Source organism: Amorphus suaedae, assembly GCF_053629675.1.
Genome location: NZ_JBRJIT010000003.1, coordinates 170,246 through 226,115, shown reverse-complemented (window position 1 = coordinate 226,115; position 55,870 = coordinate 170,246). Strand labels below are relative to the sequence as shown.

General features: G+C 70.0%; 53 protein-coding genes (2 of these 53 cut by a window edge). 28 read left to right on the top strand and 25 right to left on the bottom strand.

Going from position 1 to position 55,870, the window contains the following annotated elements; translation table 11 throughout:
- Together AB7M35_RS22475 and AB7M35_RS22470 are read left to right on the top strand one after the other, a co-directional pair.
- A protein-coding gene (locus AB7M35_RS22475) for a PLDc N-terminal domain-containing protein (RefSeq protein ID WP_453962813.1) crosses the window boundary here: on the top strand, positions 1–64 show its end. Its footprint begins 128 nt before the window's first position; only the last 64 of its 192 coding nucleotides appear in the window; the start codon falls outside the window, past its left edge; it ends in the stop codon at positions 62–64.
- 255 nt (positions 65–319) lie between these two features.
- The gene (locus AB7M35_RS22470) at positions 320–1,345 is read left to right on the top strand and encodes a sodium:calcium antiporter (RefSeq protein ID WP_453962812.1); all 1,026 of its coding nucleotides are present in this window, start codon (positions 320–322) and stop codon (positions 1,343–1,345) included.
- Positions 1,346–1,348: 3 nt separating this feature from the next.
- Here the strand turns inward: AB7M35_RS22470 and AB7M35_RS22465 are convergent, their stop codons facing one another.
- Positions 1,349–2,440, bottom strand: a complete 1,092-nt coding sequence (locus AB7M35_RS22465; protein ID WP_453962811.1) for an AI-2E family transporter — start codon at positions 2,438–2,440, stop codon at positions 1,349–1,351.
- A gap of 341 nt (positions 2,441–2,781) precedes the next feature.
- Here AB7M35_RS22465 and AB7M35_RS22460 point away from each other — a divergent pair, with 341 nt between their 5' ends.
- The 3 genes from AB7M35_RS22460 (at position 2,782) to AB7M35_RS22450 (ending at position 4,358) form a co-directional block, all read left to right on the top strand.
- The gene (locus tag AB7M35_RS22460; RefSeq protein ID WP_453962810.1) at positions 2,782–3,153 is read left to right on the top strand and encodes a YrhK family protein; all 372 of its coding nucleotides are present in this window, start codon (positions 2,782–2,784) and stop codon (positions 3,151–3,153) included.
- Positions 3,154–3,181: 28 nt separating this feature from the next.
- Positions 3,182–3,775, top strand: a complete 594-nt coding sequence (locus AB7M35_RS22455) for a DedA family protein (RefSeq protein ID WP_453962809.1) — start codon at positions 3,182–3,184, stop codon at positions 3,773–3,775.
- Between the two features lie 97 nt (positions 3,776–3,872).
- A complete protein-coding gene (locus AB7M35_RS22450; RefSeq protein WP_453962808.1) occupies positions 3,873–4,358 on the top strand; it encodes a GFA family protein in 486 nt (161 codons plus the stop codon).
- 160 nt (positions 4,359–4,518) lie between these two features.
- Here AB7M35_RS22450 and AB7M35_RS22445 read toward each other — a convergent pair whose 3' ends face one another.
- Positions 4,519–5,319 (bottom strand): response regulator, encoded by an 801-nt coding sequence (locus AB7M35_RS22445; RefSeq protein WP_453962807.1) that lies wholly within the window; start codon positions 5,317–5,319, stop codon positions 4,519–4,521.
- 260 nt (positions 5,320–5,579) lie between these two features.
- On the opposite strand from AB7M35_RS22445, the gene AB7M35_RS22440 reads away from it, so the two are divergent.
- Positions 5,580–5,804, top strand: coding sequence for a NepR family anti-sigma factor (locus tag AB7M35_RS22440; RefSeq protein WP_453962806.1), 225 nt, complete (start codon positions 5,580–5,582; stop codon positions 5,802–5,804).
- On the top strand, positions 5,801–6,388 hold the full coding sequence (locus tag AB7M35_RS22435; protein ID WP_453962805.1) for a sigma-70 family RNA polymerase sigma factor: 588 nt from the start codon (positions 5,801–5,803) through the stop codon (positions 6,386–6,388). Before AB7M35_RS22440 ends, AB7M35_RS22435 begins: the two co-directional genes overlap by 4 nt.
- Positions 6,389–6,598: 210 nt before the next feature.
- On the opposite strand, the gene AB7M35_RS22430 is transcribed toward AB7M35_RS22435, so the two are convergent.
- Positions 6,599–7,081 (bottom strand): hypothetical protein, encoded by a 483-nt coding sequence (locus AB7M35_RS22430; protein WP_453962804.1) that lies wholly within the window; start codon positions 7,079–7,081, stop codon positions 6,599–6,601.
- A gap of 169 nt (positions 7,082–7,250) precedes the next feature.
- Between AB7M35_RS22430 and AB7M35_RS22425 the strand changes: the two genes are divergently transcribed.
- Positions 7,251–8,330 (top strand): glycosyl hydrolase family 8, encoded by a 1,080-nt coding sequence (locus AB7M35_RS22425; RefSeq protein WP_453962803.1) that lies wholly within the window; start codon positions 7,251–7,253, stop codon positions 8,328–8,330.
- Between the two features lie 72 nt (positions 8,331–8,402).
- On the opposite strand, the gene AB7M35_RS22420 is transcribed toward AB7M35_RS22425, so the two are convergent.
- From AB7M35_RS22420 to AB7M35_RS22410, 3 genes are all read right to left on the bottom strand, one after another.
- Positions 8,403–10,676, bottom strand: a complete 2,274-nt coding sequence (locus AB7M35_RS22420; protein ID WP_453962802.1) for a diguanylate cyclase — start codon at positions 10,674–10,676, stop codon at positions 8,403–8,405.
- A gap of 312 nt (positions 10,677–10,988) precedes the next feature.
- Positions 10,989–11,858, bottom strand: a complete 870-nt coding sequence (eutC, locus tag AB7M35_RS22415; RefSeq protein ID WP_453962801.1) for an ethanolamine ammonia-lyase subunit EutC — start codon at positions 11,856–11,858, stop codon at positions 10,989–10,991.
- On the bottom strand, positions 11,855–13,243 hold the full coding sequence (locus tag AB7M35_RS22410; protein WP_453962800.1) for an ethanolamine ammonia-lyase subunit EutB: 1,389 nt from the start codon (positions 13,241–13,243) through the stop codon (positions 11,855–11,857). Before AB7M35_RS22410 ends, eutC begins: the two co-directional genes overlap by 4 nt.
- Positions 13,244–13,533: 290 nt before the next feature.
- Here AB7M35_RS22410 and AB7M35_RS22405 point away from each other — a divergent pair, with 290 nt between their 5' ends.
- Positions 13,534–16,077 carry a mechanosensitive ion channel family protein gene (locus AB7M35_RS22405; RefSeq protein ID WP_453962799.1) on the top strand — a complete coding sequence of 848 codons (2,544 nt, stop codon included), beginning with the start codon at positions 13,534–13,536 and terminating at the stop codon, positions 16,075–16,077.
- A gap of 28 nt (positions 16,078–16,105) precedes the next feature.
- On the opposite strand, the gene AB7M35_RS22400 is transcribed toward AB7M35_RS22405, so the two are convergent.
- Together AB7M35_RS22400 and msrP are read right to left on the bottom strand one after the other, a co-directional pair.
- Positions 16,106–16,687 (bottom strand): hypothetical protein, encoded by a 582-nt coding sequence (locus tag AB7M35_RS22400; protein WP_453962798.1) that lies wholly within the window; start codon positions 16,685–16,687, stop codon positions 16,106–16,108.
- A 137-nt stretch (positions 16,688–16,824) separates the two neighbouring features.
- A complete protein-coding gene (gene msrP / locus AB7M35_RS22395) occupies positions 16,825–17,835 on the bottom strand; it encodes a protein-methionine-sulfoxide reductase catalytic subunit MsrP (RefSeq protein WP_453962797.1) in 1,011 nt (336 codons plus the stop codon).
- Positions 17,836–18,380: 545 nt separating this feature from the next.
- Between msrP and AB7M35_RS22390 the strand changes: the two genes are divergently transcribed.
- From AB7M35_RS22390 to phoB, 7 genes are all read left to right on the top strand, one after another.
- Positions 18,381–19,751, top strand: coding sequence for an ATP-binding protein (locus tag AB7M35_RS22390; RefSeq protein ID WP_453962796.1), 1,371 nt, complete (start codon positions 18,381–18,383; stop codon positions 19,749–19,751).
- Positions 19,752–19,886: 135 nt separating this feature from the next.
- Positions 19,887–20,918, top strand: a complete 1,032-nt coding sequence (locus AB7M35_RS22385) for a substrate-binding domain-containing protein (protein WP_453962795.1) — start codon at positions 19,887–19,889, stop codon at positions 20,916–20,918.
- 369 nt (positions 20,919–21,287) lie between these two features.
- Complete coding sequence (pstC, locus tag AB7M35_RS22380; RefSeq protein WP_453962794.1) at positions 21,288–22,661, top strand: phosphate ABC transporter permease subunit PstC; 1,374 nt, start codon at positions 21,288–21,290, stop codon at positions 22,659–22,661.
- Between the two features lie 3 nt (positions 22,662–22,664).
- Positions 22,665–24,029: a phosphate ABC transporter permease PstA gene (gene pstA, locus AB7M35_RS22375; protein ID WP_453962793.1), complete on the top strand. Its 1,365-nt coding sequence runs from the start codon at positions 22,665–22,667 to the stop codon at positions 24,027–24,029.
- 59 nt (positions 24,030–24,088) lie between these two features.
- Entirely contained in the window at positions 24,089–24,913 is an 825-nt protein-coding gene (gene pstB, locus AB7M35_RS22370; RefSeq protein WP_453962792.1) for a phosphate ABC transporter ATP-binding protein PstB, read from the top strand.
- 35 nt (positions 24,914–24,948) lie between these two features.
- Positions 24,949–25,671, top strand: a complete 723-nt coding sequence (phoU, locus tag AB7M35_RS22365) for a phosphate signaling complex protein PhoU (protein ID WP_453962791.1) — start codon at positions 24,949–24,951, stop codon at positions 25,669–25,671.
- 22 nt (positions 25,672–25,693) lie between these two features.
- Positions 25,694–26,395 carry a phosphate regulon transcriptional regulator PhoB gene (gene phoB / locus AB7M35_RS22360; protein ID WP_453962790.1) on the top strand — a complete coding sequence of 234 codons (702 nt, stop codon included), beginning with the start codon at positions 25,694–25,696 and terminating at the stop codon, positions 26,393–26,395.
- Between the two features lie 122 nt (positions 26,396–26,517).
- On the opposite strand, the gene AB7M35_RS22355 is transcribed toward phoB, so the two are convergent.
- Positions 26,518–27,117, bottom strand: a complete 600-nt coding sequence (locus AB7M35_RS22355; protein ID WP_453962789.1) for a GcrA family cell cycle regulator — start codon at positions 27,115–27,117, stop codon at positions 26,518–26,520.
- A 366-nt stretch (positions 27,118–27,483) separates the two neighbouring features.
- Here AB7M35_RS22355 and AB7M35_RS22350 point away from each other — a divergent pair, with 366 nt between their 5' ends.
- From AB7M35_RS22350 to AB7M35_RS22330, 5 genes are all read left to right on the top strand, one after another.
- Entirely contained in the window at positions 27,484–28,689 is a 1,206-nt protein-coding gene (locus tag AB7M35_RS22350; RefSeq protein ID WP_453962788.1) for an acetylornithine transaminase, read from the top strand.
- A complete protein-coding gene (gene argF / locus AB7M35_RS22345; protein WP_453962786.1) occupies positions 28,686–29,627 on the top strand; it encodes an ornithine carbamoyltransferase in 942 nt (313 codons plus the stop codon). Before AB7M35_RS22350 ends, argF begins: the two co-directional genes overlap by 4 nt.
- Entirely contained in the window at positions 29,594–30,616 is a 1,023-nt protein-coding gene (locus AB7M35_RS22340; protein ID WP_453962784.1) for an Hsp33 family molecular chaperone, read from the top strand. Before argF ends, AB7M35_RS22340 begins: the two co-directional genes overlap by 34 nt.
- Before the next feature lie 113 nt (positions 30,617–30,729).
- A complete protein-coding gene (locus AB7M35_RS22335) occupies positions 30,730–32,049 on the top strand; it encodes an efflux RND transporter periplasmic adaptor subunit (protein WP_453962782.1) in 1,320 nt (439 codons plus the stop codon).
- On the top strand, positions 32,046–35,483 hold the full coding sequence (locus tag AB7M35_RS22330) for an efflux RND transporter permease subunit (RefSeq protein WP_453962780.1): 3,438 nt from the start codon (positions 32,046–32,048) through the stop codon (positions 35,481–35,483). The genes AB7M35_RS22335 and AB7M35_RS22330 overlap by 4 nt, the downstream gene beginning before the upstream one ends.
- A 114-nt stretch (positions 35,484–35,597) precedes the next feature.
- Here the strand turns inward: AB7M35_RS22330 and AB7M35_RS22325 are convergent, their stop codons facing one another.
- The 12 genes from AB7M35_RS22325 to AB7M35_RS22270 form a co-directional block, all read right to left on the bottom strand.
- Positions 35,598–36,239, bottom strand: a complete 642-nt coding sequence (locus AB7M35_RS22325) for a tetratricopeptide repeat protein (RefSeq protein ID WP_453962778.1) — start codon at positions 36,237–36,239, stop codon at positions 35,598–35,600.
- 252 nt (positions 36,240–36,491) lie between these two features.
- The gene (gene ykgO / locus AB7M35_RS22320) at positions 36,492–36,617 is read right to left on the bottom strand and encodes a type B 50S ribosomal protein L36 (RefSeq protein WP_453962777.1); all 126 of its coding nucleotides are present in this window, start codon (positions 36,615–36,617) and stop codon (positions 36,492–36,494) included.
- A 164-nt stretch (positions 36,618–36,781) separates the two neighbouring features.
- Positions 36,782–36,991 carry a hypothetical protein gene (locus AB7M35_RS22315; RefSeq protein WP_453962775.1) on the bottom strand — a complete coding sequence of 70 codons (210 nt, stop codon included), beginning with the start codon at positions 36,989–36,991 and terminating at the stop codon, positions 36,782–36,784.
- Between the two features lie 172 nt (positions 36,992–37,163).
- Entirely contained in the window at positions 37,164–37,403 is a 240-nt protein-coding gene (locus AB7M35_RS22310; protein ID WP_453962773.1) for a DNA gyrase inhibitor YacG, read from the bottom strand.
- A gap of 109 nt (positions 37,404–37,512) precedes the next feature.
- Positions 37,513–38,184, bottom strand: a complete 672-nt coding sequence (locus AB7M35_RS22305; protein ID WP_453962771.1) for a Maf-like protein — start codon at positions 38,182–38,184, stop codon at positions 37,513–37,515.
- 52 nt (positions 38,185–38,236) lie between these two features.
- Positions 38,237–38,455 (bottom strand): translation initiation factor IF-1, encoded by a 219-nt coding sequence (infA, locus tag AB7M35_RS22300; protein WP_453962769.1) that lies wholly within the window; start codon positions 38,453–38,455, stop codon positions 38,237–38,239.
- 122 nt (positions 38,456–38,577) lie between these two features.
- Positions 38,578–39,012, bottom strand: coding sequence for an arsenate-mycothiol transferase ArsC (locus AB7M35_RS22295; protein WP_453962767.1), 435 nt, complete (start codon positions 39,010–39,012; stop codon positions 38,578–38,580).
- A 4-nt stretch (positions 39,013–39,016) separates the two neighbouring features.
- Positions 39,017–39,508 (bottom strand): UPF0262 family protein, encoded by a 492-nt coding sequence (locus AB7M35_RS22290; protein WP_453962766.1) that lies wholly within the window; start codon positions 39,506–39,508, stop codon positions 39,017–39,019.
- Between the two features lie 16 nt (positions 39,509–39,524).
- Complete coding sequence (gene hisD, locus AB7M35_RS22285; RefSeq protein WP_453962764.1) at positions 39,525–40,817, bottom strand: histidinol dehydrogenase; 1,293 nt, start codon at positions 40,815–40,817, stop codon at positions 39,525–39,527.
- A 26-nt stretch (positions 40,818–40,843) separates the two neighbouring features.
- A complete protein-coding gene (locus AB7M35_RS22280; protein WP_453962762.1) occupies positions 40,844–41,284 on the bottom strand; it encodes a DUF2948 family protein in 441 nt (146 codons plus the stop codon).
- Between the two features lie 169 nt (positions 41,285–41,453).
- Positions 41,454–42,743: a UDP-N-acetylglucosamine 1-carboxyvinyltransferase gene (gene murA, locus AB7M35_RS22275; RefSeq protein ID WP_453962759.1), complete on the bottom strand. Its 1,290-nt coding sequence runs from the start codon at positions 42,741–42,743 to the stop codon at positions 41,454–41,456.
- 222 nt (positions 42,744–42,965) lie between these two features.
- Complete coding sequence (locus AB7M35_RS22270) at positions 42,966–45,341, bottom strand: ATP-dependent helicase (RefSeq protein WP_453962758.1); 2,376 nt, start codon at positions 45,339–45,341, stop codon at positions 42,966–42,968.
- Positions 45,342–45,553: 212 nt separating this feature from the next.
- Here AB7M35_RS22270 and AB7M35_RS22265 point away from each other — a divergent pair, with 212 nt between their 5' ends.
- Positions 45,554–46,306: a 5'-methylthioadenosine/adenosylhomocysteine nucleosidase gene (locus AB7M35_RS22265; RefSeq protein WP_453962757.1), complete on the top strand. Its 753-nt coding sequence runs from the start codon at positions 45,554–45,556 to the stop codon at positions 46,304–46,306.
- A 3-nt stretch (positions 46,307–46,309) separates the two neighbouring features.
- On the opposite strand, the gene AB7M35_RS22260 is transcribed toward AB7M35_RS22265, so the two are convergent.
- Positions 46,310–47,212, bottom strand: a complete 903-nt coding sequence (locus tag AB7M35_RS22260) for a histone deacetylase family protein (RefSeq protein WP_453962755.1) — start codon at positions 47,210–47,212, stop codon at positions 46,310–46,312.
- 371 nt (positions 47,213–47,583) lie between these two features.
- Between AB7M35_RS22260 and AB7M35_RS22255 the strand changes: the two genes are divergently transcribed.
- Positions 47,584–48,027 (top strand): hypothetical protein, encoded by a 444-nt coding sequence (locus AB7M35_RS22255; protein WP_453962753.1) that lies wholly within the window; start codon positions 47,584–47,586, stop codon positions 48,025–48,027.
- Between the two features lie 184 nt (positions 48,028–48,211).
- On the opposite strand, the gene AB7M35_RS22250 is transcribed toward AB7M35_RS22255, so the two are convergent.
- Entirely contained in the window at positions 48,212–49,240 is a 1,029-nt protein-coding gene (locus tag AB7M35_RS22250) for a zinc-dependent alcohol dehydrogenase family protein (RefSeq protein WP_453962751.1), read from the bottom strand.
- Between the two features lie 148 nt (positions 49,241–49,388).
- On the opposite strand from AB7M35_RS22250, the gene AB7M35_RS22245 reads away from it, so the two are divergent.
- Positions 49,389–50,297, top strand: coding sequence for a LysR family transcriptional regulator (locus AB7M35_RS22245; RefSeq protein ID WP_453962749.1), 909 nt, complete (start codon positions 49,389–49,391; stop codon positions 50,295–50,297).
- 85 nt (positions 50,298–50,382) lie between these two features.
- Positions 50,383–51,735, top strand: a complete 1,353-nt coding sequence (locus AB7M35_RS22240) for an MATE family efflux transporter (protein WP_453962748.1) — start codon at positions 50,383–50,385, stop codon at positions 51,733–51,735.
- A 3-nt stretch (positions 51,736–51,738) separates the two neighbouring features.
- On the opposite strand, the gene AB7M35_RS22235 is transcribed toward AB7M35_RS22240, so the two are convergent.
- Together AB7M35_RS22235 and AB7M35_RS22230 are read right to left on the bottom strand one after the other, a co-directional pair.
- Complete coding sequence (locus tag AB7M35_RS22235) at positions 51,739–52,644, bottom strand: glycosyltransferase family 2 protein (RefSeq protein ID WP_453962746.1); 906 nt, start codon at positions 52,642–52,644, stop codon at positions 51,739–51,741.
- A 4-nt stretch (positions 52,645–52,648) separates the two neighbouring features.
- Entirely contained in the window at positions 52,649–53,377 is a 729-nt protein-coding gene (locus tag AB7M35_RS22230; protein ID WP_453962744.1) for a hypothetical protein, read from the bottom strand.
- A gap of 139 nt (positions 53,378–53,516) precedes the next feature.
- Between AB7M35_RS22230 and AB7M35_RS22225 the strand changes: the two genes are divergently transcribed.
- The 3 genes from AB7M35_RS22225 to uvrC form a co-directional block, all read left to right on the top strand.
- Positions 53,517–53,900, top strand: a complete 384-nt coding sequence (locus AB7M35_RS22225) for a hypothetical protein (RefSeq protein WP_453962743.1) — start codon at positions 53,517–53,519, stop codon at positions 53,898–53,900.
- A gap of 73 nt (positions 53,901–53,973) precedes the next feature.
- Complete coding sequence (locus AB7M35_RS22220) at positions 53,974–54,741, top strand: SDR family oxidoreductase (protein ID WP_453962742.1); 768 nt, start codon at positions 53,974–53,976, stop codon at positions 54,739–54,741.
- Positions 54,738–55,870, top strand: partial view of an excinuclease ABC subunit UvrC gene (gene uvrC / locus AB7M35_RS22215; protein WP_453962740.1) — the 5' portion only. It continues 865 nt past the right edge of the window; only the first 1,133 of its 1,998 coding nucleotides appear in the window; the start codon lies at positions 54,738–54,740; its stop codon lies off the right edge, out of view. The genes AB7M35_RS22220 and uvrC overlap by 4 nt, the downstream gene beginning before the upstream one ends.

Genomic DNA, 55,870 nt, shown 5'->3' with positions numbered 1-55,870 from the left:
CCTGCCGGTGATCGGTCTGATCCTCTGGCTCCTGTTCGGCCCGTCCAAGCCGAACCTCAGGTAGCGCACGCGGAACGGCGCAGACCGGCGTCACCGCCGCCTGTCGTTCCGAAGTGTCCGGTGGCGTGTGTTTCGAGATCGGGGCGTTTGCCCCGATCTCTTCGTTTTTGCGCCAGGCCGCGCACGCCGCCGATCTGCCTCTCAATCGGCGGGCAAGGTGATCTGTTGCCGTTGAGGTTTCAGTTGCCTGCCCGACCACGCGTCCCGCCGATCGCTGGCCGGGGCGCCGCACTCCTCTTCACGAAAGCCGCCATCGCTTATGTTCGACCAGCCGCTCGTCGCCCTGATCGCCTTCGTCGCCGCCGGGTCGGTGATCGCCCTCGCCGGCATCTGGATGTCGTCGACGGCCGACAAGATCGCCGACCGGACCGGCTTCGGCGAGGCGCTCGTCGGCGGGGTCCTGCTCGGCGCCAGCACGTCGCTGTCGGGCACCGTGACTTCGGTCACCGCGGCGCTCGACGGCCACGCCGAGCTCGCGGTCGCCAACGCGGTGGGCGGGATCGCGGCACAGACGGTGTTCCTTGCGATCGCCGACGTCGTCTACCGCAAGAGCAACCTGGAACACGCCGCCGCCTCGGAGACCAACCTCATCCAGGGCGCCCTGCTGATCGTGATGCTCGCCCTGCCGGCGATGGCGATGGCCTCCCCCGCCTTCGCGATCTTCGCCGTCCATCCGGTCACGCCGCTGCTGCTCGCGGTCTATCTGTTCGGCCTCCAGCTTTCGCGCAGCGCGCAGGAAGCGCCCATGTGGCGACCGATGCAGACCGACGACACGCACAACGACGTGCCCGACGAACCGGCGGCGGACGACGGGTCGACCCGCGGCCTCTTCCTGCGCTTCGCGCTTCTGATGGTGGTGATGGGCGTCTGCGGCTGGGCGCTGGCGCGGAGCGCGGTGACGATCGCGATGTGGGCCAACATGTCGGAGACGGTGGTCGGAACCTTCTTCACGGCGATCACCACATCGCTGCCGGAACTGGTCACGACGATCGCCGCCGTCCGTCGCGGCGCGCTGCAGCTCGCCGTCGGCGGCATCATCGGCGGCAACACCTTCGACGTGCTGTTCCTGGTGGCGTCGGACGTGGCGTACCGCGACGGCTCGATCTTCCACGCCGTCGGCGAGCGCGCGCTCTTCCTCGTGGTCTGGGCGATCCTGATGACCGGCATCCTGCTCCTCGGCCTCATCCGGCGGGAGCGTCACGGCGTCGGCGGGATCGGCTTCGAGAGCGCGGCGCTGATCACCGTCTTCGCCGGTGGCGTGGTTATGCAGGCCGTCCAGGGTTGAGCCTCACCCTTCGGCGCTTGCCGGCCCGGTGCGGAAGTAGGTTTCGTTCAGGACCGTCATCAGGATCGCGGTGATCGGCGTCGCCAGCGCAACGCCCATGATGCCGAACAGCGTTCCCATCACCAGCTGGGCGGTCAGCACGACCGCCGGCAGCAGATACACCGTCTTCTGCTGGACGATGGGGGTCAGCAGATAGCTCTCCACCGTCTGGATGATCACGTAGAGGCCCAGAACCCAGACCGCCAGCTGCCAGCTTTCCGACAGGGCGACCAGCCCCATCGCCAGTCCCCCGGCAAGCGGCCCGAGGAACGGCACGAAGGCGGCCAGGCCGGCGAAGACGGCCAGCAGAAGCGCCATGGGCACGCCCAGGATCAGCAGCCCCGCATAGCTCAGCAGGCCGACGATCAGCATCGAGATTCCCTTGCCGATCAGCCAGCGCTGCAGGACCGTTCCGGTTTCCGACAGGATGCGTCGCAGCGTCCTCCGCTTGCCCTTCGGTGCGAAGCCCACCAGTCCGGAGACGTAGGCGTCGGGAGAGGCGGCCAAGTAGATCCCCACCACCGCAACCACGATGGCGCTCCCGAACACGCCGAGAACGCTGGAGAGCGCCTTGGTCGCGCTGCTCAGGAGGCCGCTCGGTGCCGGCAGGACCTCCTTCAGCTTGATGTCGGCGTCCTCTCCCTCGGTGGACAGGCCGACCGCGGTCAGGTTGTCGCGCAGTCGCTCAAGCCCCGACTGAGCCTCGGTGCCCAGCCCGCTCACCTGTTCGGTGAGTGTCGGGCCGGCGAACACCGAGGCCGTCACGATCGCCCCGGAGATGGCCAAGACCGCGACGGCCAGCCCGATCCAGCGCGGAATGCCGAGCGGCCGGGTGATCCCGTTGGCGGCGGCGTCCAGAACGATGCCCACCATCACCGCGCACAGGATCAGGATGAGGACCGAGGCCAGCTTCCACACAGCCAGTCCGGCCAGCAGAACGCCGGCGATGATCAGGGTGGCATGGATCAGGCCGCGCCAGTCGTAGAGCACGTCGGTCTGATCGTCCCCGGCGGGGTCGTGGGGATGCGGGTCCTGTGTGCCTGGGCGATCGATCATGGTGGCCGAAGGTGTCCTTCTCGGATCTCGTGGGGTGTCGCGTTCGGGCCCATCTGCCCGAACGGAACGGCTGTGAGGTGGTGAAACCAACGTCGCCGGCTTCCGGCAGAAGTCGAGTACTGGTGTGGCCGAAGGTCGGTGCCCGCTCGGGCGCGCGGCCCGTCACCGACGCGGACTGCGAAGCGCACATGCGCTGCCGTGTTGCCCTGAGCTCTCCGTTGGCCAACGTTCTCGCGCGTGGGTTGTTCCGCGTGCCGGGGCGCCCCCGTTGGGGAATGCTGGAACCGATCCGTGTACGCGGCATTTCCGAAGCGGGAGTCCCGCATCAAGGAGCCCGACCAATGACCAATCTGTCGACCAGCACATCGAACATGTTCAACGCATCCCGGTTCGACGCCAGCAGGGCCCACCGGGCGGTCTATCGCCGCTACGAGATCGCCTACACGTCCATCGACCTTGTCGCGGGCGTGGCCTTTCTCGTGGGCTCGGTGCTGTTCTTCTGGAAAGCAACCGAGACCGCTGCGATCTGGCTCTTCGTGGCCGGCAGCCTGTTCTTCGTGCTGCGGCCCGTTGCCCGCATCAGCCGCGAGCTGGAACTGGCGCGCCTGCCGCTGCCGGAGGACGACCCGGCGAAGCAGCCCGGGGCGGAAGACAAGACGCACGGCGCGTCTCCAACCAGCCGAACCGGCTCCGGCCAGCCGGTTGCGTCGTGAGGCGGGACCGGACCAGGGCGCATTCATCGTGAGCGACTTCATCCGCACCCTCGTCGTGGAGTGGGGACCGGCCGGGGTCGCGTTCCTGATGTTCCTGGAGAACGTGTTTCCGCCGATCCCGTCCGAACTCATCCTTCCCCTCGCCGGCTATGCCGCCGGGCGCGGTGCCGGGTCGCTTCCGCTGCTGATACTCGGCGGGGTTTTCGGCTCGGTCGTCGGCACCTGTCTCTGGTTCGTGGCGGGTCTGTGGCTCGGCAAGGCCGGGCTGAAGGCCTTCGCGTCCCGGCGCGGCCGCTGGCTGACGCTGGCGCCGCGCGATGTCGATGCGGCCGATGCCTGGTTCGACCGGCATGGCGGCAAGACCGTCCTTCTGGGGCGTCTTCTCCCGGCGGTGCGGACGCTGATCTCCGTGCCGGCCGCCGTTTCGGGCATGTCCTGGCCCCGTTTCCTTCTCTACACCTCGATCGGCACCACCATCTGGTCCACGGCCCTGGCATGTGCCGGCTTCTGGCTGGGCAACAATTACGGTCTGGTCGCTGAGTGGCTGGCGCCGGTCTCGACGGGGATCGTCGTCCTGCTGGTCGCTGGCTATCTCTACCGGGTGGTGACCTTCGAACCCTGATCCGCTGCCCGTCCCGGCCGTCGATGGCACTTCCGCGGTCCCGAGGGCGCAGCTATGCTGGCGGGATGCCGACAGGGCGGCGTGAGCGGGAACTCCGATGGCCGACGATCTCAGTGGGGGCTGTGCCTGCGGGGCGGTTCGCTACCGCCTTCTGTCACCCCCGATGTTCGTGCACTGCTGCCACTGCCGGGACTGCCAGCGCCAGGTGGGCAGCGCGTTCGTCATCAACGGCTTGATCGAGACCGACCGGATCGATCTCGTCTCCGGCGAGCTGGAAGCCATCGCGTTGCCGACGGACAGCGGACGTCCCCACGACGTCTACCGGTGCGCCGTCTGCCGGACCGCCATGTGGAGCGACTACGGTCGCCGGCCGTATCTGCGCTTCGTCCGGCTCTGCACCCTCGACACGGTACCGGCCAACGGTCCGGACGTGCACATCTACACCCGCTCGACGCTGCCGTGGGTCGGCTTGCCCGCGGATGCGCGGGTGTTCGACGAGTATTACGACATGCCGTCCGAGTGGCCTGCGGAAGCGCTCGCGCGACGGCAGGCGGCCTCCGATGCCAGCAAGGCGGCCGGCTGAGCAGGACACACCACCGGCGTCCATCCGGGCCGGCGGGACGAGGGCTTTCAATTCCGATCATTCGCCGCGGGGAGGATCCGCGATCTGATAGCCCGAACGCAAAACTGCGCCCGATGGGGCGCAGCTTGACGTGTCGGCTCTGCCTGAGCGGAAGGTGGTTCTAGCTTGCGGCGGCGACGGCGCGCGGCTTGCCCGCGCGGGTATCGAAGAACAGCGCCTGGCTGATCACCGCCTTCACGACCTCCGGCTCGAAGGGCTTGGTCACCAGGAAGGCCGGCTCCGGCCGCTCGCCGGTCAGCAGGCGCTCCGGGTACGCGGTGATGAAGATCACCGGCACGTCGATTTCCTGAAGGAGCTCGTTGACCGCCTCCAGGCCCGAGCTGCCGTCGGCGAGCTGGATGTCCGCCAGGATCATGCCCGGGTTGGTCCGGCGCGCCAGGGCGGCGGCCTCGGTGTGGGTGCGGGCGATGCCGGCCACCTCGTGGCCGAGGCCTTCGACCAGCACCTCGATGTCCATCGCGATCAGCGGCTCGTCCTCGATGATCATCACCGACGTGGCGACCTGCGTGGCGATCTCGCGGCCCGCCTCGTCGAGGAGCGCGGAGACGCCGTTGTCGTCCGTGCCGAGGATGGTCGCGGCCTGGGCGACCGAAAATCCTTCGACCGTCGTCAGCAAGAACGCCTGCCGGGCCCGCGGCGTCATCGCCTCGAGATTGCGCTCGTGCGGAAGGTCGGACGTGTCGACGTGACGGTTGATGTCAATCGAATCCCAGATGCCGAGGAGGACGCGGTAGACCGCGACGCGCGGCTCGAGGTCCTCGTCGAACAGGCTTGGCTCGGCAATGATCGCCTCGAGGCAGGCGGCGACGTAGGCGTCGCCTCCGGTCTGGCTGCCCGTGAGGGCGCGAGCGAACCGCCGCAGGTACGGAAGATGCGGCGCAATTGCCATGGCAATCGACATAAAGATAACCCCCTTCAAAGACTGCGAGGGAACACAGTCATCGTGCACAACTGGACCCAAACGCCGGACGCGCCGGATGGTTCCGGATTGGCGCCGAAAAATTTTCGTCTCGCCGGAACCCGCCACGCGCGACTGCGTTAGACTAAGCCAAAGCCGGCTATGATCCGAGGGGCGCGATCGGAAAATTTGGCGGCAAAGGCGCGGTGGGGCAGACGAGCGATTTTGGCAGGCAAGTGTTGAGAAAAAAGGATGACAGTCACGTGGCGGACGATACGCCGACCAATCCCATGATGGAGCCGGCATCCGACAGCCCGGGAATGGAGCCGCAGCTGCAGGCCCAGATCGGCCGCAAGCTGAAGGCGATGTACGATTCGTATCTGAGCGAGCCGATCCCTGACCGGCTCGTGTCTTTGCTTGAGCAGCTGGATTCGCTGCCTTCGGCCCGCGATGGCACCAAGCCCGGAAATGAGGGGCGCGAGTCATGAGCGCGGACAAGGACGCCCCGGCGAAGGAAATGAACCCGCGCAAGGAATTGCTTCAGCACATTCCGAACCTGCGCGCGTTCGCCCTGTCGCTGACCGGCAACGCCGACCAGGCGGACGATCTCGTGCAGGAAGCGCTGATGAAGGCGTGGACCTCGCTCGAGCGGTTCCAGCCGGGCACCAACATGCGGGCGTGGCTTTTCACCATTCTCCGCAATGCCTTCTACTCGGAGTTCCGCAAGAAGCGGCGCGAGGTGGAGGATGCGGACGGGGTGATGGCGTCGAAGCTCTCCAGCCATCCCGAGCAGTTCGGGCACATGGACCTGGACGATTTCCGCCGGGTGCTGGAGACGCTGCCGTCCGACCAGAAGGAAGCCCTCGTCCTCATCGGCGCGTCGGGCTTCTCCTACGAGGAGGCCGCCGAGATCTGCGGCTGCGCCGTCGGCACGGTGAAAAGCCGCGTCAACCGGGCCCGCACCCGCCTCGCCCAGCTCCTGTCGGTGGATTCGGTCGCCGACTACGGTCCCGACGCCATCGCGTCGCCGATCATCACCAACATCCAGTCCAAGGGCCGTTCGGTCGCCTGACCGGACCGGTTACGGGAGCCTCCCACTCAGCCCCCTCGACTGACACGCGCACTGACCGTCTGACAGCCTGACGCGCACGCCGGACCCGTCACGCCGGTCCGGATATCCTGCAAGCCTCTGATTGAATTGAGCATTTACCGGAACGCGCAGCCGCGCGCAGCCTTTTGCGCGTTGCTGCGCGATTCCGCGCTTTCCTGCGCGTTTCTGCGCTCAGCGCGCAAGGTGCGCGTGGCCGGCGGCCGCCAGCCGTGCGCGATCGGCGTAGGAGAACACCCCGTCCCGATCGACCTCGATCAGGGCGTCGGCGATCTTATCGTAATACGCCGACAGCGCCGCCGTGTGGGCGCCCTCCCGCGCCGGGATCACCTTCCGGGCGTGGCCTCGCCTGAGGCGCCGGGCAAGCCACACCGCCGGACCGCGGGCGTCCTCCGCCACCAGCACGAGATCGGCCCGGACGATCGCGGCAGAGGCCGCGAGGGCGTCCCGCAGGGGGCGTTCCGTCTGGCCGTATGTGAGCTCGGTCACCGTGCCGCGACTGCCCGCTACCAGCGAGACGTCGCCGGCGAGCGCTTCGCCGATGGCCACCAGGCGGAGGGGGCGGGCGGAGGCGTGCCGGCGGGCGGCGCCCGCATCGTCGCGGCGCCGCGTCAGGCCGGGAAATCCAGCCGGTCGCGGCTGGCGTAGGGTGGTCATTCCGATCTCGTCAGTCGTTCATCAACGTCCGATGCCCGAGAGATGGGAACCGCCGTCCGCACCGGCAAGCCTGCCGGGCGAGGCGGGCCTATCGAAACCCGCCGACATCGTCCACGATGGCTCCCGGCCGCGTCGGCCCCGAACCACTGCCAGTGAGAGTTTGCTCGGAATGCGGCCAAGGCTGCTGGCCCTCATAAGCTGCGTCGTCTGCGCCCTCGCGGTCCCCTCGGGGGCCGAGGCGCAGCTCGACATCGCGGCGCTGAGGACCAACTCGATCACGGCCGACGAATGGAACGCCTACCGCTCGGCGTTCATGAAGCCGTCCGGCCGGGTGGTCGACTTCGAGAACGGCATGGTGTCCCACAGCGAGGGGCAGGGCTACGGGATGCTGCTGGCGGTCGAGGCCGGGGCGCGCGACGATTTCGCGCTGATCTGGGGTTTCGCCCGCGACGAGATGCGGATGCCGTCGGCGCCGCTGTTCTACTGGAAATGGAACCCCTTCACCGTCCCGCCCATCGAGGACCGCAACGATGCCTCCGACGGCGACATCTTCATTGCCTGGGCGCTGCTGCTGGCCGGGCTGAAGTGGGAGGAGCGGGGCTACGTCGACGAATCCGCCGCCATCATCCGCGTTGTCGCCCAGAACCTGATCTACCGCCGCCGCGAGGCGACGCTGCTGAAGCCGGGCCTGAAGGGGTTCAGCGAGGAGGAGCAGCGCGACGGGCCGGTGGTGAACCTCTCCTACTGGATCTACCCGGCCTTTCCCTACTTCAACCTGGTGCTGCCCGACGGCATGTGGCGGGCGCTGATCGAATCCGGGCTCGGGCTGACGCTCGCCTCGGCCTCCGGCCGCTACATGCTGCCCTCCAACTGGACCTCGGTCGCCGACCCGCAGCGGCCGCAGCCGGCCAACGCCTTTCCGCCGCTGTCGAGCTACGACGCCGTGCGCATCCCGCTCTACCTGCTGTTCAGCGGCGTGGTCCCGCGCGAGCAGCTGATGCCGTTCGACCGGGCCTGGAACGGCCCCGGCGCCGACGGGCCGGCGGTCATCAACGTGCGTACCGGCGCCGTCCTCGGGCCGATGAACGAGCCCGGCTACAAGGCGGTCGCCGCGCTGGTGTCGTGCGCCCTGCACGGCACCCGGATGCCGGACGAGCTGATCCGGTTCCGCACCACCACCTACTTCGCCTCGACCCTGCACCTGATGGTGCTGTCGGTGATGCGGCGGCACTTTCCGGGCTGTCTCTAGCGTCTGGCGGCCTTCCCGTCCGCGCCTGACCGGCGAGGATCCGGGGACCGGCCGGTTCCCCCGTCGGCAGGGCTAGCCTTCCGACTTCGACGCGTCGGCGGGTTTGGCGGCCTTGCCCGCGTCGGCAGGTCCCGGCAGGACCGGCTGTTCGGGCGACTGCGACGGCACGCCCGGCGCTCCGCTCACGCGGTCGCGGCCTTCGTGCTTGGCGGTCGACAGCGCCGCCTCCACCGCCGCGAGCACGGCCTCCTCGGTCGCCCCGTCCTCGGGGAACGTGGCGACGCCCATGGAGACCGAGATGCGCGGCAGCGCGACGCCGCGATAGAAGTAGTTGTGGTCGCCGATCCGGCTGCGCAGGATGTCGCACCGGCGCATGGCATCCACCTTGGTGGCGGCGACCATGACCACCAGGAAGTCCTGGCCGCCATAGCGGCTGCAGACGTCCTCGTAGCGGAAGAAGTGGTCGATCAGCCCGGCCATCTCGCGGATCACCGTGTCGCCCGCCTCAAAGCCGAACTCGTCGTTGATCATCTTGAAGCGGTCGATGTCGATGCGCACCAGCGTCACCGGCTGGTGGGTGCGGCGGGCGCGCGAGACCTCCTTGGCGACGACATCGTCGGCGAAGCGCCGGTTGTGCAGGCCGGTGAGCGCATCGCGGATCGTCAGCTTCCGCAGCGCGCCGCGCAGGCGGACGTTGTAGAGGGCGATGCCGATGGACGCCGCCGCCGTCTCGATGGTCGAGATCGCCCGGCTGGCGTCCTTGCCGACCATCTCGTACGGCATTTCCGACAGGTCGACGGAGATGACGCCGCGCGCCTCGCCCTGCACCAGGATCGGCGCGCACACCACGTCGAGGGCCGGATCCTCGATGTGGCGGCAGCGCGGGTTGCCGAAGCCGTCGCGGCCGGAGCGATGCGGGTTGCCGAGGCGCAGGCCCCAGCACTTGTCCGGCGTGAAGCTCTCTTGGAAGGCGCTCCTGTCGCCCCACTGGGCGACGGTCTCCAGCTCGCTGCGCGGTTCGGCGAACAGGGCGAGCGAGCCGCAGGTGCCGGGGAAGAGGTCGTGCATGCGGGCGCGCAGGATGCTGGCGCTCTCCTCGACGTCTTCGCTCGCCTGGATGAGGGTGACGATCTCGCGCAGCCGGGTCTCCTGCTCGAAGCGGCGCTCGACCGTCTCGGCGCGCGCCTCGGCCCGTTCGGTCATCACGTTGAGGTCGCGGGTCCGCTCGCGCACGCGGACCTCCAGGTCGTCCCGGGCCTCCTCGATGGCGACGCGGTAGCGCTCGGTCTCCTGCTCGCGGGCGTCGAGGTTGGCGGCCATCTGGTCGAACGCCGCACCGAGGGTGACGAGCTCCCGGGCGCCGCCGATGTCGCCGGCCCGCGCGCTGCGGTCGCCCGAGCCGAGCTTCTCGGCGGTTCTCACCAGGGACCGGGCGGGCCGGCGCACGAAGTAGGAGGCGATGGCGAGGCCGATGAGGAGGGCGAGCACCACGACGGCGGCGAGGCCGGCGAACACCCACCAGGCGACCCGGGCCGTCCGCGCCTCGAGGATCGTCCGGGGGACGCCGACGGACAGGCGGAGGAGATCTCCGGCCACCGCGATCTGCTGGTTGGACCACACGCGGTCGACGCCGTCGACGAACGGGGCGTCGACGGTCCCCTGGATCCGGCTGCCGACCTGACCGCCGGGGTCGGGGATCTGGGCCAGCACCAGCCCGTCGTTGGAGGAGAGGATCACGACGCTTTCCGGCAGCGCATAGCCGCTGCGGGCCTTGGCGAGCACGACGCCGAGGTCGATCTGGGCACCCACAGTGCCGGCGAACGCGTCGTCGGCGCCGCGCCATCCCAGCGAGACCGGGATCCGGGGGCGGCGCTGCGCGTCGAGCCGTGCCCCGCCCAGATAGAGCTGTCCGCCGAGGCTGAGCGTCTGGAAGGCATCGGACGACGCGACGGAGGTGCCGCGCAGGGCGGCGTCGGCGGCGCAGACGATGGCGCCGCTGGAGTCGGTCACGAAGAAGCCGGTGAGGGTGCCCTCGCCGTTCTCCAGTTCGGCCGCGACGGCCTGGCAGCCGGCCACGTCGCCGCGCTCGACGAGCGGCGTCAGAGCGCGGCGGGCGAGCCGCATGAACAGCTGCGCGTCGGTGATTTCCGCCGAGATGCCGTTGGACATGGCCCGGGCCTCGGTCTGCAGATACTGCTGCGTCTGGGCCGTCTCGGAGCGCTGGATCTCGTAGATGAACGCCGCGACGATCAGGATCGTCGGGGCGAGAAAGAGGAAGAGGTTGCCCAGAAGTATCGCGACGATACTCGGCCGCCTGCTGGTTTTCGGCTTCGACGTGTGCGCCATCCGGACGTGCGTTCCCCGTGCCCCGTTCGCGTCCGGCCTTCGCGGCCGGCCTCGGTCGCTCAAAGCCGCGAGCGGTACATATTGCAGTAGCACAGCGTGGCGCGAAGCGGGACCGGGCGCAAGCCGCACGTCTTCATGGAAAATACAGGCCAGGCGTGTCGCCGGTGGTCAGTCCAGAGGTGGGGGCCGGGGGCTGGGAGCGGGAGGTTGCGGGAGCTCGGAAGACGAGATCCGAGCGAAAAGCGCATAGTTCGGGATCGCGACCCTGAGCCCGTCCGGTCGAGCGGGGGCTTGCACCCGCCTAGGACGACCCTAGCCGGCGGCGGGCGGAAGGGTGTCGCGGCCGGGCGCCGCGAGCGGCGTCGGGCTCTGGTCCTTGAGCCTCACCCCGGTGAGCCCCAGGCGGAAGGCGGCCTCGATCAGCCAGGCGATGCGAGCTGCGGCGGCGTCGGGGGAAAGCCCGCCGGCGCGGATGTTGGAGACGCAGTTGCGCTCGGCGTCGCTGCGCCCGGGACGGGGCGCGAAGGTGAGGTAGGCGCCGAGGCTGTCGGGCGAGGAGAGGCCCGGCCGCTCGCCGATCAGCACCAGCGCCATGCGGGCCGACAGGCGCGCGCCGATCTCGTCGCCGAGCGCCACCCGAGCGCCGGTCGCGACCACCACCGGGGCGAGCGCCAGGCCGAGGCGGCGCAGGTGGGGGAGGAGGGCGGCGACCAGCGGCACGGCGTTCGCCAAAACGCCGGTCGCCGACAGGCCGTCGCCGACGACGATGGCGAGGTCCGGTGCCCGGTCGGCCGGCGGCGTCGGAGCAGCCGCTCCGGAAGTGGCGGCGTCGGCAGTGGCCGCATCGGCGCGCCCGCCCGCCTCCCGCTCCAACCGGTCGAGATCGAGGCGCGCCGCGCTCGCCGCATCGAGACGGCGGCCGAGGTCGGGGCGGCGCAGGTAGAGATCGCGCGAGGCGGCATCGGTGGCGACCGTGACGGCGGGCAGCCCGAGCGCCTGCAGGCCGGCCACGATGGCGGCGGCGTCGAAGGGCGTGTGGACGGCGTCGCGGGCCTGGGCGTGGGCGAGCGCCAGCTTCAGCACCTCGCGGGTCGGCAGGCTGGCGCCGGTGCGCCCCAGCGCGATCCGCGCCGGGGTGAGGGCGGCGAGCCGGCGCCAGGCGTCGGGAGGGCCGCCGCTCATCCGGCGAACGCCAGCGGCGCCTCCAGGAGCGCGGCCGAGCCCGCCGCGGGGGTGAGACGGCCGTCGGCGCCGGCGATGCCGGTGCGGACGAGCCAGTCCTCGAACTCCGGCGCGCGCTTCAGGCCGAGCACCTCGCGGACGTAGAGCTGGTCGTGGAAGGAGGTGGACTGGTAGTTGAGCATCACGTCGTCGGCGCCGGGAACGCCCATGACGAAGGTGACGCCGGCCACGCCGAGCAGCGTCAGCAGCGTGTCCATGTCGTCCTGGTCGGCCTCGGCGTGGTTGGTGTAGCAGACGTCGCAGCCGATCGGCAGGCCGAGCAGCTTGCCGCAGAAGTGGTCCTCCAGCCCGGCGCGGATGATCTGCTTGCCGTCGTAGAGATATTCCGGGCCGATGAAGCCGACGACGGTGTTGACCAGCAGCGGCTCGTAGACCCGGGCGACGCCGTAGGCGCGCGCCTCCAGCGTCTGCTGGTCGACGCCGTGATGGGCGCCGGCCGACAGCGCCGATCCCTGGCCGGTCTCGAAGTACATGACGTTGTCGCCGACCGTGCCGCGCTTCAGCGACAGGGCGGCGTCGCGGCCCTCGGCGAGCAGTTTCAGGTCGATGCCGAAGGCGGCGTTGGCGGCCTCGGTTCCGGCGATAGACTGGAACACCAGGTCGATGGGCACGCCCGCCTCGATCAGCTCCAGCGAGGTGGTGACATGGGTGAGCACGCAGGCCTGGGTGGGGATCTCGAAGCGGGCGATGAGGCCGTCGATGAGGCGGGCGAGGCCGGCCATGGTCTCGGTGGAATCGGAGGCGGGATTGATGCCGATCACCGCGTCGCCGCAGCCGTAGAGCAGCCCGTCGACGATGGAGGCGGCGACGCCGGCGGGATCGTCGGTCGGGTGGTTGGGCTGCAGCCGCACGGCCATCCGGCCGGGCAGGCCGAGGGTGTTGCGGAAGGCCGTCACCTTACGGCATTTGGCGGCCACCAGGATCAGGTCCTGGTTGCGCATCAGCTTGGAGACGGCGGCGGCCATTTCCGGGGTGATGCCCGGCGCCAGGGCGGCGAGCGTCGCGGTGTCGGCCGCCTCCGACAGCAGGTAGTCGCGGAAGGCGCCGACGGTGAGCGCGGCGATCGGGGCGAACGCCCGCGCGTCGTGGCCGTCGAGGATCAGCCGGGTCACCTCGTCGGTCTCGTAAGGCACCAGCGCCTCGGTGAGGAAGGTGGCGAGCGGCACGTCGGCGAGGCACATGCGGGCCGCCACGGCCTCCTCCGCCGAGCCGGCGGCGATGCCGGCCAGCATGTCGCCGGAGCGGATCGGCGTGGCCTTGGCCATCAGCTCCTTCAGGTCGGCGAAGACGTGGGTCTGGCGGCCGGCGGCAATGCGATAGGCCATCGGGGACGGTGCTCCTGCAGCCTGCTGGCGACCGGACGGACGCCGGTCGCGCCGCGTCCGTCCCCTGCCGGGGGCGGGCGCGGACGGAGGCCGATCTTCCCCGCAGCGGCCGGCCGCGTCAAACGCCGGGACCCGCCGGAGGCGCGGGTGGCCGGCCCGCGGAAGACATCCGTTCGCGCGGGCCGGCGGCGTTTTTTCCTTTCGTCGCGGGGCGTTTGCTGAAAAAGGGGAAGAGGCGGGCGCGTCGCCCGCAGGGTCGCACGGCTCGTATCCGGGGGGTGAGTGAGCGCATGGCTGGACGGATGTCGATCGCGAAACTGGCTGCCCAGGCGCTTCCGATCCTCTTCGGCCTGCTCGTGTTACTCGCCTCCGCCGCCGCCCCGGCGCACGCGGCGGATGCCAGCTGGGCCGGCGTCTGGGACACGCGCTGGCTGCACGGCGGCGCCCGGCTGACGCTGAAGCAGGAGGGCGACAAGGTCACCGGCCGCTATCCGCTGTTCGGCGGAACGATCGAGGGCACCGTCCAGGGCAACCGCCTCGTCGGAACCTGGCACGAGCCGGACGACAGCGGCGAGCTCATCTTCGTCCTCTCCAGCGACGGCCAGAGCTTCATGGGCCGCCTCGGCCAGGAGGCCTGGTGGACCGGGGCGCGGATTACCCCGGAGACGATCAAGGCGGAGACCAACATCTCGCAGGCCACGCCGGTCGAGGTCCTGCACGCGTTCCTTGTCATTGCCGACGCCGTGGAGAACGGCCAGCTCGAATATCTCGACGACATGCTCGGGCTGGTCGACTTCGAGGGCGCGGTGTTCGACCGGCGCGACCAGCTCAGGGACGTGGAGCTGCTGGCGCAGGTGATCAACGAGTTCGAGTTCCAGCTCGACGACATCCGCCAGCAGACCTCCACCGACGGCGACCGCGCCGTGGCGACGCTCGGGCGCTACGACGGCGAGACGTTCGAGCTGGGCTTCGTGAAGCGGAACGGCGACTGGTTCCTGTCGGGCGAGCCGACCCCGGTGCTGGAGGCCCGCCTCACCGAGCTGCTGGCGCGCACCGGCGGCCGCATCCCGCCGGCCAACCACATCTTCCAGATGCAGACCCCGCGCGCGACGATGGAGGCGTTCATCGACAGCATGCGGGCCGGGCCCGGCGGTCTCGACACCGCGGTGGCGACGCTCGACCTCTCCGAGCTCACCCCGGTCGGCCGCGAGCGCGAGGCGGTGCTCCTGGCGGAATACCTGGAGCAGGTGCTCGCGCGGCTCGGCGAGGTCGTCTACCAGGAAATCCCCAACGACCCGGACAGCCGGGCGCCGTACGTCCATTTCACCCATCCGCGGGGCGACATCGTCGTCGCCCCGATCGATACCGAGGACGGGGTGCAGTGGAAGTTCACGCCGGACACGCTGCGCTCGGTCCGGCAGCTGTTCACCGCCACGGAGGACCTGCCGCCGGCGGAGGTGGTGCTGCCGCTCTACCGCCCCGCCCAGGCGACGTTCTTCGTCATCCGCAGCGTGCTCGGCGAGCTGTCGCCGGGCCTGCTCCGGCCGCTCGGACCGCTGGAGATCTGGCAGTGGGCGGCGATGGTCGCGACCTTCGTGGTCTCGCTGGTGGCCACGGTGGCGATCAGCTTCCTGGTGAGCGTGCTGATCGGCCTGATCCTGGGGCAGCGGGACGAGGGCGAGGAGGCCGGCATGACGTCGTCGCGCTTCGCCTTCTGGGGCGTCCGCCTCGTCGTCTTCGGCCTGATCAGCTACGCCGGGCTGCTGCTTCTCGGCCTGCCGGACAGTTTCGCCGGCGCCGTGCTCGCCGTCGCGGTGGTGGCGATGATCGCCGGCGCCATCCCCATCGAGTTCTGGATCGTCGACACGGTGCGCAGCATGCTCAACCGGGCCGGGCTGATCAGCCAGCGCGGCGACATCCTGGCGTCGCTGCTGGTCGGCGTGCTCAAGGTGGTGATCGTGCTCGGCAACATGCTGCTGCTCGCCGAGGCGCTGAACATCCCCTACGGCGCGGCGCTGGCCGGCCTCGGCATCGGCGGCCTCGCGGTGGCGCTCGCCGCGCGCTCGACGCTGGAGAATGTCATCTCCGGCTTCATCCTGTTCGCCGACAAGCCGCTGGCGGTGGGCGACTTCTGCCGGTTCGGCACGCGCATCGGCACGGTGGAGCGCATCGGCATCCGCTCGACCTCGCTGCGCACCCTCGACCGCACGCTGGTGGCGGTGCCGAACGCCGACTTCGTCACCATGCACCTGGAGAACTTCGGCAAGCGCGACCGCATGCTGATGCACAAGACGATCCGGCTGCGCTACGAGACGACGCCGGACCAGCTGCGCTTCGTGCTGGCGGAGCTCCGGCGGCTGCTGATCGCCCATCCGAAGGTGACGGAGGATCCGGCGCGGGTGCGGCTGGTGGCGTTCGGCGACGACGCCCTGGAGATCGAGATCTTCGCCTACGTGCAGTCGACCGACTGGTCGGAGTTCCTGGCGATCCGCGAGGACATCTACCTGCGCATGATGGACGTGGTGGCGCAGTCGGGAACCGGCTTCGCGCTGCCCTCCCAGACGCTCTATCTCGGCCGCGACGGCGGCATGGACGCCGACGAGACGGCGCGCGCCGAGGCGGCGGTGGACGGCTGGCGGAGCGAGGGGCGGCTGCCGTTCCCCAACTTCGGCGGCGACGAGATCGCCCGCACCGCGAGCACGCTGTCCTATCCGCCCGAGGGGGCGCCGGACTTCGTCTCGCAGGTGGCAGACGGGCAGATGAAGGCGCACCGGGCGCGGCGGTCCTTCTGGTCGTTCGCGCGCGGGCCGCGTCCGGAAGGCTCCGGCACCTGAGCGGGCGGCCGGCTCGCCGGCGCGCGCGTCAGCCGCGCCTGTAGAAGGCGCAGACCTTCAGCGCGCCGGAGTTGTCGCCGAGCTGGTCCTTGGCCTCGTTGATGCCGAAGAAGACGCTGCGGGAGGGGCCGCCGGGGACCGCGAACTGTTTGCCGTGTTCGGCGTAGAGGTCCATCAGCACGAAGGTGTCGTTCGCCCACATGAGCAGCGCGCCGTAGGGAGCCTTGGAGACGAAGGTGCGCTTGGGGCCGCGCTTCGACGGGTCGGCGGAGGCGGCCATCATGTCGGAGAACAGGCCCGGCGTCGGCTTCTTGTCTTCCTGGCCGGTGTAGCCGGTGGCGCCTGTCATCGGCCAGCCGGGGCCGGCGGACCACTGGGCGGCCCAGCCGACGTCGGCCTTGTAGAAGACGGTGCCGGCCGGCGCGTCGACCCGCTGGAAGCCGGCCTTGGCCTCAAGGTCGAAGCAGACCTTCGGCTCCCGCTCGCGCTGATCCAGCAACTTGACGCTGTCCGACCACCGATCCGTTTCGGACCCGGCGCGCGCGGGTGCGGCGGCGGCGAGCGCGAGGGCCGCCGCGAGGGCGGAGGCGACGACGATCCGGCGGGGCATGGCGGTCTCCTGCGCGAGGGCGGCGGCGTCGCGACGGGACGCGCGATCGCTCAGGAGGGTAGGCGGAGGCGGCGCCGGAGGAATTCCCCAGATGGGGGACGGCCGCGGCGGGGCCGGGCGGGGCGCCCGGCCGGGGGCTACATGAACAGCTTCTCGCCGGTCTTGTCGGCGTAGAGCGCCGCCACGTACTCGCCGTAGCCGTTGTAGATCTGGGTGGGAACGGTCTCGCCGGTGCCGAGCACGCGCTCCTGCGCCTGGCTCCAGCGCGGGTGCGCCACCGCCGGGTTCACGTTGGCCCAGAAGCCGTACTCGGTCGGCCCGAGGGCCTCCCAGAAGGTCATCGGCCGCTCGTCGGTGAAGGTGAAGCGGACCAGCGACTTGGCCGACTTGAAGCCGTACTTCCACGGGGTGGCGAGGCGCAGCGGCGCGCCGAACTGCTTCGGCGCCGGCTTGCCGTAGACGCCGGTCACCAGGAAGGCGAGATCGTTGGTCGCTTCCTCGATGGTCAGCCCCTCGACGTAGGGCCACGGATACCAGCTCTGGTTCTGGCCGCTGGCGACCTTGGGATCCATGAAGGTTTCCATCTTCACGTACTTCGCCGAGCCGAGCGGGCGGGCGTAGTCGACCAGGGCCTTCATGGGGAAGCCGGACCACGGCACGGTCATCGACCAGGCCTCGACGCAGCGGTGCCGGTAGAGGCGTTCCTCCAGCGGCATGGCGCGCATCAGGTCCTCGATGCCGACGGTCTTCTCCTGCTCGACCATGCCGTCGATGGTGACCGTCCACGGGCTGGTCTTCAGCGCCTGGGCGGCCTGCCAGATCTCCTTGTGGGAGCCGAATTCGTAGAAGTTGTTGTAGCTGCCGGAGACCATCTCGTCGGTCAGCGGACGCTGGATCGTGTAGGTGTCGTTGCGCTTGAACGGGTAGAGGCCGGCGGTCGGGTCCGACGAGGTGTCGAGGGTCGCCGCGAGGTTCTCCTCAGAGCCGAACAGGGACGCGAACAGCGCGTGGGCGGGGGACGGCGCCGCGGCGGCGGCGATGGTGCCGAGGCCGGCGGCCCCGAGCAGCGCCCGGCGGGAGAGGTAGATGCCCTCCGGCGTCGCTTCGCGTTCCGGAATGTCCCAGCCCCGGCGTTTTTTCACGAACATGGCACGGTCTCTGTCGGCTCGGTGCGGACGGGATGCCCGGGAAGGGGCACCCGGGCCCCGGCGAAGGGAGGCGGCGCGCGCCGCATCCCTCACCCTGAATTACGGACGTGGCGCGCCATCGGTTCACGGCGGGCCGCCACACCCCGGAATCTGCGGCGCGATCGGCCTCGCGCACAAATCACCGTTTCGTCACTCCCGGCCCCGCAACCGGGCGATCCGGGCGGCGCCCGGGGCCGCAAAAGCGCCCGGTGGCCTTGAAGGCAGGGCGCGCCCGTCCGAAAATGCTTTGACGGATCGCCCGCCGATCGCCCATTGAGCGGGGGTTTTCGGGGCATTTTGCGATCGAAACGGGGGGCCGGCAAGCGGCCCCGGCGGGGTGTCACGTGAATTCTAAAGAATCATCCGATCATCGCGACGCCCGGAAGCCGAGCGACGAACACGTCGTCGAGCTCGTCGGACCACCCGCGGACGACGATGCCGCCGCGGGGCACAACAACGAGGCGCGCGGTCAGGGAGGGCGCGGGCCCGCGGAGGGAACGACGCACATGGCCCCGCAGCCGATCGCAGATCGGGCCCCCTCGGAGACGGCGACGTCCGTCCGCCGGTGGGCGAGCCTGCTGATGCCCGGCGGCGTGGCGGCGCTGGTGCTCGGCGGGGTCGCGTACCGCTGGGAGGTGCCGCCCGCCGTCGCCGTGCTGGGCGTGGCCGCGGTGGTCGCCGCCTCGGTGATGAGCCGGGCACGGGAGGCGCGCACCCCGGTGTCCGCCGAGCGCGGCCACTGGCGCGACCGCGACCTGACGCCGCCCAAGGCGATGCGGGTGACGCTCGACGCGCTGCCCGATCCCTGTTTCCTGGTCGACCGCAAGGGGCTCGTCCGGTTCGCCAACCGGGCCGCCGCCGACCAGCTCGGCCCCATCCGGATCGGCGATCCGCTGTCGTTCAAGCTCCGGGTGCCGGTGTTCCTGGAGGCGATGGAGCGGGCGCTGTCGGAGCGTCGGTCGGATCACATCCACTGGTCGGAGAAGGTGCCGACCGAGCGCTGGTTCGAGGCGTTCGTGTCGCCGTTCTCCGACCCCTCGGCGCCGTCGGGGGAAACCCGCTACGGCCACCTCATCTGCGTGATGGTGCGCGACCTCACCGAGCAGCGCCGGCTGGAGCGGATGCGCGAGGACTTCGTCGCCAACGCCAGCCACGAGCTGCGCACGCCGCTCGCCTCGCTCACCGGCTTCATCGAGACGCTGCAGGGGCCGGCGCGGCGCGACGAGCAGGCCCGCGAGCGGTTCCTGGTCATCATGCACGACCAGGCGGAGCGGATGCGCCGGCTGATCGACGACCTCCTGTCGCTGTCGCAGATCGAGATGCGGGCGCACGTGCGGCCGAAGGGGATCGTCGACCTGGTCGCGGTCGCCCGCTCGGCGGTGGACTCGCTGAAGCCGGTGGCCGCCGATTCCGGCATGGCGCTGGTCTTCGACGCCGCCGAGGCGCCGCTGTGGGTGCGCGGCGAGCACGACGAGCTGGTGCAGGTGTTCGACAACCTGATCGAGAACGCCATCAAGTACGGGGCGCACGGCGAGCGGGTGGCGGTGTTCGCCGAACGCGAGAGCCGCGCCGGGCGGGACCTCGCCGTCGTCTCGGTGCGCGACTGGGGGCCGGGCATTCCGCCGGAGCACCTGCCGCGGCTCACCGAGCGCTTCTACCGGGTCGACGTGGCGACGAGCCGGGCCAACAAGGGAACGGGGCTGGGGCTCGCCATCGTCAAGCACATCCTGACGCGCCACCGGGGCCGCCTGTCGATCTACAGCCAGCCCGACAAGGGCGCGACCTTCACCATTCGGCTGGAATTGGAGCCCGCCCCGGAGGGCGTTCCGGACCCTGCGTCCGAGGTCCAGCAAAATCAACAGGTTAGACTGTCATAAAAGGATCACCGCGCTTTCATAGAACGGTGGCGTCCGGCGGCTAGAGATCGTCGGTGTCCGGCGCGACCTTCAATGGCTGTTTCCTTAAGTAGGGCGCCACCCCCATACCAAGTCCCAACCCAGGGAGATTTCCACGTGAAAGCGAAAATCGTCAGCGCGATCGCGCTTGCCGCGACCGTCGGCTTCGGCACCGCCGCGACCGCTCAGCAGCGTGACACCATCCAGATCGCCGGTTCGTCGACCGTCCTGCCGTTCGCCAGCGTCGTCGCCGAAGAGTTCGGCAACACGTTCCCGGAATTCAAGACGCCGGTCGTCGGCTCGGGCGGCTCGGGCGGCGGCCTGCGCCAGTTCTGCCAGGGCGTTGACATGAACACGATCGACATCGCGAACGCCTCGCGTGCGATCAAGGACAAAGAGATCGAGGCCTGCAACGCCGCCGGCGTGAAGGAAATCATCCAGGTCAAGATCGGCTACGACGGCATCGTCTTCGCCTCCAGCGCCAACGGCGCCGCGTTCGCCCTGAAGCCGGCCGAGATCTTCCAGGCGATTGCCGCGAAGGTCCCGCAGGACGGCAAGATGGTCGACAACCCGTACACCAACTGGAACCAGATCGACCCGGCCCTTCCGGACCAGGAGATCACCCTGGTGATCCCGGGTACCAACCACGGCACCCGCGAAGTCTTCGAAGAGAAGGTCATCATCCCGGGCTGCGAATCCTTCGAGGCCATCAAGGCGCTCGGCAAGGAAGAGGCCGAGAAGGCCTGCGTGTCCCTGCGCCAGGGCGGCCGCGTGATCGAGATCTCCGGCGACTACACCGAGACGCTGGCCCGCCTCGACGCCCAGCCGGCCGCCGTCGGCGTGTTCGGCCTGTCCTTCTACGAGCAGAACCGTGACCGCCTGCAGGTCGCGACGGTCGACGGCGTTTCCCCGTCGCTCGACACGGTGGCTTCCGGCGAGTACCCGGTCTCCCGCCCGCTGTTCTTCTACATCAAGGGCGAGCACATCGGTAAGGTCCCGGGCCTCGAGGAGTACGCCCAGTTCTTCCTCTCCGAGCAGGTGTCCGGCATGGGCAGCCCGCTCGAGCAGGCCGGCCTGATCCCGCTCTCCGCCGAGGAGCGCGAGACCCAGCTCGCCAACGTCGAGAACAAGGTGTCGATGTCCAAGTAGGACAATCGATCCCCTGACCCGATCCGGACGGTCGCGCAGGATGCGCGGCCGTCCCCTTCCCCGACCGCGCCCCCCGCACCTGGGGGGATCCTGCCAGCCGCGCGAGGCCGCCGACGTGACGAACGCCGCGCATCCCCGGAGCGCCGCGCCCAGCAAGGGTCGCGCGCACCCCTCCCGGACTGGTAGACCTCTATCCGGCTCCGGCCACATCTCCCGCGGCGACCGTCCGGTCGAGACCGCGGACCGACAGCCCCGGTCGACCGGCAGCCCCCGCTGCCATCGGCGGGCGGACGACCTCGAGCCCCCTTCGCGGGCAGTCGCACCGACCGGTGCGGCGCTGGCAGATCGACGCGCAACGGCAGGAACGCCATGAACAATCTGATCGTGATCGTCGTCGCGCTGGTGCTTCTGGGCTTCGTCTATCAACTGGGCCTCAGGCGGTCGAAGTCGATCCAGGCCCAGACCGGCCGCAGGCTGCATTCGCGCCACGGCCACTACGGCCTGATGGTGGTGCTGTGGTGCCTGATCCCGGCCAGCATCGTCTACATCGTCTGGCTCTTCGTCGAGCCGGTGATCGCCACCAGCATCATCTCCTCCTTCATGCCCCCGGACGTGGCCGCCGACGGCGGCGAGGCGATCCGGTCGACCCAGCGCATTCACGCGCTGGTCAGCGGCTACGGCGTCGCCGGCGACGTCCACCCCTACGAGCAGGCCGCCGCCGAGCAGCTCAACACCTTCCACGACATCGCCCGCCTCGCGCTGGTCGCCATCGTCGCCGCGGCCGGCGTGGCCGGGGCGCTGTTTGCCCGCAGCCGCATCTCGCCGACCATGCGGGCGCGCAACGAGGTTGAGGGCTTCGTCAAGTTCGTCCTCATCGTCTGCTCGATCATCGCGATCCTCACCACCGTGGGCATCGTGCTGTCGATGCTCGGCGAGGCGCTGCGCTTCTTCACCTACGTCAGCCCGATCGACTTCTTCTTCGGCACCACCTGGAACCCGCGCTTCTCGTCGGTGGGCTCGGCCAACCAGGGCGAGTTCGGCCTGCTGCCGCTGCTCTGGGGCACGCTGATGATCACGCTGATCGCCATGCTGGTCGCGGTGCCGGTCGGGCTGATGTCGGCGGTCTATCTCTCCGAGTACGCCGGGCCGAAGCTGCGCTTCGTGGCGAAGCCGCTCCTGGAGGTGCTGGCCGGCATCCCGACCATCGTCTACGGCTTCTTCGCGCTGGTCACCGTCGGCCCGTTCTTCAGCGAGGTCGGCGCGCTGTTCGGCCTGCACGTCCAGGCGACGAGCGCCTTCACCGCCGGCGTCGTCATGGGGGTGATGATCATCCCCTTCGTCTCCTCGCTCTCCGACGACATCATCTCGCAGGTGCCGAAGGCGATGCACGACGGCTCGCTCGGCCTCGGGGCGACGAAGTCGGAGACGATCCGCAAGGTGATCCTGCCGGCCGCGCTGCCGGGCATCGTCGGCGCCTTCCTGCTGGCCGTCAGCCGCGCCGTCGGCGAGACGATGATCGTGGTGCTCGCCGCCGGCAACAGCCCGGTGCTCACGGCCAACCCGTTCGAGGCGGTCTCCACGGTGACGGTGACCATCGTCAACCAGCTCACCGGCGACGTCGACTTCGCCAGCCCGCAGTCCCTGGTCGCCTTCGCGCTCGGTCTGACCCTGTTCGTCATCACGCTGGGGCTGAACGTCGTCGCGCTTCACATCGTCCGCCGCTATCGCGAACAATACGAGTGATCCATGTCCTCGATCGACACCGCCTCCTCCGCCAGGTCCCATGAGGCGATCGGCAAGATCGTCGCCAGGTCGCTTGGCCGCCGCAAGCGCGCGGAAGTCCGTTTCCGGGCGATCGGCCTGACGGCGCTGCTCCTGGGCATCGCGTTCGTCGGCATCCTGTTCGGCAGCATCCTCTACAAGGGGCTGCCGGCCTTCTGGCAGGCGACCGTCCATCTCGAGGTCTACTTCGATCCCGAGATCATCAAGGTGCCGGAGAAGCCGGTGCAGACGGCCGACCAGTCGCCGGCCGAGTTCATCGAAGAGCTGCAGTCCTGGCAGCGCAAGCTCGCCTTCGTGAACTGGAACAAGATCGTCCAGAACGCGTTCGCCGAGCTCATCCCGGCCGCCGCCGAGGATCCGCGCAGCGCGCTCGGCATGGTCGCCTCCGGCGAGCGGGTGCGGCTGCGCGACCTGGTGATGAACGACCCGTCGCTGATCGGCCAGCGTCGCGAGGTCTCGCTGACGGCCAGCGCCAACGTCGACGTCTGGCTGAAGGGCAACATCGACCGCGACCTGCCGCAGTCGTCCCAGCAGCTGAGCGCCAACCAGCAGCAGTGGGCCGACGCGCTCTACGACCGCGGCGTCATCACCATGGACTTCGCGACGGGGCTGTTCACCAACACCGACTCGCGCTCGTCGCCGGCCACCGCCGGTCTCGCCGGCGCCTTCGTCGGCTCGTTCATGATGATGCTGATCGTCATGTTCCTGGCGGTCCCGGTGGGCGTCTGCGCCGCCGTCTACCTGGAAGAGTTCGCGCCGACCAACCGGCTGACCGACCTCGTCGAGGTGAACATCAACAACCTCGCGGCGGTGCCGTCCATCGTGTTCGGCCTGCTCGGCGCGTCGATCTTCATCAACTACCTGGGGCTGCCGTTGTCGGCGCCGCTGGTCGGCGGCCTCGTGCTGTCGCTGATGTCACTGCCCACCGTGATCATCGCCGCCCGCGCCTCGCTGCGCGCGGTGCCGCCGTCGATCCGCCAGGCGGCGCTGGGGGTCGGGGCCTCGCCGATGCAGGCGATGTTCCACCACACGCTGCCGGTGGCGGTGCCGGGCATGCTCACCGGCGCGATCATCTCGATCGCCCAGGCACTCGGCGAGACCGCGCCGCTGCTGCTGATCGGCATGAACGCCTTCGTGGCCTCGGTGCCGTCGACGCCGCTGGATCAGTCGAGCGCGTTGCCGGTGCAGATCTATCTGTGGCAAGGCAACGAGATGCGGAACTTCTTCGAATCCCGCACTTCTGCCGCGATCATCGTGCTTCTTGCGCTGATGATCTGCCTGAACGCCATCGCGATCTTTCTGCGGCACAGGTTCGAGCGTCGCTGGTAATCCGAGGGGCCGACGTCCACCGACGGACACCTGCCTCTTTCCGGAAAGGGAGACTACCCATGACCGCAGCTGCTGCCCAGGCGGCCCCCACCTACGAGACGGTGCGCACGCCCGATCCGGCGCCGCGCCCGGTGAAGATCGACGCGGATGCCGTGAGCGTCTTCTACGGCGCCAAGCAGGCCCTGTTCGACGTCTCCATCGACATCCCGGAGCGCGCCGTGACCGCCTTCATCGGTCCGTCGGGCTGCGGCAAGTCGACGTTCCTGCGCTGCTTCAACCGGATGAACGACACCATCGACAGCTGCCGCGTGAAGGGCAGCCTGGTGATGGACGGCGACGACCTCAACGATCACTCGCTCGACGTGGTGCTGCTGCGCGCCAAGGTCGGCATGGTGTTCCAGAAGCCGAACCCGTTCCCCAAGTCGATCTGGGAAAACATCGCCTACGGCCCGAAGATCCACGGGCTGGCGCGCTCCAAGGCGGAGCTCGACGAGGTGGTCGAGCAGAGCCTGCAGCGGGCGGGACTGTGGAACGAGGTGAAGGACCGGCTGCAGGAGCCCGGCACCGGCCTGTCCGGCGGCCAGCAGCAGCGCCTGTGCATCGCCCGCGCCGTCGCGGTGAACCCGGAAGTCATCCTGATGGACGAGCCGTGCTCGGCCCTCGACCCGATCGCCACCGCCAAGGTGGAGGAGCTGATCGACGAGTTGCGCGAGAACTACACGATCGTCATCGTGACCCATTCGATGCAGCAGGCCGCCCGCGTGTCCCAGCGCACCGCCTTCTTCCATCTCGGCCTGCTGGTCGAGGAAGGGCCGACGAACCTCGTGTTCACCAGCCCCAAGGAAAAGCGGACCCAGGACTACATCACGGGCCGGTTCGGCTGACCGCACGGACCTGACCAACCAAAGAAGAAAACCGCATGCCAAGCGAACACATCACCGGAGCCTACGACGAGGAGCTGCGCGACCTCGTGGGGCGCATCGCCGAGATGGGCGGCCTCTCCGAACGGCTCGTGTCCGAGGCGGTGACCGCGCTGGCGAAGATCGACATCGCGCGGGCCCAGGGGGTCATCCTCCAGGACCACCGGCTCGACGAGATGCAGCGGCAGATCGAGGAGCGCGCGATCAGCGTCATCGCGCGGCGCCAGCCGGTGGCCAAGGACCTGCGCGAGATCATCGCGGCGCTCAGGGTGTCGAGCGACCTGGAACGGGTCGGCGACCTCGCCAAGAACATCGCCAAGCGGGTGATCGCGCTGCAGGGCCAGTTCCACACCAAGCGGCTGATCTTCGGGGTGGAGCACATCTCCGAGATCACCCTGGAGCAGCTGAAGGCGGTGATCGACGCCTACACCGGCCAGGACCTGGAAGCCGCCCACGCGGTGCGCAACCGGGACGACGAAATCGACTCCATGTACACCTCGCTGTTCCGCGAACTCCTCACCTACATGATGGAGGATCCGCGCAACATCACCTTCTGCACCCACCTTCTGTTCTGCGCGAAGAACATCGAGCGGATCGGCGATCACGCGACCAACATCGCCGAGAACATCCACTTCATGATCACCGGGCAGCAGCTGCAGGAAGACCGGCCAAAGCATGATGAATCAAGCTATATCCCGGTCAATTACAGCGCAGACGATTGAACACGAACGGGGGCGCGCGCTGATGCCGAAGGTCTTGATTGTCGAGGACGAGGAATCGCTGACGCTGCTGCTGCGCTACAACCTGGAGGCGGAAGGCTACACCGTCGACGCGTGCGCGCGCGGCGACGAGGCCGAGATCCGGTTGCGCGAGAGCGTTCCGGACCTGCTCATCCTGGACTGGATGCTGCCGGGCCTGTCGGGCATCGAGCTGTGCCGGCGGCTGCGCAACCGGGCGCAGACCGAGAAGCTGCCGGTGATCATGCTGACGGCGCGCGGCGAGGAGACGGAACGCATCCGCGGCCTGTCGACCGGCGCCGACGACTACATGGTCAAGCCGTTCTCGGTGCCGGAGCTGATGGCGCGGATCCGGGCGATCCTGCGGCGGACCAAGCCGGAGGTCGTCTCCGGCATGCTGACGGCCGGCGACATCGAGCTCGACCGCACCACCCATCGGGTGCGCCGGTCCGGCCGGGAGATCCACCTCGGCCCGACCGAGTTCCGGCTGCTGGAATTCCTGATGCAGTCGCCGGGCCGGGTGTTCTCCCGCGAGCAGCTGCTCGACGGCGTCTGGGGCCACGACGTCTACGTCGACGAGCGCACGGTGGACGTGCACGTCGGCCGGCTGCGCAAGGCGATCAACCGCGGCAAGGCGCTCGACCCGATCCGCACGGTGCGCGGCGCCGGCTACGCCTTCAACGACCAGTTCGCCGTCCTGGAGAAATAGCCGGCTCGGCGGCCTGCCTGACCGGAGGCCGGTGCGTGAAACGAAAAATCCCGGCGCGGGGCGCCGGGATCCGGGAGGGTTCGAAGGGGCGGGTCGGCCGGGCCGACCGGGGCAGGCCGCGATCAGCGGCTGCCGCTGCCGCCGCCCGAGCGCGACTTCCGGCGATCCGGCGCCGGCTGGTAGGCGATCCGCGAATGGGCATTGCAGTAGGGCTGGCCGGGGGTGGACTCGCGGCCGCAGAAGGCGAAGTCGTCGCTGCCCGGGTCGCCCATCGGCCAGCGGCAGGTGTGCTCGTTGAGCTCCATCAGCGTCTTCCGGTCGCCGAACGGCACCACCTCGGCCGACATCGCGGCGGTCGGCGCGAGCTGGGTTTCCATCTCGGCCTGCGCGACGATCTTCAGCGCGGTGTTGCCGACGAGACGGGTCTGGCGGGAGATCGCCGCGCCGCCACCGCCGCCGCTGACCGTGGCGCCGCCACCGCCACCGCCGCCGACGCGGCCGCTGGTGGGCTTGGAGGCCGGACGCGGCTTGCGCGGACGCGAGGCGCCCGGCGCCTTGGCGCGACCGGACAGCCCGAGCCGATGAATCTTGCCGATCACCGCGTTGCGGGTGATGCCGCCGAGCTGCCCGGCGATCTGACTCGCGCTCAACCCCTCGGCCCAAAGCTTCTCGAGGAGCGATACGCGTTCTTCAGTCCAGGACATCGGTGTGTCGTCGGCCATCTCGGGACCTCCGTCTGTGGCTCGCAGAATCCTTCGGCCTCGCGGACAACGCCGCGTGTATGCGCCGATGCGGTTCAGGGTGGGGCCGTGCACGATATGTCGTGCCTTAACGATTTGGATACTACAACATCACGCGAATCGATGACAAGATTCACCTGATCCAGGCGGCGCGCGGCGCGTCGGTTTTCCCCAGCGGAATTCCCGGTGCCGCAAGGTCGCAGCAAGCCTGCCGGAAAGCCGCCGGACATTGACAGCGGGCGGCGTTCCTCGAATATAGAAAGCTTTCCATCGTGCCGCCTCTTGGCGGCACGATTTGTTTTTCGGGTGCCAACAATCCGGCCCCGGCTCCTAAACTTGAGAGAACCAATGACAACGTCGGCCCTTTACAAGACCTATGCGCGCGCTGATCTCTCGTTCGAGAGCGGCGAGGGTGCCTGGCTTAACGGGTCCGACGGCCGACGATATCTCGATTTCGGCTCGGGCATCGCCGTGACCGCGCTCGGTCACGCCCATCCCCACCTGGTCGAGACCCTGACCAACATGGCCGGCAAGGTCTGGCACACCTCCAACGTGTTCCGCATTCCCGAGCAGGAGCGGTTCGCCGAGCGGCTGTGCGCGGCGACCTTCGCCGACCGGGTGTTCGTGACCAACTCCGGCACGGAGGCGACCGAGGCGGCCATCAAGACGGCGCGGCGCTACCACTACGCCAACGGCGCGCCGAACCGCTACCGCATCGTCACCTTCGAGGGCGCCTTCCACGGGCGCACGCTGGCCGCCATCGCGGCCGGCGGCTCGGCGAAGTACCTGGAGGGCTTCGGCCCGCCGCTGGAGGGCTTCGACCAGGTGCCGTTCGGCGACTTCGAGGCGGTGAAGGCGGCCATCGGCCCCGACACGGCGGCGGTGATGATCGAGCCGGTGCAGGGCGAGGGCGGCATCCGCCCGTTCGCCAACGAGTTCATGCGCAAGCTGCGCGAGCTCTGCGACGAGACCGGGACGCTGCTCGTCCTCGACGAGGTGCAGACCGGCGTCGGCCGCACCGGCAAGCTGTTCGCCTACGAATGGTCGGGGATCACCCCGGACGTGATGGCGATCGCCAAGGGCATCGGCGGCGGCTTCCCGCTGGGCGCGTGCCTGGCGACGGCGGAAGTGGGCGACGCCATGGTGGCGGGTACCCACGGCTCGACCTATGGCGGCAACGCGCTCGCCTGCGCGGTCGGCAACGCGGTGCTCGACGTGGTGCTGGCGCCGGGCTTCCTGGAGCGGGTGTCCGAGCAGGGCCTGATCCTGAAGCAGAAGCTTGCGGCGGTGGTCGACGGCCATCCGCGCGTCTTCGAGGGCGTGCGCGGCGAGGGCCTGATGCTGGGCCTGAAATGCCGGGTGCCGTCTCCGGACGTGGTGGCGGCGGCGCGCAAGGCGGGGCTTCTCACCATCGGGGCGGGCGACAACGTCGTCCGACTGCTGCCGCCGCTGGTGGTCACCGCGGCGGAGATCGACGAAGCCATCAACCGTCTCGACGACGCCGCCACGGCGCTCGAGGCGAGCGAACTGACGAAGGCCGGGGGAACGGCATGACGACGAACGGCAACACACGGCACTTTCTCGATCTCGACGTCCTGTCGAAGGAGGTGCTCCGGGGCATCATCGACAACAGCCGCGCCATGAAGGGCACCCGCGACGGCGCTCGCCGCGGCCACGGGCCGCTGGCCGGCCGCGTCCTGGCGATGGTGTTCGAGCGTCCGTCGACCCGCACCCGCGTCTCGTTCGACGTGGCGATGCGCGAGCTCGGCGGCGAGACGATCATGCTGACCGGTGCGGAAATGCAGCTCGGCCGCGGCGAGACGATCGCCGACACGGCGCGCGTGCTGTCGCGCTACGTCGACGCGGTGATGATCCGCATCCTCGACCACGACGCGCTCATCGAGTTCGCCGAGTTCGCCACCGTGCCGATCATCAACGGGCTCACCAAGGTCTCGCACCCGTGCCAGATCATGGCCGACGTGCTGACCTTCGAGGAGCACCTGGGGCCGATCGCCGGCAAGAGCGTCGCCTGGACGGGCGACGCCAACAACGTGCTGGCCTCGTGGCTGCACGCCGCCGAGCGGTTCGCGTTCGAGCTGCGCATCGCCACGCCGAAGCAGCTGGCGCCCACCGACGGCAGCATCGAGCGGGCGCGCGCCGCCGGCGCCAAGGTGGTGTGGACCGACGATCCGTTCGAGGCCGTCGACGGGGTCGACTGCGTCGTCACCGACACCTGGATGTCGATGGGCGACCGCGAGCGCGAGCGCCGCCACAACCTGCTGAAGCCCTACCAGGTCAATGACCGGCTGATGGCGGCGGCCAACCCGAACGCCATCTTCATGCACTGCCTGCCGGCCCACCGCGGCGAGGAGGTCACGGAAAGCGTGATCGACGGTCCGCAGTCGGTGGTCTTTGACGAGGCCGAAAACCGCCTACATGCGCAGAAAGGAATTCTGGCATGGTGTTTGGCGGAGACGTTGGCGGCGGAATGACGAGCGGTGGCGCAGACCCGTTGAGGCTGCCCCCCGACGATCTCGTGCTGCCTTTTGCAGTGAACGCGCTCGATGTGCGCGGGCGCGTGGCCCATCTCGGCCCGGTGGTCGATGGCGTGCTGTCGCGCCACGGCTATCCGGAGCCGGTCGCCCGCCTGCTCGGCGAGGCGATGGTGCTGACGGTGCTGCTCGGCAGCGCGCTCAAGTTCGAGGGGCGCTTCATCACCCAGATCCAGAGCGACGGCCCGGTCAGCCTGCTGGTCGTGGACTTCCGCTCGCCGGACCGGGTGCGCGCCTACGCGCGCTTCGACGGCGAGGCGATCGCCGCGCTGACGGAGGCCGGCACGGTCGCCTTCACCGACCTGGTCGGCAAGGGGCAGCTGGCGCTCACCATCGATCCCGGCGGCCACATGCGCCGCTACCAGGGCGTGGTGCCGCTGGAAGGCGCCAGCCTGGAAGAGGTCGCGCACGCCTATTTCGCCCAGTCCGAGCAGATTCCCACGACGGTGCGCCTTGCCGTCGCGGAGGTGCTGGAGCGGCGCGAGGGCGAGGGCCCGCGCCACAGCTGGCGCGCCGGCGGGGTGCTGGTGCAGTTCCTGCCGGAATCGGAGGACCGCGTCCGTCGCCGCGATCTCGACCCCGGCGACGCACCGTCGACCCTGACCACGCCCGAGGCCGAGCCCGACGACGCCTGGGTCGAGGCGCTGGCGCGCGTCGGCACCCTCGACGACGTGGAGCTGATCGACCCGGAAATCGCGCCGCCGCGGCTGCTGTTGCGGCTGTTCCACCAGCGCGACGTGCGGGTGTTCGAGCCGCTGCCGGTCGCCGAGATCTGTTCGTGCTCGCGCGAGCGGGTGGAGGGCATAGTCCGGCAGTTCGACGCCGACGAACGCCGCGACATGGTCGAGGACGGCGAGATCGTCGTTACCTGCGAGTTCTGCAGCTCCACCTACCGGTTCGATCCATCCGATTTCGAGACGGGTGCGTAGGACAGGCATAGAGTGTGCGTTGACCTGGTCTGCACGCGGCCGGCATGGGCCGGCGACCCGGTGATGAGGCTCGATCGACGTTGCCTGACGACCTGCACAGTTCCCGCGGACGGATGCGGACGACCCTCGGCCTGACGGCGAAGGTCGTGCTGCCGGTGCTCGTGCTCGCCGGCGCGGTGGCGTTCACCCAGTGGCTGATCGCCTCCAAGCCCGAGGTCGTGCGCAGGACGCCGCAGGAAACCGCCTATTCGGTGGAGACGGTGGAGCTGGCGCGCGGCCCCCACCGCCCGACGGTGTCGGTGTACGGCGAGGTCAAGCCCGCCGCGCGGGTGGAGCTGCGCGCGCTGGTCGGCGGCGAGATCGTCGAGGTGTCGCCCTCCGTCGAGGTCGGCGCCACGGTCGCCAAGGGCGAGACGCTGCTGCGCATCGATCCGTTCAGCTACGAGGGCGCGCTGGTGGAAGCCCGCGCCAACCTCGCCGAGGCGAAGGCCCAGATGGCCGCCGCCAAGTCGCGGGTGGAGCTGAAGCGCGGCGCGCTGGAGCAGGTGCAGACCCAGCTCGAGCTCGGCGAACGGGACCTGGAGCGCGCCCGGACGCTGGTGGAGCGGCAGGCCGGGACCGCGCAGTCGGTGGACGAGCGGACGCTGCTGGTCAGCCAGCGCAGGCAGTCGCTCGACCAGCTCACCAACGAGATCGCCATCGAGAAGGCCGGGATCGAGCAGCAGGCCGCGACGATCGACCGGCTGGAATGGCGCGTGCGCAGCGCCGAGCGCGACCTCGCCGACACCGCCCTGAAGGCGCCGTTCGACGGCGTCGTGGTCGCCGAGGAGGTCGAGATCGGCCGCCGCATCGGCGAGAACGACCTGGCGGTCTCCCTCGACCAGGTGGACGACGTCGACGTCGAGTTCACCCTCTCCGACCGCCAGTACGGAACGCTGGTGTCGGGGTCGGACCGGCTCGTGGGCACCCGGGTGGGCGTGGTGTGGCGGATCGGCGAGACGCCCCGGCGCTACCAGGCGACCATCGTGCGCGTCGGCGCCGAGATCAGCGCCTCGCGGGGCGGCATCCAGGTCTATGCCCATCTGGACGACGGCGGCGACGTGCCGCTGCCGCGCCCGGGCGCCTTCGTCGATGTCCGGCTGCCCGGCCGCAGCTTCGACAATTCGCTGCGGCTGTCGGCGGCCTCCGTCTACGACGGCGACCACGTGTTCGTGGTGCGCGACAGCCGGCTGACGCGGCGCGCCGTCTCGGTGCTCGCCCAGGACGGCGAGAGCGTCATCGTCGACGGCGATCTCGCGGCCGGCGACCACGTGCTGGTGACCCGCATCGCGGAGGCCGGCGACGGCGTGCTGGTGAAGGAGACGCTGACCCCGCCGCTGGCGGAACCGACCACGGCGGTGGACAGCTCCGCCGTGCGGGTGCTCCCCCAGTGAGCGCGCCCGGCCGCGACCGCGCCGGCGGGCTGATCCAGCTGTTCGTCCGGCACCCGAACGCCGCCAACCTTCTGATGATCCTGATGCTTATGGCCGGCGCCTTCTCGCTGGCGCGCATCAACACGCAGTTCTTTCCGACCGTCGAGGAGAAGCAGATCACCGTCTCGGTGACCTGGTCGGGGGCGAGCGCGGAGGACGTTTCGGCCAACATCCTCGACGCGGTGGAGCCGGCGGTGCGCTTCCTCGACGGGGTGGACCACGTCACCTCCTACGCCCGCGAGGGGGCGGGCACGACGATCATCGAGTTCGATCCGGCCACCGACATGCAGAAGGCGCTCGCCGACGTCGAGCAGGAGATCGACCAGATCACCACCCTGCCGGAATCGAGCGAGAAGCCGACCATCACCAGCAACCGCTTCCACGACACGGTGGCGAAGCTGATCCTGACCGGCCCGTTCGATGAGGCGGCGCTGCAGATCTACGCCAAGCGGATCCGCGACGACCTGCTGGACCGGGGGATCGACAAGGTCACCTTCACCGGCATGCGCGACCAGGAGATCGACGTCTCGGTGCCGGAGCGGACGCTGGTGCGCCTCGGCATGAGCATCGAGGAGGTCGCCTCGGCGATCGCCCGCAACACCCTCGACCGGCCGTCGGGCACGGTGTCCGGCGACGTGGAGAAGCAGGTGCGGGCGCTGGCGCTGGGCGAGACGCCGGAGGACATCGCCGACATCGAGGTGAAGACCTTCCCGAGCGGCGAGCGCATCCTGCTGCGCGACATCGCCACCGTCGGCCGCGCCTTCGACGACGCCGCCGCGCGCGGCATCCACAAAAGCATGCCGGCGATCGGCATCGTGGTGCAGCGGGCGGTGTCGGCCGACGCGCTGGAGACCGACGCCATCCTGAAGGCGTACCTCGGCGAGATCCGCGGCACGCTGCCGTCGACCCTGCAGATCCTGGAGACGCAGGACACGGCGAGCTTCCTGTGGGACCGCATCAACCTGCTCGTCCGCAACGGCTGGCAGGGGCTCCTGGTGGTGCTGCTGGTGCTGTTCACCTTCCTGAATGCCCGCATCGCCACCTGGGTGGCGCTGGGCATCCCGATCTCCATGTCGGCGACCATCGCCATCATGTACCTGACCGGGCAGACCATCGACATGATGAGCCTGTTCGCGCTGATCATGATGCTGGGCATCATCGTCGACGACGCCATCGTGGTGGCCGAGCAGACCGCCACCCGCGAGGACGCGGGCGATCCGCCGCCCCACGCCGCCGAGGTGGGGGCGCGCCAGATGCTGGTGCCGGTGCTGGCGGCGAGCCTGACCACCGTCGCCGCCTTCGCGCCGCTGTTCCTGCTGGGCGGGGTGATGGGGCAGATCATCGAGGTGCTGCCGCTGGTCACCATCTCGGTGCTGACGGCGTCGCTGATCGAGTGCTTCCTGGTGCTGCCGGCGCACCTGGCCCATTCGGGCGGACCGCGCGGCGCGCCGCGCTGGTCGCTGGTGCGCCAGATCCTGGTGGGCATCGTCATCGCGGTGGTGCTGGCCGCGCTCGCCAGCCTGCCGGCCGAGGGGGCGCCACCGGCGATGGCGGCGATCCTCCATGCGGTTGCCGCGACGCGGGCGGCCGTCGGGCCCATCGGCGCGGCGCTCGGACTGGCGGCACTGGCGTTCGCGCTGGCCGGCCTGGTGGAGCTGGCGCTGCTCAGGGTGCGCGCCGCCTCGACGAAGCGGGCCGGGGCCGGCCACGCCAAGAACGGCTTCCGCACCTGGTTCGACGGCAATTTCGCGCGCTTCCGCGACGGGCCGTTCCGCGGCTTCGTCACGCTGACGTTCCGCTGGCGCTACACGACGCTGGCGCTGGCGCTGGCGGCGCTGGTGGTGGTCGGCGTCGGCCTCGTCGCCGGCGGGCGGGTCGGCTTCGTGTTCTTCCCCTCGCCGGAATCCGAAAGCCTGCGCGCCACCCTGGAGGTCAACGCCGGGACGCCCGAGGATCAGGTCATCGCGGCGGTGGAGGCGGTGGAGACGGCGCTCGACGTGGCCGAGCAGCAGCTCTCCGGCGGCACCGAGCCGCTGCTGCGCTCGGTCTCGAGCACGCTCGGCGTCTCCGGCCAGAACCGGGGCGACAACCTGGCGGAGATCGACGTGCAGCTGACGCCCTCGGAGGCGCGCTCGATCCGCACGCCCGAGGTGGTCCGGGCCTGGCGCAACGCGGTGCCGGAGATCCCGGGGCTGAAGTCGTTCGCCATCAACGAGCGGCGCGGCGGGCCGCCCGGCCGCGATCTGGACGTGCGCCTGGACGGCGCCGCGCCGGAGGTGCTGAAGACCGCCGCGCAGGACGTCATCGCCGCGCTGCAGGCGGTGCCGGGCGTCAGCGCGGTGGCCGACGACCTGCCCTACGGCAAGCCCGAACTCGCCCTGCGCCTGACGCCGCGCGGCGCGGCGCTGGGCTTCACCCTCGACAGCGTCGCCACCCAGGTGCGCAACGCCTTCGACGGGGCGATCGCCCGCCGCATCCCGATCGGCGACGAGGAGGTGAAGGTCCGCGTCAAGCTCGCCCAGGGCGACACCGGCGACGCGGCGCTGCGGCAGATGTGGCTGAAGAGCGACAGCGGCGCGTTCGTGCCGCTGTCGGAGGTGGTGAGCCTGGAGGAGAGCGACGCCTTCTCGGTGATCCTGCGCCGCGACGGCAAGACGACGGTGTCGGTGACCGCCGACGTGGACCCGGAGGTGAACACCGCCACCGCGATCACCGAGCTGATGCGCACCGAGGTGATGCCGGAGATCGCGGCGCGCCACGGCATCGGCTTCTCGTTCGCCGGCAAGGCGGAGGAGCAGCAGGATTCGTTCGCCGACCTGAAGCTCGGCACCTGGGTCGCCCTGTCGGTCATCTACATCATCCTGGCCTGGGTGTTCGGCTCCTACTGGCGGCCGCTGGCGGTGATGGCGATCATCCCGTTCGGGCTGGTCGGCGCGGTGCTCGGCCATCTGCTGCTGGGCTTCAACCTGACCATCATGAGCCTGATCGGCCTGCTCGGGCTGTCGGGCATCCTGGTCAACGATTCCATCATCCTGGTCAGCCGGCTCGACGAGCGGCTGAAGGACGGGGACGCGCTGGCGACGGCGGCGATCGGCGCCAGCTGCGACCGCCTGCGCGCGGTGCTCCTGACCTCGCTCACCACCATCGGCGGGCTGGCGCCGCTGCTGTTCGAGACCAGCCTGCAGGCGCAGTTCCTGCTGCCGATGGCGGTGACCATGGTGTTCGGCATCGCGGCGGCGACGCTGCTGGTACTGGTGCTGGTGCCGGCGCTGATCGGCATCGGCGGCGACGTCGGCAACGTGGTCAGGGCGATCGACGGTCGCCGGCCCGGACGCGGGCCGGCCGGCGGGTCGTCGGCGGACGGTTCCTCGGCCCCGGCCCTGCCGCGGGGGTGACGCGACCCGGTTGGCCGGTCGCCCGGGCGGCGGGCCAGGAGCGGATCAGGCGGGAGTCGGGAGGGGAGAGGGTGGCCTGGGGCTTGGCCCCATGCCGGCGCCGTCAGGACGGGTTCAGATGTCCTCGCCGTCGGCCTCGGAGTCCAGCTCGTCGCAGGACTTCCTGATGCGCGACTGCAGCGGATAGATCTCCAGGGCCTGGGCGCAGGCGGCGCGGGCCCCTTCCTTCTCGTCGATGGCGTTGAGGATCGAGGCGAGCCCGCCGATGGCTTCCCAGTTGCGCGGCTCCAGCGCCAGCGCGCGTTCCAGGTCGGCCAGCGATTTCCCGTAGTCGTCGAGCATGTAGTAGACGGTGGCGCGGCGGTTCCAGCCCTCGGCGTAGCCGGGCTTCAGCCGCACGACGGCGTCGAGCAGGTCGAGGGCGACGGGCAGCTCCTTGGCCTCCACCGCGGCGGCGGCCTGGGTCATCAGCAGGGCGATGGTGGGGCTGCCGGAGTTCATCAGCTCGCGCTGGATGTTGCGGGCGATGGCGCTCGCGCGCTTCTCGTCCGGCGCCTCCTTGAGGCGGGCGTAGAGGCGGTCGAGCCGGGTCTCGCGCGTCTCCTCGGTCTCCGGCACGGGCGGCGGCGCGGTCTCCTCGAGGGGGGCCGCCTCCGGGCCGCCGGGAAAGCGCGAGCCGGCGTCCTGCGCATAGGCGGGCGCGGCCGCGACCAGCGCGCCGGCAAGGATCAGGGTCGTCGCGAAACGGGTGTTCATGGAAGGAAGTATGGGGCGGACCCCGGCGCCCGTCAAAGGGCGATCGACCGCATCCGGATCACGGTGTCGTGGCGCGGACGGCCACGGGCCGGGCGTCCCGCGGGACCGGCGGGCAGCTCATGGGCGCGATGCGGGAAAGATCGTCGCGGCCGGCCGGCACGAGGCGGGCACGGACCGCGAGGCCGCGTGGCGGGAGAGGACGGCCACGCGCGGTCGGCCGGCGGAACGGGTCCGCCAGGCCGGCAAGCGGCGTCAGCCCTGGCGCGCCTTGTAGCGCGGGGCCTTCTTGTTGATGATGTAGACGCGGCCCTTGCGGCGAACCATCTGGTTGTTGCGGTCGCGCTTCATCAGCGACTTGAGCGAGTTCTTGATTTTCATCGGTCGACCCTGGCAAACGACAAAGGCGCGCACGGGCTCCGCGCGCGCCGAGTAAAAACTGACGCCGGGTTATGGGGCTTGGCCGCGTGGCTGTCAACACCGGGACGGCCGGCGATCGGGAGAGACGGGGGGTGCGGGCCGGGGGCGGCGCAGCGCCGGCCGGGTCAGACCTTGAACGACCAGATCGTGGCGCCGTCGGCATCCGACAGCCAGGCATAGCCCCCGCCGCCGATGTTCCAGTAGTCGTTGGAATAGGCCCGCGCCTGGTTGACGGCGACGCCGTCGGACTGGGCTTCGATCCGCGCCCGCAACAGGACCGCGGAGGGCTGGCCCTCGCTGTCGTGGCGCACCGCATTGACGACATAGACGGACATGGCTGTCCCCCTACCTTCACGCACCGGATACCGCGCGACGGACCGGGGATCCCCCTCCGTCGCGGGGTAAATTAGAAGATACGCATCTTTCCGCCGATTTCCAGCGAATGCAAGCCTTCCCGCGACGCGGGGGCCGGGAAGCCCGGCGCGCCCCAGGGGGCGGAAGGCGGCGTCAGTCCTCGTCGTCGCCCGACGGGGTGGCCGAGCCGTCTTCCTCGACCACGGGGATCGCGTAGGCGCCGCCCAGCCACTTGCCGAGATCGATGTCGGCGCAGCGCTTGGAGCAGAACGGCCGGAACTCCTGCACCGCCGGCTTGCGGCAGATCGGGCACGACCGTTTGCCCGGCTTCTTGCCGGACGCCTCGGGCGTGGCGCCGCCGCTTCCCGCGCCGGAGCGCTTGCGGTTCTTCAAGGGTGTCTCCCGGTATCTCATCTGAGGCGAACGCGCTTGAGGATCTGCGGTTCGGATCGGGGCGATCCGAACGACGGGGGTGGCCCGGGCGGGCGAAGGCGGACCGGGGTCAGACCGTTTCGGTCTTCACCGCGATCTCCGAGGGGGCCTCGATCTGCCGGCTGCCGGCGGCCCAGCCGTCGAAGATCCGGAAGCCCTCGCCGGTCAGCATCGCCGCGGTCTCGTGAAGCGGCAGGCCGACGACGTTGGAATAGGAGCCGACGAGCTTGGTCACGAAGGCGGCCGCGATGCCCTGGATGGCGTAGCCGCCGGCCTTGCCGCGCCATTCGCCGGAGGCGAGATAGGCCTGGATCTCCTGGCGCGACAGCCGCTTGAACCGCACCCGGGTCTCGATGGCCTTGAGGCGGAGCTTGCCCTTCGGCGAGATCAGGCAGAGGCCGGTGTAGACCCGGTGGCCGCGCCCCGACAGCAGGTCGAGGCAGCTCTCGGCCTCCGCCAGCGTCTCCGCCTTGGGCAGGATCCGGCGGCCGACGGCGACGACGGTGTCGGCGGCGAGAATGAAGGCGGCGCCGACCTCCTTGTCGGTGCGGGCGCGCTCGTAGGCCTCGTCGGCCTTCATGCGGGCAAGCCGCTGGGCCAGCGCGGCCGGGCCTTCGCCGTCTCCCGGCGTCTCGTCGACATCGGAGGGCGCGAGGTGATCGGGCACGATGCCGATCTGTTCCAGGAGCGCGAGCCTGCGCGGCGATCCGGAGGCGAGGACGAGGGTCTGACGGTCAGTCATGGCAATCAGTCATATGCTTGGATACCGGTTCGGGGTCCGAGGGGACGGATGGCTATTTGAACCGGTATGTAATCCGGCCCTTTGAAAGATCGTAGGGCGTCATTTCGACCAGAACCTTGTCGCCGGCAAGGACGCGGATGCGGTTCTTGCGCATGCGGCCGGCGGTGTGGGCAATGATTTCGTGCTCGTTCTCGAGTCTGACGCGGAACGTGGCGTTTGGGAGAAGCTCCGAAACAGTGCCGGGAATTTCCAGTACTTCTTCTTTGGCCATGCGCGTAGATGGTCTCTGCCGATGCCGAGTGGGCGAGACCGTAGCGAATCATCGTGCAGTTGAAAATACGTCTGATCATGCGAAATGCGGCCGTAAAGCTCTCCGACGGGCGATAATCCGGATCACGTTGCCATCCGTTCCCTGATGCGGCGCGCGAGACCGTCGCGGACGGAGCGGTAGGCGTCGAGGATCTGCGAGCGCGATCCGCCGGTGACGGTCGGGTCGGGGGTCGGCCAGTACTCCACGTCGAAGGCCTCCGTGCGGGCCATTTCCAGGGCCCGGTGGTGGGCCTCCGGGGCGAGCGTCACGACCAGGTCGAAGCTGGTGTCGGCCAGTTCCTCCAGCGTGCGCGGGCGATGCTTGGAGATGTCGAGGCCGAGCTCGTTCATCACCGCGACGGCGAACGGATCGGGCTCGCCGCCGGCCACCACGCCGGCCGACCGGGTGTAGATGCTCTGCGGGAACAGGTGGTGGGCGAGCGCGGCGGCCATCGGCGAGCGCACCGCGTTCTGCCGACAGACGAAGAGAACCGCGCCCGGGCGCCCGGTTCCGCTCACGCGACTAGCCCCGCCAACGCAGCGCGCAGAGCAGCGTGAACAGGCGTCGGGCGGTGCTGAAGTCGATCTCGATCTTGCCGTCGAGGCGGTCGAGCAGGATCTGCGATCCCTCGTTGTGCACGCCCCTCCGTCCCATGTCGATGGCCTCGATCTGGCTGGGCGAGGCCGTCTTGATGGCCTCGAAGTAGCTGTTGCACATCAGGAAATAGTCTTTGACGATCTTCCTGAAGGGGGTGAGGGACAGGACGTGGGTCATCACGTCGGCGCCGTCCTCCTGGGCCACCGCGAACACCAGCCGGTTCTCCACGATGGCGAGCGCCAGCCGGTAGGGGCCGCCTTCGTGGCCGACCGGCGCGAAATGGTTCTCCTCGATGAGGTCGTAGATCGCCACCGCGCGCTCGTGCTCGATGTCGGGGGTCGAGCGCGCGATCGAGCTTTCGTCGAAGTCGATCGCAACGAGCCTTTGGCGCGAGCCGTCTGCGGAAGCGTCGACCATGGCCGTGGAGCCTCGCTCAGTGATTGAGCCGGATCGAAACCGATCTGGCGTGGGCATCGAGTCCTTCCGCGCCCGCCAGCGTCCGCGTGGCGGCGGCGAGCCGTGACAGGCTCTCCGCATCGCAGCGCAGAAGCGACGTGCGCTTCATGAAGTCGAGAACGGACAGGCCCGACGAGAACCGCGCCGACCGCGCCGTCGGCAGCACGTGGTTGGAGCCCGCCACATAGTCGCCGACGGCCTCCGGCGTGTAGGCGCCGAGGAAGATCGCGCCGGCGTGGCGGATCCTCAGGGACAGCGCCTCGGGGTCGGCCACCGCCAGCTCCAGGTGTTCCGGCGCCAGCCGGTCGACCAGCGCCGGCACCTCGTCCATCGCGCGCACCAGGACGATGGCGCCGAAGTCGCGCCAGCTCGCCCGGGCGATCTCGGCGCGCGGCAGCGTCTCCAGGTGGGCCTCGACGGCGCGGGCGACGGCGTCGGCGAAGGCCGCGTCGTCGGTGATCAGGATCGACTGGGCGGCGGTGTCGTGTTCCGCCTGGGCCATCAGGTCGGCGGCGATCCAGTCCGGGTTGTTGGCGCCGTCGGCCACCACCACGACCTCGGACGGGCCGGCGATCATGTCGATGCCGACGGTGCCGAAGACCTGGCGCTTGGCGGCCGCCACGAAGGCGTTGCCCGGCCCGACGATCTTGGCGACGGGCGCGATGGTCTCGGTGCCGTAGGCGAGCGCCGCGACGGCCTGGGCGCCGCCCACCCGGTAGATCTCGTCGACGCCGGCGATGCGGGCGGCGGCCAGCACCAGCGGCGCGATCCGGCCGTCCGGCGTGGGCACCACCATGGCGACGCGCTCGACGCCGGCGACCTTGGCCGGCACCGCGTTCATCAGCACGGAACTCGGATAGGCGGCGGTTCCGCCCGGCACGTAGAGGCCGACCGAAGGCACCGCCGACCAGCGCCAGCCGAGCTCGACGCCGGCGTCGTCGGTGAAGCGGGCGTCCTCGGGCCGCTGGCGGGCGTGATAGGCCTCGATGCGCGCCTTGGCGAAGGCGAGCGCGTCGCGCTGGTCGGGCGGCACCCGGGAGACGGCCGCGTCGACGGTGTCGCCGTCGACAGCGATGCCGAGGGCGGCGAGGTCGAGGCGGTCGAAGCGGTTGGTGTACTCGATCAGCGCTGCGTCGCCGCGATCGCGCACGTCCGCGACGATGGCGCGCACCGTCGCGTCGACGTCCTCGGACACCTCGCGCTTGGTGGCGAGCAGGGCGGCGAAGGCGGTCTCGAATCCGGCGTCGGCGCTGGACAGTCGAAGCGGCACGGGGGCGTTTCCTTGCGTGGAACCGGTCATTCGCTCAGGTCGTGTTCGGGACGACCCCGGGCCGCCCAGGCGGGGCCGAGGTCGGTCAGCGTCGCCTCGATGCACTCGACGTCGAGCTGCATGGCGCCGCCGCCGGAGAAATGCAGGGTGATCACGCCGGCCGGTAGCTCGCCCGGCTCGAAGGTGATGGCCAGCAGCGACAGGATGGCATCGGGCGCGTCGCGGCGCAGCCGGCTGGCGCGGGCGCCGGTCACGTGGGTGAAGTCGAGCGCGGCGCGGCGGCGCTCGTCGCGCTTGCGGCGGCCGCTGGTGGTGGTCTCCCACACGAACCGGTTCAGCACGGCGACGAACCGCTGGTCGGCGGCGCGCCAGCGCAGGGCGCCGACGTTGAGGACGGCGTCCTGGACATGCGCCGACAGAACTTCGAGGTCGTCGGTGTCGAGGGCCGCGAGTTTCAATTGGGGCATGGCGGGCGTCTTGCGATCCAGTTGTTGGGTGGCGACAGGCCTGCGTCTGCACTTCCCTAGAGCCTTTTCCGCCCAGGTGGAAACACCTGATCGACAGGAAAGGGCTGAAGACGGGACGGCCCGCGCGATTCCGTGCCTTGCCGACCGGATGTAACCGAACGGACGGGCGCTAGCTCGAGATCCGTTCGATGTCGGCGCCGCAGCGGCCGAGCTTGTCCTCCAGCCGCTCGAAGCCGCGGTCGAGATGGTAGACGCGGTTGATCATCGTCTCGCCCTCGGCCACCAGCCCGGCGATGACCAGCGACACCGAGGCGCGCAGATCGGTCGCCATCACCGGCGCGCCGCGCAGCTTGTCGACGCCCTCGACGGTCGCGACCTGCCCGTCGAGATGGATCTTCGCGCCGAGGCGGGCCAGCTCCTGAACGTGCATGAAGCGGTTCTCGAAGATGGTCTCGGTGATGCGCGAGGTGCCCTTGGCCATGGTCATCAGCGCCATGAACTGGGCCTGGAGATCGGTCGGGAAGCCGGGGAACGGTTCGGTCGCCACGTCGACGGCGGCGATGCCGGCGCCGTTGCGGCGGATGCGCAGCCCGCGGTTGGTCTCGGTGATCTCGGCGCCGGCGCGCTCCAGCGTCGCGAGCGCGGCCGTCAGCAGGTCGGCGCGGGCGTGCTCCAGCGTCACGTCGCCGCCGGTCATGGCGACGGCCATGGCGTAGGTGCCGGTCTCGATGCGGTCGGGCAGCACGCGGTGGCGCGCGCCGCGCAGCCGGTCGACGCCCTGAATGGTGATCTCCGACGTGCCGGCGCCCTCGATCTGGGCGCCCATGGCGATTAGGCAGTTGGCGAGGTCGACGACCTCGGGCTCGCGGGCGGCGTTGGTGATCAGCGTCTCGCCCTTGGCGAGGCTCGCCGCCATCATCAGCGTGTGGGTGGCGCCGACCGACACGCGCGGCAGGTCGACGCGGCCGCCGACGAGGCCCTTCGGCGCGCGGGCGATGGCGTAGCCCTGGTCGATCTCGATCTCGGCGCCGAGCGCCTGCAGGCCGTCGATAAAGAAGTCCACCGGCCGGGTGCCGATGGCGCAGCCGCCGGGCAGCGACACGCGCGCCACGCCCATGCGGGCGACCAGCGGGCCGATCACCCAGAAGCTGGCGCGCATGGTGGAGACCAGCTCGTAGGGCGCGGTGGTGTCGACGATGGCGCGGGCGCACAGGTGCACCGTCTGGCCGGTCATGTCGTCCTGGCCGGCGCGCTTGCCCTCCACGGACCAGTCGGTGCCGTGGTTGGAGAGGATGTGGAAGAGCTGCTGGACGTCGCGCAGGCGCGGCACGTTCTCCAGCGTCAGCGTCTCGTCGGTGAGCAGGCTGGCGATCATCAGCGGCAGCGCCGCGTTCTTCGCTCCGGAGATCGGGATCGTGCCCATCAGCGGGCCACCGCCTCTCAGCCGAATGCGATCCATGATGCCTGACCTTTTCCTGGACGTGCGGGGCAGGCGCAATCCGCCGTCCCAACCGAACGCGTGTTCAACAAACAGGGCCCCGGTGTCGAACGGCGACCCTGGGGACCGGACGGTCTGAGGGCGGGGACGCGGGGGGACCCACGCAACTAGACTACCGGGGCGCCGGGCGCAAGGCGAGGCGCCGGGAGGGGCGCGGCGAACGCCCCGCCGGCGCGGCCGGCCTCAAGGCGCCTGGACGAACGAATCGAGCACCCGCTTGCGGCCGGCCTTGTCGAAATCGACGGTGAGCTTGTTGCCCTCCACCGCCGCGACCGAGCCGTTGCCGAACTTCTGGTGGAACACCCGGGCGCCGACATCGAAGGCCGGCGCGTGGTCGGAAACGCTCTTGGCGACCAGCTCGCCCTCGATGGTGAGCGGCCCGCGCGCGCGGGCACCGCCCTGGGGCGTGCCCTGCGACTTGCGGCGCTGGGCGCGCTCCCAGCCGGGCGTGGCGTAGGTGGAGGAAAACGGTTCGACGCGGTCGAACCGGCTCTGGCCGTAGCCGCCATACCCGCCGTAGCCGCCCTGCTCGCGGACCTGGACGTGGGCCTCGGGCAGCTCGTCGAGGAAGCGCGACGGCACCGTCGACTGCCACATGCCGTGCATGCGGCGGTTGACCGCGAACCAGACGAAGATGCGCTTGCGGGCGCGCGTCAGGCCGACGTAGGCGAGCCGGCGCTCTTCCTCAAGCCCCGCCTGGCCGCTCTCGTCGACGGCGCGCTGGTGGGGAAACAGCCCCTCCTCCCAGCCGGGCAGGAACACGGTGTCGAACTCCAGCCCCTTGGCGGCGTGCAGCGTCATGATGGTGACGGCTTCCGAGCCCGCCTCGCTGTCGGTGTCCATCACCAGCGAGATGTGCTCCAGGAAGCTCGGCAGGGAATCGTACGCGTCCATGGCGCGCACCAGTTCCTTCAGGTTTTCCAGCCGGCCCGGCGCGTCGGCCGAGCGGTCCATCCGCCACATGTCGGTGTAGCCGCTCTCGTCGAGCACGATCTCGGCGAGCTCGGTATGGGACATCCGGTCGAGCTCGGAGCGCCAGCGCGCGAACGAGGCGAGCAGGTCGCGCAGCGCCGTGCGGGTCTTCGGCTTCAACTCCTCGGTCTGGATGATCTCGGTGGCCGCCTGCACCAGCGGGATGCGCCGGTCGCGCGCCATGTCATGCAGCGTCTTCATCGCGACTTCGCCGATGGCGCGCTTCGGCGTGTTGACGATGCGCTCGAAGGCGAGGTCGTCGGCCGGCTGCACGATGACGCGGAAGTAGGCGAGCGCGTCGCGGATCTCGCGGCGCTCGTAGAAGCGCGGGCCGCCGATGACCCGGTAGGAGAGGCCGAGGGTGACGAAGCGGTCTTCGAACTCGCGCATCTGGAACGAGGCGCGCACCAGGATGGCCATCTGGTTGAGCGAGTTGCCCTTGCGCTGGAGCGACTCGATCTCCTCGCCGATGGCGCGGGCCTCCTCCTCGGAGTCCCAGGCCGAGGCGACGGTCAGCTTCTCGGCGTCCTCGTCGACGTCGTCGGTGAACAGCGTCTTGCCCAGACGGCCCTGGTTGTGGCCGATCAGGTGCGAGGCGGCGGCCAGGATCGGGCCGGTGGAGCGGTAGTTGCGCTCCAGCCGGATCACCGCGGCGCCCGGGAAGTCGATCTCGAAGCGCAGGATGTTGTCCACCTCGGCGCCGCGCCAGCCGTAGATCGACTGGTCGTCGTCGCCGACGACGCAGAGGTTGCGGTTGCCCTGGGCGAGCAGCCGCAGCCAGAGATACTGGGCGACGTTGGTGTCCTGGTACTCGTCGACCAGCATGTAGCGGAAGCGCTGCTGGTAGGAGGCGAGCACGTCGGGGTGGGCGCGGAACAGGCGGATCGGCTCCAGCAGCAGGTCGCCGAAGTCGGTGGCGTTGAGGATCCGCAGGCGCTCCTGGTAGGCCTTGTAGAGCTCGCCGCCGCGGCCGTTGGCGAAGGCGCGGGCCTCGCCCAGCGGGACGTCGGCCGGCGCCAGGCCGCGGTTCTTCCAGCTGTCGATGATGTTGTGGAGCTGGCGCGCCGGCCAGCGCTTCTCGTCCAGCCCCTCGGCCTGGATGATCTGCTTGCAGAGCCGGATCTGGTCGTCGGCGTCGAGGATGGTGAAGTCGGGACGCAGGCCGGCGAGCTCGGCGTGGCGGCGCAGGATGCGCGTGCCGATGGCGTGGAAGGTGCCGAGCCAGGCCATGCCCTCGGCCGACGGGCCGACCAGGCTGGCAACCCGCTCCTTCATCTCCCGCGAGGCCTTGTTGGTGAAGGTCACCGCCAGGATCTCGCCGGGCCGGGCGCGGCCGGTGGCGAGGATGTGGGCGATGCGGGTGGTCAGCACCCGCGTCTTGCCGGTGCCGGCGCCGGCGAGCACCAGCACGGGACCGTCGACGGTCTCCACGGCGCGCCGCTGCTCGGGGTTCAGCTTGTCCAGATAGGCGGCCGCCGGCCGGGCACCGCCGAGCGCGCGTTCGGCGATGCCGCCGCGGCGCGGAGCAGGTGCCTCCTCGAAGCCCGGGACAACGGGCAGGGCGGAGCCGTCAGTGGAGCGAATCATTCGGTGATCCTGAGCCGATTGGAACAATCGAGCAACAGCGGCGGAGATGCGCGCTTTGGGTGCTATCTCCCAGATTGGGCGGGGAGAGGGCAACCCCAAGGGAAAAAGTTGCCAGCGCCGGCCGCCGGGCCGCCGCTGCGCGGCTTGCGATCGGCGCCCGTCTCTGCCTCTTTTGGGATCCGCCCTCCTCCAGCCAGCCGGAGCCTTCGCCCGTGACCATCGCCATCCAGTGCGCCATCCCGCAGGAGCTCGCGGCGCTGCGCGCCGCGCTCGACCACCGCGAGACGGTGGAGATCGCCCACCTGAGGTTCGACCACGGCCGGCTGTTCGGCCGCGACGTGGTGCTGGTCGGCACCGGCATCGGCAAGGTCAACGCCGCGATGGTGGCGACGCTGCTGATCGACCGCTTCGGGGCGCGGCAGATCGTGTTCTCCGGCGTCGCCGGCGGGCTCGACCCGGCGCTCGCCATCGGCGACGTGGTGATCGCCGAGCGGCTGGTGCAGCACGATTTCGGCTGGTTCGAGGGCGACCGGATGCAGCCCTACCAGCCCGGCCACCTGCCGTTCTTCCTGCCCACCGAGGCGTTCGGCTATCACCTCGGCGCCGACACCCGCGCCCGCATCGAGGCGGCGCTCGCCGGGCTGGCGCTGGATCCGATGGCGGCGGCGGCCGGCGGCGACGGGCGGCCGCCGAAGGTCGTCTTCGGCACGGTGCTCACCGGCGACCAGTACGTGAACTGCGAGGCGACGCGGATGCGCCTGTTCGAGACCTATGGCGGCCACGCGGTGGAGATGGAGGGGGCAGCGCTCGCCCAGGTGGCGGAGATGCACGGGGTGGAGTGCGTCGTCATCCGGGCGCTGTCGGACCTCGCCGGCCACGAGTCGCGCTTCGACTTCACCGCCTTCGTCGAGGCCGTCTCGGCATCGTCGGCGAAGATCCTGGCGCGGGTGCTGCCTGTGCTGTGAGGTTCACACGAACTCCGACGCCACCCGGTGCAGGGTCGCGTGGCGGCGGGCGAGGCTGTCGATGTCGCGCTGGTAGCCGCCGCCGAGGACGCCGGCGAGCGGAATGCCGGCCTCGCGCACCGCGTCGATGACGAAGCGGTCGCGGTCCACCAGCCCCTCGTCCGACAGCGACAGGCGGCCGAGCCGGTCGTCGCGGTGCGGGTCGACGCCGGCGTTGTAGAAGACGATGTCGGGCCGGAAGTTGACGATCGCGGGGCCGACCGCCGCGCGCAACGCCTCCAGGTACTCCGTGTCGCCGCAGTCGTCGAACAGCGGCACGTCGAGGGACGAGGGCACCTTGCGGACGGGGTAGTTCTTCTCGGCGTGCAGCGACAGGGTGAACACCGACGGGTCGCCGGCGAAGATCGCCGCCGTGCCGTCGCCCTGGTGCACGTCGCAGTCGACGACCAGGGCGCGCTCGATGGCGCCGTCGGCCAGCAGCACCCGGATCGCCACCGCCACGTCGTTGAAGACGCAGAAGCCGGCGCCCTGGGCGAAGCGGGCGTGGTGGCTGCCGCCGGCGGTGTTGCAGGCGATGCCGTGCTCCATGGCGAGGCGCGCCGTCATCAGCGTGCCGGCGCTGGCGCAGCGGGCGCGCAACGCCACCGGCGGCGTCATGGCGAAGCCGATCTCGCGGGCGATCGCGGCGGGAACGGCGGAGGCGAACACCTGGTCGACGTAGGCGCGGTCGTGGGCGAGCGCGATCCACGAGGCCGGCGCCTCGGCGGGCACGTGGAAGGTGCCCGGCCCGGCGAGCCCCTCTTCCATCAGCACCTCCGCCAGCCGCTGGAACTTGCCCATCGGAAAGCGGTGGTCGGCCGGGAATTCGGCGTTGTAGCGGGGGTTGTGAACGATCGGGAGGCTCATGCCCGCATTATGGCGCGGCGTGCGCGGCGGGCAATGCGACGCCGCACCGGCCGGAGTGCTCAAGGCTCCAGGTGGAACCGGGTGTCGACGCTCCGGATGCCGCCGACAGGCCGCTTCCCGTCAGGTACCCTTTTCCGGCTACGCCGCCGCCGTTCCGTCGCGAGGTCGATCATCCATTGAAATAAAATTCACGGCAATCAGGCATATTTCAACAGTTTTTCCTGCTTCGAATCCTCGAGAGCAATCCGATTTCCAGGAAAAATATCAATGGATCGGAATTAAACGTGGTATTTCTTTCCCCTGTCGACAATTCTAAAAAGAAAATATGGAACGCGCTGATCTTTCAGCGCCAAGAAATAGGATCAATCTCCATGAAGTTTACCAGATTACCTCACCTCGCCGTGCGCACCGCAGCAGTTGCCGCGCTGGCTTTCGGCCTGCTCGGCACCGGAACCGCCTCGGCGTTGACCGCCGTGGAAAATCCCCCGGTCGGCAACGAGAAGGCGACGGAGGACAACGCCCTCGAACTGACCATCATCCTGAGGCACGACCAGTCCAGGCCGCTGAAGCAGTTGCAGGATCAGCTTACCGAGCAGGGCCACTATAAGGCCTTTCCGCCGCCCGGCATGGACGTGGTGAGCTGGCATCAGGTCATGGGGCTTGGGCAGATCATCGTGGTGCGATTGCCCGTGACGCGACTGCAGGAACTCAATCGCCTGCTGAAAGACACGGCATGGGGCGTCTACACAATCGAAGTCTACCCGACGTACGACTACAAGTCTGTCGGTATGAGCAAGAACCAACGGGCGCAGTAACTTCCGAATAGTTGGATCGAAACACTTCAAAGCTGGATCACTTTCCGGCTTTGAAGTGTTTTGTTGTTCGAAGCCGAAGCAGGCATCCGTCGATCACGCGACCCGGCGCGACGGGTGAAGGCCGGGATGCTGAACTCGGTCAACGAAATCAGCCCTCCAGACGTCCATTCAAGGATCAGACGGCCTAGCTGGTCTCGATGACCACCTTGCCGAAGGGGCCGCGGTCGAGATGGTCCAGCGCCGCCTGGAGCTCGTCGAACCGATAGGTGCGGTCGATGACCGGCCTGATGCCGGCGGTGTCCACGGCCGCCACGAGGTCGGCAAGCGCGCGGCGGTGGCCCACGGCGACGCCCCGGATGATGAGCTGCTTCAGCAGGATGTCGGCGATGGAGGCGCTCGCCGTCAGCCCCTCCAGAATGCCGATCACCGCGATATGGCCGCCCACGGCGGCGACGGCGCACGCCTTCTCGAGGTTCGCGCCGCCGACCACTTCCAGCACGTGGTCGACGCCGCGTCCGCCGGTGATCGCGCGGACCGCCTCGACCCAGTCTCCGGCGGTTCGGTCGACGCCGTAATCGGCTCCGAGCGCGCGGACCCGCTCCAGCTTGTCGGGGCCGCTGGAGGTCACGATCGCGGTCGCTCCGTGGGCCCTGGCGATCTGGAGGCCGGCCAGAGACACCCCGCCGGTGCCCTCGAGCAGGACCGTCTGGCCGGCGCGCAGCCGGCCGTTCTCCACCAGCGCGAACCACGCGGTGAGGGCGGCGCAGGGGAGCGTGCTGGCCTCGCCGGGGGAGAGGGTCTCCGGGGCGCGCACGAACCAGTCCTCGGGAAAGGCGACGTAGTCGGCGAGCACGCCCGGGCAGAGGCCGCCGAGCGTGCGGTGGGGCCGGGTTCGGGACGGACCATCCGGCAGGCCGTCGATCCAGCCCGGCGCGAAGGTCGAGATCACCCGATCGCCGGCCGCAAACCGGCGCGCGCCGTCGCCCGGCGCGACGACGGTGCCGGCGAGATCGGACGCCGGGGCGAACGGGAAGGCGAGATCGAGGCCCATGCCGGTCTCGACGACCAGCTTGTCGCGGTAGTTGAGCGACACGGCATCGACCCGCACGAGAAGTTCGCCCGGTCCCGGGGTGGGCACCGGCACCTCCCGCAGGGTCAGCCGGTCCCGGCCGACCGCATCCATCTCCCAGCGGCGCATCGTCGTCTGTGTCATGGCAGGTCTCCTGTGTTGGCGGAGACCCTAGCGGGGAACATAAATCTTCAGTGGCGACGATTTTTCCGATATTTGTCGCGTCAGGTTCGCCAAAAGGGGCGGTGCTGGCTCGACTGTGAAACGTCACGGCAGCAGCCGCTCCGGGGAGATGGATGTGCGCGACGGCCTGACGGGTATCGACATCTTCGTGACCGTGGTGGAGGCGGGCAGCTTTGCCGCGGCCGCCGAGCGGGTCAACCTGACGCGCTCGGCCGTCGCCAAGACCATCGGCCGCCTGGAAGTGCGCCTTGGCGTTCGCCTGTTTCACCGCACGACGCGCAGCCAGCATCTGACCGAGGACGGCCAGCTCTATTTCGAGCGCTGCGTGCGGGCCCTGGCCGAGCTTGCCGCCGGAGCGGCGATGCTGGAGTCCGGCAGGCACGAGGTGACCGGGCGATTGCGCGTCTCCGTCCCGGTCCTGTTCGGCCGGCGGTGCGTGGCGCCGATCCTGGCGGACTTCGCGGCCCGGCACGCGAAGCTGGAACTCCACATCTCCTTCAGCGACCGCCCCGTCGACCTCGTGGAGGACGGGTTCGACCTGGCCATCCGCAACGCTCCGGTAGAGACCGTGCCGGGGCTGACCATGCGCCGCGTCGCGACCCAGCAGATGGTCGTGTGCGCATCCCCCGCCTATCTCGCCGCGCACGGCGGTCCCGCCTCCCTGGACGGCCTCGACACCCACCACGCCATCACCTACGTGCGGGCCGGGCGGACGGCCCCCTGGCGGTTTCCCGTGGAGGACGGCGAGCGTCACGTCTTTCCGCCGAGCCGGATGAGCTTCGACGACCTGGAAGCGATCGCGGATGCCACGGCCGCCGGTCACGGGCTGACGTGGCTGCCGGGATGGCTGGTCGCCGACCGGCTGGCGAACGGGGAGCTCGTGACCCTGCTCGACACCGTACCGGGGCTCGTGCTCGAGACGTCGGCGCTCTGGCCCCAGACCCACAGCCTGCCGCTGCGCGTGCGGCTCGCCTTGGATGCGCTCGTCGAGGATCTCCCGAAGCGCTGCGCGGGGTGACGGCGGCGCCGGATCGCGATAGGCAGAACGCGCGAATCCGGGGACACTGCAGCCCGCGCCTTCCTCTCAGGATCCCTTCCGGTCAATGGACAGTCCAGCCGCTCCGCGCGTCCGCCCGTTCGCGGTGACCCACCGCATGGTGCTGGCCATCGCCGTGCCGATGACGCTCGCCTACGTGACGACGCCGCTGGTGGGCATTTCCGACACGGCGGTCATCGGCCAGCTCGGCAACGCGGCGCTGCTGGGGGCGATCGCGGTCGGCGCCATCCTGTTCAACTTCCTCGGCACCACGTTCAACTTCCTCCGGATGGGGACCACCGGGCTGGCGGCGCAGGCGCTGGGGGCCGACGACAAGGTCGAGATCCAGGCCGTGCTGGTGCGCGCGCTGATGGTGGCGCTGGCGGCGGGCGCGGTGGTGATCGCGCTGCAGGGGCCGATCCTCGCCGGCTTCCTGTCGCTGATGGGGGCGAGCGAGGCGGTCGACCGGGCCACCCGCACCTATTTCGAGATCCGGGTGCTCGCTTCCCCGATCCAGTTCATGAACTACGCGATCCTCGGCTGGCTGCTGGGCCTCGGCCGCGCCGGCATCGGGCTCGCCATCCAGTTCGTGCTGGCCGGCGTCAACGTGGTGCTCAACATCCTGCTGGTGCTGGTGCTCGACCACGGGGTGGCCGGCGTCGCCTGGGCATCGGTGGCGGCGGAGGCGACGGCGTTCGCGGTCTCGGTCGGGGTGGTGCTGCGGCTGTCGCGGGCCGATGCCTGGCCGGCCTGGAGCCGGATCGCCGACCGCGCCCAGTTCCTGCGCATGGGCGCGGTCAACCGCGACATCATGATCCGCTCGGTGGCGCTGATGACGGCGTTCACCTTCTTCACGGCCCAGGGCGCCCAGGCCGGCGACGTGACGCTGGCGGCCAACGCCGTGCTGATGAATTTCTTCATGCTGGGCTCGTTCATCCTGGACGGGTTCGCCACCGCCGCCGAGCAGCTCACCGGCCGGGCGCTGGGCGCGCGCTACCGCCCGGCGTTCGAGCGCGCGGTGCGGCTCTGCGTCGGCTGGGGCTTCGCGCTGGCGGCGGTGCTGTCGCTGGCGACCGTGGCCGGCGGCGGCGCGCTGATCGACTTCATCACCACCTCGTCGGCGGTGCGCGAGACGGCGCGCGAATACCTGGTCTGGGCGATGCTGCTGCCGCTCGCCGGCGTGCTCGCCTTCGAGATGGACGGGGTGTTCATCGGCGCCACCTGGACCGGCGACATGCGCAACATGATGCTCGCCTCGCTGGCCGCCTACTTCGCCATCTGGGCGGTGGCGGCGCCGGCCTTCGGCAACCACGGCCTCTGGCTGGCGCTGGTGTCGTTCCTCAGCCTGCGCGGGCTGACGCTTCTGTGGCGCTGCCCGAAGCGGATCGAACGGGCGTTTCCGCCGGAGGCAGGGGTTTAGTTCCTACGCCGCAGGACGCCTGATGCCCGGCAGCGCGGCCATTCGCTCGGCGATGCCGGCGAGCGTTGCCGGTCCGGCCACGGGCAGGCCGATCTCGCAGCCGAGATAGCGCCAGAAATCCACCGACAGCCAGGCGAGCCCGCCCTCGTCGCGGCGGAGCTTCCAGGCGGCGGAGATGCACAGCCGCACCAGCGCCGGCTGGGCCGGGTGCCTGCGCGACAGGGTCTCGAGCATGTGCCAGGCGGAGAGGAAGCGGTCGTGGTGCTGCTGGCGCTTGTCGGCCGACAGCGTCGGCGCGGCCTGTTTCGGCGCCGCCACCACCGTGGCGTCGGTGAGCGCCATCTGCGGGGCCGCGGCGGCCAGCCGCAGCGCCAGCGACTGGTCCTGGATGAACACCGCCTCGTCGCAGCCGCCGGCGCGCAGATAGAGCGCCCGCTCGACCATCAGCGCGATGTGGACGATCGGCCGGCTCGCCGCCTGGATCAGCGTCTCGTCGACCACCATCACATGGGCCTCGTCGGAGATCCGCTTGGGCGTCTCCTTGCGGCGGCGTCCGTAGAGGAGCGGCGCGCCGGTGTCGGCGAGCCGCGCCAGCATCCAGGCGGTGGCGTTGGGCGGCAGGAGGTCGTCGCCGTCGAGGGGATGCAGGTAGCGCCCGCCGGCGGCGCGGGCGGCCTCGTTGAGCCGGATGGCCGGTCCGCGGTTGTCGGCGGCGGCGATCACCCGGACGCGGTCGTCGGCGCGGGCGAAGCTCTCCAGGATCGCCAGCGATCCGTCGGTGGAGGCGTCGTCCACGAACACGAACTCGCGGCTGTGTCCGCCGGCCTGGGTCCGCAGGCTCTCCCAGACCGCGGGCAGCGCCTCGGCCTTGTTGTAGACGGTGATCAGGTAGGAGACGTCGACGGACACGCCTCTACACGCGCCAGTGGTCGCCGATCCAGCGGGCCGGCCGGAGCTGCTTGTGGATTCCGCCGGGCCAACGCCCCTCGAACGCCTCGTCGGGCTTTGGATGGCCGTGGAACACCACGATGCGGGCGCCCTCGGGGATCTTTGCCGGCACGAACCAGCGGCGGAGGCCGCGCGGCAGGCAGTGCTTCTTGAAGGAGACGCACCACTCGGCCGGCCAGAACTCGATGTCCGGCTTCATGTGCGAGAGGTAGGCCTGCTCGTTGCGGTAGAGGTCGACCCAGTGCTGGACGGAGTGTTCGTGGAAGGTGTCGAGCACCTGCGGGTCGGCGCCGATCTCGAAGCGGAACACCGAGGAGTTCCCGACGCGCCGGTCCGGGTGGGTCCAGTTGTGGATGATGCAGAGCTTGCCGGGCTCGTAGTCGAAGAACGGGTCGAGGCTGTCGACGACGATCAGGTCGAGGTCGAGGAACAGCGCGGTGCCCTGAAGGTCGGCGAGCGTCCGGTTGAACAGCGCCACCTTCTTCCAGGGCAGTTCCTGGTAGGCGTCGAGGGTGATCGGCGGCAGCGGCGCCGTCTCGATCCCGGCATCGATGCCGGTCGCGTCGTCGGTGAAGCACATGAACCGGAACGGCCGCGTCAGGTGGCGGGCCACCATGGCGTGCAGCCGGTTGACGTAGTGCGGACCGTAGGCGGTGCCCCACTTCATGCAGACGATGTTGACGGGAGGGATCATCTTGCCTTGTCTCAGGGCCGAGGCCCGGCGACGCGGGCAGGACGGATATGCAATCCGCCTATAAGAAACGGGCGTATGTGACAAGCTGAGGTCGGGTTGCGGGGAGGCGGGTGCCGTGTCGGCGGGAGCGAATCGGCTGTTGTTGGAAGATCCGCCGGACGAGGGGCGCCGTCCGGCCGTCACCGGATTGCGGCCGGACGTGGTGTTCGTCGTCACCGGCGCGGTGTGGCGGGATTTCGTCGCGCTCCGGGCGCGCTGGGACGAGCCGCTGTGCCTCGGATTCAACCAGGACTGCGGCGCGCGGATCCGGCAGGCGGCGCGCGGCGGCGAACCGGATCGCGCCCGCCACTGGCGCGCGGTGCGCGACCTGGCCGACTGCTACGGGGTTTCCTGGGTGAGCGCGGTCGAGGTCGACGGCGACCTCGTGCGCGAGGCGCCGCGCCAGCCGTGTTTCGACTACCCCGCCGACGACCGGCTGAAGCGGGTCGTGCTGGCATCCGACACCGGCGCGGTGTTCGGCTGACGGCACGCGTATCGGAGTTCCGTGACGTCGGGCGGGCCCGGCGGGAGACGGCTTGAGAGTGAGCAGGAGCATCATGGGTTCGTCTCCCCTTCGGTCCGCCTTCGTCACCGGCGGCGGGCGCCGCATCGGCCGCGCCATCGTCGAGGACCTGGCCGCCCACGGCTTCCGGGTGGCGCTGCACTGCCACCGCTCGGCCGGCGAGGCGGAGGCGCTGGCGGCCGGGCTGCGCGACCGGGGCGGCGACGTGCGGGTGGTGGAAGCCGACCTCTGCGACCTGGCGGGGCTGCCGGACCTGGTGGCGCGCGCCGCCGGGGCGGTCGGGCCGCTGGGCATCCTCGTCAACAACGCCGCGCTGTTCGGCGACGACGGCTTCGACGCGGTGACGCCGGAGGTGTTCCAGGCGCACATGACGCTGAACGCCGCGGCGCCGGTGTTCCTCTCCCAGGCGTTCGCCCGCCAGGTCGGCGACGACGCGCGGGGGCTGATCGTCAACATCACCGACCAGCGCGTCAGAAAACCGGTGCCCGGCCACTTCTCCTACGGCGCCTCGAAGGCCACATTGGAGGCCATGACCATCACCATGGCCCAGGCGCTGGCGCCGCGGATCCGGGTGAACGCCATCGCGCCGGGCCCGACGCTGAAGGGCGACCGCCAGTCCCCGGACGACTTCGCGCGGCAGTCCGCCGCCGTGCTGCTGGGGCGCGGGCCGGCGCTCACCGAATTCGGCGCCACGGTGCGCTTCCTGGCCGAGACGCCGTCGATCACCGGGCAGACCATCCTGCTCGACGGCGGCCAGCATCTTGCCTGGGAGACACCGGACGTCCTAGGGATTCCCGAATGACCGAATCGACAACCGCGGACCCCAAGCCCCCGGCCGCGCCGGGGCCGGTGTCCGTGCCCGGCGACGACGCCTTCGAGCGGATCGCTCCCGAGCCCGTCGCGGACGCCGCCGACGGCGAGGGCGGCCGGCTGGGCGCCGACCTGATCGCCGACCTGGTGAAGCGGCTGCCGAACGCGCCCGGCGTCTACCGGATGCTCGATCGCAACGGCGACGTGCTGTACGTCGGCAAGGCGCGCAGCCTGAAGAAGCGCGTCGCCAACTACGCGCGGCCGACGGGGCTTGCCAACCGTACGCTGGCGATGATCGCGTCGACGGCGGCGATGGAGTTCGTCACCACCCGCACCGAGACCGAGGCGCTGCTGCTCGAGGCGAACCTCATCAAGCGGCTGCGGCCGCGCTTCAACGTCCTGCTGCGCGACGACAAGTCGTTCCCCTACATCCTGATCACCGGCGACCACGAGGCGCCGCAGATCCTCAAGCACCGGGGCGCGCGCAGCAAGAAGGGCGCCTATTTCGGGCCGTTCGCGTCGGCCGGCGCCGTCGACCGCACCATCAATGCCCTGCAGAAGGCGTTCCTGCTGCGCTCGTGCACCGATGCGGTCTACGAGAGCCGCACCCGGCCGTGCCTGCTGTTCCAGATCAAGCGCTGTTCGGGTCCCTGCACCGGCGAGATCGACCCGGCCGGCTACGCCGAGCTGGTCGACGAGGCGCGCGCCTTCCTGAACGGCAAGAGCCGGGCGGTGAAGGCGGAGCTCGCCACCGAGATGGAGCGGGCCTCGGACCGGCTCGATTTCGAGCAGGCGGCGCGCTACCGCGACCGGCTGTCGGCGCTCTCCCACATCCAGCAGCACCAGGGCATCAATCCCCAGGGCATCGAGGAGGCCGACGTCTTCGCGGTGCACCAGGAGGGCGGGCAGACCTGCATCCAGGTGTTCTTCTTCCGCACCGGCCAGAACTGGGGCAACCGGGCCTACTTCCCCAAGGCCGACGCCCACTGGTCGACGGCCGAGGTGCTGGAGAGCTTCCTCGCCCAGTTCTACGACGACAAGCCGTGCCCGCGGATGATCCTCACCTCCGAGGCGCTGCCCGAGCAGGCGCTCTTGGAGGCGGCGCTGTCGGAGCGTTCCGA

Coding starts and splice junctions, on each gene's coding strand:
- phoB (WP_453962790.1), top strand. CDS start 25,694: ATGCCGAAGGTCTTGATTGTCGAGGACGAGGAATCGCTGACGCTGCTG.
- pstC (WP_453962794.1), top strand. CDS start 21,288: ATGAACAATCTGATCGTGATCGTCGTCGCGCTGGTGCTTCTGGGCTTC.
- AB7M35_RS22460 (WP_453962810.1), top strand. CDS start 2,782: ATGACCAATCTGTCGACCAGCACATCGAACATGTTCAACGCATCCCGG.
- AB7M35_RS22450 (WP_453962808.1), top strand. CDS start 3,873: ATGGCCGACGATCTCAGTGGGGGCTGTGCCTGCGGGGCGGTTCGCTAC.
- AB7M35_RS22410 (WP_453962800.1), bottom strand. CDS start 13,243: ATGGCCTATCGCATTGCCGCCGGCCGCCAGACCCACGTCTTCGCCGAC.
- AB7M35_RS22255 (WP_453962753.1), top strand. CDS start 47,584: ATGAAGTTTACCAGATTACCTCACCTCGCCGTGCGCACCGCAGCAGTT.
- phoU (WP_453962791.1), top strand. CDS start 24,949: ATGCCAAGCGAACACATCACCGGAGCCTACGACGAGGAGCTGCGCGAC.
- AB7M35_RS22220 (WP_453962742.1), top strand. CDS start 53,974: ATGGGTTCGTCTCCCCTTCGGTCCGCCTTCGTCACCGGCGGCGGGCGC.
- AB7M35_RS22280 (WP_453962762.1), bottom strand. CDS start 41,284: ATGCCCCAATTGAAACTCGCGGCCCTCGACACCGACGACCTCGAAGTT.
- pstA (WP_453962793.1), top strand. CDS start 22,665: ATGTCCTCGATCGACACCGCCTCCTCCGCCAGGTCCCATGAGGCGATC.
- AB7M35_RS22250 (WP_453962751.1), bottom strand. CDS start 49,240: ATGACACAGACGACGATGCGCCGCTGGGAGATGGATGCGGTCGGCCGG.
- ykgO (WP_453962777.1), bottom strand. CDS start 36,617: ATGAAAATCAAGAACTCGCTCAAGTCGCTGATGAAGCGCGACCGCAAC.
- AB7M35_RS22240 (WP_453962748.1), top strand. CDS start 50,383: ATGGACAGTCCAGCCGCTCCGCGCGTCCGCCCGTTCGCGGTGACCCAC.
- msrP (WP_453962797.1), bottom strand. CDS start 17,835: ATGTTCGTGAAAAAACGCCGGGGCTGGGACATTCCGGAACGCGAAGCG.
- AB7M35_RS22315 (WP_453962775.1), bottom strand. CDS start 36,991: ATGTCCGTCTATGTCGTCAATGCGGTGCGCCACGACAGCGAGGGCCAG.
- AB7M35_RS22270 (WP_453962758.1), bottom strand. CDS start 45,341: ATGATTCGCTCCACTGACGGCTCCGCCCTGCCCGTTGTCCCGGGCTTC.
- AB7M35_RS22390 (WP_453962796.1), top strand. CDS start 18,381: ATGGCCCCGCAGCCGATCGCAGATCGGGCCCCCTCGGAGACGGCGACG.
- eutC (WP_453962801.1), bottom strand. CDS start 11,858: ATGAGCGGCGGCCCTCCCGACGCCTGGCGCCGGCTCGCCGCCCTCACC.
- AB7M35_RS22335 (WP_453962782.1), top strand. CDS start 30,730: ATGCGGACGACCCTCGGCCTGACGGCGAAGGTCGTGCTGCCGGTGCTC.
- AB7M35_RS22340 (WP_453962784.1), top strand. CDS start 29,594: ATGGTGTTTGGCGGAGACGTTGGCGGCGGAATGACGAGCGGTGGCGCA.
- AB7M35_RS22420 (WP_453962802.1), bottom strand. CDS start 10,676: ATGGCGCACACGTCGAAGCCGAAAACCAGCAGGCGGCCGAGTATCGTC.
- AB7M35_RS22400 (WP_453962798.1), bottom strand. CDS start 16,687: ATGCCCCGCCGGATCGTCGTCGCCTCCGCCCTCGCGGCGGCCCTCGCG.
- AB7M35_RS22425 (WP_453962803.1), top strand. CDS start 7,251: ATGCGGCCAAGGCTGCTGGCCCTCATAAGCTGCGTCGTCTGCGCCCTC.
- AB7M35_RS22245 (WP_453962749.1), top strand. CDS start 49,389: ATGGATGTGCGCGACGGCCTGACGGGTATCGACATCTTCGTGACCGTG.
- AB7M35_RS22470 (WP_453962812.1), top strand. CDS start 320: ATGTTCGACCAGCCGCTCGTCGCCCTGATCGCCTTCGTCGCCGCCGGG.
- AB7M35_RS22350 (WP_453962788.1), top strand. CDS start 27,484: ATGACAACGTCGGCCCTTTACAAGACCTATGCGCGCGCTGATCTCTCG.
- AB7M35_RS22260 (WP_453962755.1), bottom strand. CDS start 47,212: ATGAGCCTCCCGATCGTTCACAACCCCCGCTACAACGCCGAATTCCCG.
- AB7M35_RS22435 (WP_453962805.1), top strand. CDS start 5,801: ATGAGCGCGGACAAGGACGCCCCGGCGAAGGAAATGAACCCGCGCAAG.
- AB7M35_RS22355 (WP_453962789.1), bottom strand. CDS start 27,117: ATGGCCGACGACACACCGATGTCCTGGACTGAAGAACGCGTATCGCTC.
- AB7M35_RS22290 (WP_453962766.1), bottom strand. CDS start 39,508: ATGGTCGACGCTTCCGCAGACGGCTCGCGCCAAAGGCTCGTTGCGATC.
- AB7M35_RS22305 (WP_453962771.1), bottom strand. CDS start 38,184: ATGACTGACCGTCAGACCCTCGTCCTCGCCTCCGGATCGCCGCGCAGG.
- AB7M35_RS22405 (WP_453962799.1), top strand. CDS start 13,534: ATGGCTGGACGGATGTCGATCGCGAAACTGGCTGCCCAGGCGCTTCCG.
- AB7M35_RS22465 (WP_453962811.1), bottom strand. CDS start 2,440: ATGATCGATCGCCCAGGCACACAGGACCCGCATCCCCACGACCCCGCC.
- AB7M35_RS22325 (WP_453962778.1), bottom strand. CDS start 36,239: ATGAACACCCGTTTCGCGACGACCCTGATCCTTGCCGGCGCGCTGGTC.
- AB7M35_RS22430 (WP_453962804.1), bottom strand. CDS start 7,081: ATGACCACCCTACGCCAGCCGCGACCGGCTGGATTTCCCGGCCTGACG.
- pstB (WP_453962792.1), top strand. CDS start 24,089: ATGACCGCAGCTGCTGCCCAGGCGGCCCCCACCTACGAGACGGTGCGC.
- infA (WP_453962769.1), bottom strand. CDS start 38,455: ATGGCCAAAGAAGAAGTACTGGAAATTCCCGGCACTGTTTCGGAGCTT.
- argF (WP_453962786.1), top strand. CDS start 28,686: ATGACGACGAACGGCAACACACGGCACTTTCTCGATCTCGACGTCCTG.
- AB7M35_RS22230 (WP_453962744.1), bottom strand. CDS start 53,377: ATGATCCCTCCCGTCAACATCGTCTGCATGAAGTGGGGCACCGCCTAC.
- AB7M35_RS22445 (WP_453962807.1), bottom strand. CDS start 5,319: ATGTCGATTGCCATGGCAATTGCGCCGCATCTTCCGTACCTGCGGCGG.
- murA (WP_453962759.1), bottom strand. CDS start 42,743: ATGGATCGCATTCGGCTGAGAGGCGGTGGCCCGCTGATGGGCACGATC.